Below are 57,671 nucleotides of genomic sequence, written 5' to 3' on the forward strand. Positions count from 1 at the left end.
ATACCAGTGAGCTCATCATACAGTTTTTGCGTAATCGGTCCTACCTCTGTTTCGGAATAAAAAACGTGGAAGTCGTCTTTATACTGAATACCGCCAATTGGCGTGATAACCGCGGCAGTACCACATGCACCAGCTTCGGTAAAGTCGTCAAGTTTATCAATATAAACATCCCCCTCAACTGCTTCAAGTCCTAAGCGATCGCGCGCTAGCTCTAATAAAGAATATTTGGTAATACTTGGTAAAATTGACGGCGAAAACGGTGTTACAAATTTATGATCACGTGTAATGCCAAAAAAGTTAGCAGAACCCACTTCTTCAATTTTTGTGTGCGTTTTTGGATCAAGATAAATACAGTCGCCAAATTGACGTTCATGGGCAAGATGACCAGGTAATAGGCTGGCGGCATAATTCCCGCCCACTTTGGCTGCACCCGTTCCATTTGGAGCGGCGCGGTCGTAATCCGATACAATGAAATTTGTTGGTTTCATTCCACCTTTGAAATAAGCACCCACAGGGCAGCAGAAGACGGTGAAAATAAATTCAGGCGCGGGATGTACACCAATATTATCGCCAACACCAATAATCAGTGGGCGAAGATAGAGGGTTGCGCCAAAACCATAAGGGGCAACAAAACGTTCGTTGGCACGTACCACTTGTTTACACGCCTGAATAAACATCTCTGTTGGGACTTCAGGCATCAATAAACGTTGGCAACTTTTTTGTAGCCGTTTGGCATTTTGATCTGGGCGAAAGAGGTTAATCGAGCCATCTTTGCAGCGATACGCTTTCAACCCTTCAAAACTTTGTTGACCATAGTGAAGTGCGGTTGAGCCTTCACTAATGTGCAATGTATTATCTGTTGTGAGTTCACCTTGGCTCCACTTACCATCTTTCCAGTGAGCAATAAACCGATAATCCGTTTTTATATAACTAAATCCAAGATTTGCCCAATCAATTGTGCTATCTGTCATAGGGGGTCCTTAAATTGTATTGAATAATGAAAATATTTTTAACCTATTTGCGGTTGAAATCAATCTTTAATTTGCGTTTGCTTAAATTCGCTACACTTCTTGCAGCAATCGTAAAAAATTCGGTGCAAGAGAATAGAGCTTGGCTGATTTTATGGTAGTATATCGCAGATAAAGAAAAGCCACCTCGGGAAAAGGTGGCTTATAAACCAAATCGGTTTAAACTATACAGGAAGTTAAGAGTAGAACTCAAATCTAGAAAACTAGATAAAACACAACATCATACTTAAAAACAGCGATACTGCTTAAGTAATGATGTTATTTTAGGGGCTCTCAGGTATAACAACAATCTATATTTTTTTATCGCTTTCATTAGTTTTTTTTATGGGTTAAGGGCATCATATGCAGAACAAAAATTTGCCGCCATTAAATTCGCTCAAAGCATTTGAAGCGTCTGCGCGTCTTTTGAGTTTTACGAAAGCAGCTGATGAGCTGTTCGTCACTCAAGCAGCGATAAGTCATCAAATTAAATTATTGGAAGATTACCTTGGTTTGGCACTGTTTGTGCGTAAAAATCGTGCATTGGTATTGACCGATGAAGGGCAGGCTTATTTTTATGAAGTGCGGTCAATTTTACAACGCTTAGCACAAGTGACCAGCAAAATAAAAGCACAGCAATCGGCGCAGCATCTAACCATCAAAGTGCCACAAACATTTGGTATGGCGTGGCTGGTACCGCACTTAGGGGAGTTTAATCAGCGTTATCCGCAAATTGAAGTGAATATTCAAGGGATAGATTATGATGAAAGCAGCTATATTGCCGACGCGGATGTCGCCATTTTTTATGGGCGTGGCAATTGGCAGGGGTTAGATAGTCACCAGCTTTTTTCAGGTAAATTGTCAATTCTTGCCTCTCCCGATTTACTTGCTCAAAAGCCACTGACCGCACTTTCGGATCTTAAAACACATAATTTATTGCACATTCATAATCGAGAACATTGGCAAAATATGACTGCTCACCTTAATGTAGATGATATTGATATTCAACATGGCGTGGTCTTTAGTCATACCTTTATGGCGTTACAGGCCGCGATTCACGGACAAGGCGTAGTGCTTGCGAACACCATTTTAGCCCAAAAATATATTAACGATGGCTTGTTGAGCGAGGTGTTTTTAACCGATGTAACGGATCCAAAATCATTTTATGTAGTGTATCATAGCGACAATAAGAACAAAGCGCAGGTCATTGCCTTTGTTGATTGGATTAGCCAACATAGTCAATAGGAGCGAATATGGGAAACCGATTTTTAGTCTTAGCCGCACTAAGCGGATTTTTTTCTGTTGCATTTGGAGCGTATAGCGCACATGCACTGGTAGGTGATATGACCGTACTTGAACAAGATTGGCTTATCAAAGCCCAACAGTATCAATTTATACATACGTTAGCATTATTGGCGTTAGGCTTTTTTGTTGCAGCAACTAAAAATCAAGTACAACCGTCATGTCGTCGAATGGGGCTTAACTGGATTGGTTATAGCTGGGCTGTGGGCATTTTATGTTTTAGTGGTAGCTTGTATGTCATGGCAATCACGGGCACGCAAGCCGTGAAATATCTGACACCTATCGGTGGCGTTGCCTTTTTAGTCGGTTGGGGCGCACTAAGTGTGATTTCTATTGGTAATTGCATTAAACCAAGGGACTAAATTGAACGCATTATTAATTTATTGTCGCCCAGGATTTGAAAAAGAAGTGGTGGCAGAAATCAGTGACAAGACCGCACAATACGGTGGTTTTGGGTATGCCAATGCGGTGGCAGAAAGCGGTTGGGTGCTGTTTACACTCTATCCACCGAGCTCTGCTGCCGACATTGCAAGCCAAATTGATTTCAAAACGCTGATCTTTGCTCGCCAGTTGATCGTCGTGTGTGATGAGCTGCAGGACTTGCCGCTTAATGATCGTATTACGCCGATTATAGCCAGTTTTAAAGCGCATTTAGCACCGCACTTTTTGCACAAAAGTGATACGATTTGGCTGGAAACACCTGATACAAATGCGGGGAAATCGCTTTCCACTTTTTGCCGTAAATTGACCGTGCCACTGCGTAGTGCGTTGAAAAAGTGCGGTTGGTTACATTATCAAGGGCAGCAGGGCGTGAGTTTACATGTGTTATTTTTAGCTAATAATCACTGTTTAGTGGGATTTTCGTATAACAACAATCATTCACCGCACTGTATGGGCATTCCGCGTCTGCGTTTTCCGCACGATGCGCCTAGTCGCTCAACCTTGAAACTTGATGAAGCCATTATGACGTTTTTACCAGGAAAATTAGAGCAGATACATTTGCGAGAGGGGATGCAAGCGGTTGATTTAGGGGCTTGCCCTGGTGGTTGGAGTTATCAATTGGTCAAGCGAGGGTTGTTTGTATATGCAGTCGATCACGGTAAAATTGCAGCGAGTTTGATGGCGAGCAGTAAAGTAGAGCATTGTCCAGAAGACGGATTTGTATTTAAACCACCACGGCATGCCAACATTGACTGGCTTGTTTGTGATATGGTTGAACAGCCATTGCGTATCAGTCAACTTATATGTAAATGGTTGGTTAATGGATGGTGTCGTGCGAGTATTTTTAATTTAAAATTACCGATGAAAAAGCGTTACCACGAGGTCATAACTTGCTTTGAGCGCATTGACACAACCTTAAGTGCGGCAGGGCTTCGCTACCAATTACAGGCAAAACAGCTTTATCACGATCGAGAAGAAATTACAGTTTATATCAATATCAAAGGATAAATCATGACACAATTACGCATTGCCGTAGCAGGTGCAGGCGGCAGAATGGGACAAAATTTAATAAAAGCCGTTAGTCAAACCGAAGGTGTTGTACTCAGTGCTGCTCTTGAACGCCAAGGCTCTAGTTTAACTGGCGTTGATGCAGGCGAGCTTGCGGGCATTGGTAAAAACGGGGTACTGATCTGCGATAATATCGAGCAAGTCGTCAATGAATTTGATGTATTGATCGATTTTACTCGTCCAGAAGGAACTTTAGCCTATTTACAATGTTGTGTAGAGCACCATAAGAAAATGGTGATCGGTACAACAGGGATTGACAGCGAAGGAAAGGCGGTGATTGAAAAAGCCGCAGAGCATATAGCTATTGTTTTTGCGTCTAATTATTCTGTGGGTGTTAATTTGGTATTCAAATTACTGGAAAAAGCGGCAAAAGTGATGGGTGAGTATTGCGATATTGAAGTGATCGAAGCACACCATCGCCATAAAGTTGATGCGCCATCGGGAACCGCACTTTCAATGGGAGAACATATCGCAAAAACGCTCGGACGTGATCTTACCAAAGATGGCGTATTCTGCCGTGAAGGCATAACAGGCGAGCGAAAACGCAATGAAATTGGTTTTGCAACCATCCGTGCCGCCGATGTGGTGGGTGAACATACCGTATGGTTTGCCGATGAGGGCGAACGAGTAGAAATTGCCCACAAAGCCTCAAGCCGTATGACCTTTGCAAATGGGGCGGTGCGAGCGGCGAAATGGTTGAACGATCAAAAGTGCGGTCTGTTTGATATGACAGATGTACTCGATCTGAACAGCCTTTAGTGCTAAAATTGCATAAATTTAATACACGGGGAAAAATATGCCGTATTTGATGTCAACAGTACTGCTGTCGTTACTTTTAATGGCGTGCAGTGTGCAACAAGAGGAAAAGGCTATGCCTAAAACAGGTGAACAGAGCATGGTTACTCAAACCGCTCACGTTGACGCTATGCTCGTGCGTTCTTGGCAGGTAACTGACATCGACGGGCAAAAAGTGCAGGCGGATGATTATCAGCTAATAATGGCGGCTGATGGCAAGCTCAGTGCGTATTTTGGATGTAATCGCATTATGGGGAGCTTAAAAACTGCTAATGTTGGTCAATTCCAGCTTGCAGATGGGCTCGCCAGCACCCGAATGTTGTGCCAGCATAATCGTGATGAACAACAAGGCATAAATGCCTTGCAAAGTGCGGTACAGTATGAGGTCATCACCCGAAAAGCACCTTATGAACAACTCGTATTGCGTGATGCTACGGGTAAAGTGCGGTTGCAAGCACTATTTCGTCTTTTTTAAGTATAACCGCACTTTAATGTGCGGTTTTTTATAGTGTACATGCTGCTTGAAATGAATATTTATGCTTTAAAGTGAATATTTATTATAGACAAGCACATTAAAAATTTGGATAATGCACGGCATTATTTTTTAGTTAACACCAAATCAATAGGGATTATTATGTCTGCGACAATTCTTGAATCTTTGCCTAAAGGCAAAAAAGTGGGGATCGCTTTTTCAGGCGGTTTGGATACCAGTGCTGCACTTTTATGGATGCGTCAAAAAGGAGCCGTACCTTATGCCTATACCGCGAATCTCGGTCAGCCTGATGAAGACGACTACGAGGCCATCCCACGCAAAGCAAAAGAATACGGCGCAGAAGATGCACGTTTGATTGATTGTCGTAAACAACTGGCGCATGAGGGCATTGCAGCCATTCAGTGTGGTGCATTTCATATTACCACAGGCGGAATGACCTATTTCAACACCACACCACTTGGGCGTGCGGTAACTGGCACGATGTTGGTGGCGGCGATGAAAGAAGATGATGTGAATATTTGGGGCGATGGCAGTACGTTTAAAGGAAATGATATTGAGCGTTTTTATCGTTATGGTTTATTAACGAACCCAAATCTAAAAATTTATAAACCTTGGTTAGATCAACAATTTATTGATGAACTTGGCGGTCGTCACGAGATGTCAGAGTTTTTAATCGCCAATGGCTTTAATTATAAAATGTCGGTTGAAAAGGCGTATTCGACAGATTCCAACATGCTAGGTGCAACCCACGAAGCAAAAGATTTAGAATTTTTAAATGCAAGCATTCGTATTGTGAATCCGATTATGGGAGTCGCATTTTGGAAAGATGACGTGGTCATCAAACCAGAAGAAGTCAAAGTGCGGTTTGAAGAAGGCGTGCCAGTGGCGTTAAATGGTAAAGAATTCAGCAATCCTGTGGAGTTATTCCTTGAAGCTAATCGCATTGGTGGTTGTCATGGTCTTGGCATGAGTGATCAGATTGAAAACCGCATTATTGAAGCCAAAAGCCGTGGTATTTATGAAGCACCAGGTATGGCACTGTTGCATATCGCTTATGAGCGTTTGGTCAGTGGCATTCACAATGAAGATACGATTGAACAATACCGTATAAATGGTTTGCGTTTAGGACGTTTATTATATCAAGGTCGTTGGTTCGATCCACAAGCCTTAATGTTGCGTGAAACGGCACAACGTTGGGTAGCACGTGCTATCACAGGTGAAGTTACGTTAGAATTACGTCGTGGCAATGATTATTCTATTTTGAACACGGAATCACCAAACTTAACCTATGCACCAGAGCGTTTAAGCATGGAAAAAGTGGAAAATGCACCATTTAGCCCTGCTGACCGTATTGGGCAGTTAACCATGCGCAATCTCGATATTGTAGATACGCGTGATAAAATTGGCATTTATACTCAATCAGGTTTGTTGATTGCAAGCCAAGACAGCCAATTGCCACAACTTGATGCTAAAAAATAAGCTCATAAAATGATAGACCGCACTTTGCATAAAAGTGCGGTTTTTTTTATGCAATTTTGCACAATACTGTTATAGCTGGAATTTTTTTTCTCATAAAAATAAGGTAAAATTTCGTTTTATTTTTATTTAAGGATATGCAATGTTAAGTCGAAAAGAACTGGCTGTGCTCGGGATGATGATTTTTTCACTCTTTCTTGGTGCAGGCAATATTATTTTTCCGCCAATGGAAGGTTATCACGCAGGTACAAGTTGGTTGTTCGCCGCTTTAGGCTTTGTACTAACAGGCGTTTTTATGCCGTTCATCACCCTCATTGTGGTATCGGTTAAAGGGCGGGGTGAAGCACTTTCGACGGATTTGCCTAAATGGGCAGGCGTGGTATTTTGGTCCATTTTATATTTAGTGATTGGTTCTACTTTTGCCATGCCACGTGTTACAAATGTAGCATATGAAATGGCGTGGGTGCCACTTGAGCTGTATAACGGTGAACATGCACACTTAATATTTGCTATCGTGTTTAACATCATTGCGATGTTTTTTATGCTTGGGCGTAGTACGATGATTTCAACCATCGGTAAATTTATGGCACCTGCATTATTGGTGTTGCTGATTATTGTGGCATATGGGGTTATTACGACGCCTATTTCCCCGATGGTGCAACCTAGCCACGCGTATGCTGAAAATTCAGCTGTTATCACAGGGTTGGTCGGCGGCTATCAAACCATGGATGTACTTTCTGCGATGGCGTTTGGTGGCATTGTGGCACGCGCAATGGCTGTTAATGGCGTGAGTGATAGTAAGGCAATCGTAAAATATACGTTGATTGCAGGGACAATTTCAGTCTTTTTACTATCAGGTTTATATTTTTGCTTATTTTATCTTGGTGCAACCAGTGATCAAGTGGCGGCAATATCGACGAATGGTGGGCAAATTTTCGCGCGTTCTGTTGATGTGCTTTTCGGGCGACAAGGTTCTTGGATTATGAGTGGCATTGTGATGCTGGCAAACTTGACGACTTTAGTGGGCGTAACCAGTGCCTGTGCCGATTATTTTTCTAAATTCCATCATCGTTTAAATTACCGTTTTTTTGTGGTTTTATTTACTATCTGTACGATCATTATTTCAGATACGGGCTTAGATACGCTCTTGCGTGTAACCATTCCAGCCCTTTTATTAATTTATCCAATTGCAATTATGTTGGTAGTTTTACAATTACTCCGCCGAAAATTGCCTAATATTACGCTATCGTATAATTTGACAATAGCGGTAACCGCACTTTTAAGTGCTTGTGATAGTTTAAAAAACATGGATCTCTTGCCAAAAGCCATTGAGCAGTGGATCAACTATATTCCGCTGGCGGACCAAGGTTTAATGTGGTTGTTGCCTGCCATGATAGCATTGGCGATTAGCGTGTTATACGGCAAGTCAACTCGAAATTAATTTTGGGGGGAGGCTGGCGTATTATGCCAGTTGCGATTATAATACCCGACTAAAATACAAAACTATTAGAGGCAACTATGGAAACCATTGAGAGAATTAAGCAACAAATTAGTGAAAACCCAATTCTGCTTTATATGAAAGGCTCACCTAAATTTCCTTCTTGTGGCTTTTCAGCACGTGCAGTTGAGGCTCTCATTCATTGTAAAGTCCCGTTTGGTTATGTGGATATTTTGCAAAATCCAGATATTCGGGCGGAATTACCAAATTACGCCAACTGGCCAACGTTTCCACAATTGTGGGTAGAAGGTGAGTTAATCGGTGGATGTGATATTATTATGGAAATGTTCCAACAAGGCGAGTTGCAGCCACTCTTAAATGAGGTTGCACAAAAGCATCAGAAAGAAGAACAAGCCTAAAAAGCGAAAGTGCGGTTAAAAAACCGCACTTTTTATTTAATCTAAGCTAATAAACTCAAGTGGTAGTTTGCACAAGGTTGCGAGCAGTTGTTGTGCCATCACTTTTTGACTAAGCGGAGATTTTTTCTCTATCAAAACGGCACGTTTAATGTTTTGCAATTCAAAGCCACTCATAATTAAATGATTAATGGCAACTTGTAAGGCATTTAGACTCGGATTAAATGCAGCATTTTCGGCATAGCTTCCCCAAAAATAGAAATTATCTTCCGTTTCTAACGCCACGCCTGCAAATGCGCCGCTATAAGGTGCGTGACTGATATTTAATCCAGCTAATGCGGCTTCATGCAATGGATCTTCACAGAGGAATAAATAACCATTATCACGCGGTAGCAGCAAGCGTTCATTGATGTTTAAATCATTTGGTCCAAAGCTATGCGGTAGAAACGTTTTGAGCGCATTGTTTGGATTTTCGGGTAAGTTAATGATTAAGCCATCAGCTTTATTTAGCTCATTCATAAATTGCCGACAATGCCCGCAGGGTGCGTAATTTACTGAAATTTCACGCAGTGCAGTTTCGCCACGAATCCACGCATGGGCAATGGCACTTTGTTCAGCATGCACCGTTTGTTGAATGCAACTGGCTTTAAATTCAAGGTTAGCCCCAAAATAAAATGCGCCACTTTCGCCAATGGCAATTGCACCCACATTAAAATGTGAGATTGGGGTGTGGGCGTAGGCACTGGCAATAGGGAGTAATTCAAGCGATAACTCCCGAGCGGTGAGATTAAATTTGTCACATAAATGATGCACTACAAAGTGCGGTAGGTAAGCATTAAAACGTTGCTCGGTCAACAACGTGAACACAGTTTGGGCTAAAGGCTGATCCTTGAGTTGTAAACAGGCTAACCGCACTTTATCTGAAATGTGTTGATCTTGTTGATAATGATTTGGCATAACACTCCTCATTGTTGTTATTATTTCGAAATATAGTACGCTAAATTACAAAAAAGGTCTTTGAAAAAAGACCTTTTTGTGAGATTCATCAATAATAGAAAGGCTGATTGCTTATTTTTTGCGAGTTAGCCAAAGACTGATGGTAACTAAAACGAGAGATAAAATAATCATCAAAAATGCCAAGGCATTAACTTCAGGCGTTACGCCCGTTTTTACCATAGAGAAGATTTTCAATGGCAAAATTTCATAACTAATTCCACTGACAAATGAAGAGACCACCACATCATCAAGGGAGATAGTAAAACTTAAAAGCCACCCAGAAACAATCGCAGGCATGGCCAGCGGTAGGATAATTTTACCTAAAATTGTTAATTCACTTGCCCCTAAATCTTTTGCTGCCTCTAGCATTTTTATATCAAAACCTTTAAGGCGCGATAAAATCGTAATCACAACATAGGGCAGACAGAAAGTAATATGGGCCAATAATAGTGAGGTAAATCCGAGTTGCATACTAAATAGCATAAACAAGGCTAAAAGCGATACTGCCATCACAATATCAGGTGACATCATGACGACGAATAGCATGCCCCCGACAAATTGTTTGCCACGGAAACGGTAGCGATAAAGTGCGATTGCGGTTAGCCCACCAATGATGGTCGCCATTGTTGCAGCAAAAAATGCAATCGTTACTGAATGGATAGCTGCTTGAATTAAGGTATCATTCTGCGCTAAATTATCATACCACTTCCATGTAAATCCCTTCCAACTCAAACCATAGCGGTCTTGGTTAAAGGAGTTGATAATTAAAATAAGAATTGGGATATAGAGATAGCTATATACCAATAACATAAAACCGCCGCGTAAATATTTGCCCATTATTCTAACTCCGGTTTTTTGTTAAATAGTTTTCCTGCACGGTAGTAGATGTAAAGCATTAACGCCATCAAAATTGTTAAGCCAATACTAATAGCAGAACCGAATGGCCAATTACGTGAAACTAAAAATTCATTTTTAATCACATTTCCAACCAAGAGAATTTTTGAGCCACCTAATAGATCAGCAACATAGAACATTCCCATCGCGGGTAAAAGCACCAGCAAGCAGCCTGCAATAATGCCGGGCATTGTGAGTGGCAAAATAATTTTAATAAACCGTTGAACCGCATTAGCTCCCAAATCTTTAGCAGCTTCAAGTAAACGCCCATCCAATTTTTCAATTGCCGAGTAGAGAGGCAAAATCATAAAGGGCAACAAAATATAAACAAGCCCGATAATGACCGCACTTTCTGTATTGATGATACGAATAGGAGCATCAATAATGCCTAAAGACATCAAGGTGTTATTCAGCACGCCACGTGCACCAAGAAAAATCTTCATGCCATAGATGCGAATAAGTGAATTTGTCCAAAACGGCAAAATGACCATAAACAGCAGTATTGGACGGTATTTTTGCGGTAAGCGTGCGATAAAAAAAGCAAAGGGGTATCCCACAATAAGGCAAATAATGGTGGCAATACCCGACATATATAGCGAGTTCCAAATCACTTTCGCATAAAGCGGATCAACCAGCCGTTTATAGCTGTCTAACGAAAAGGTAAACTCAATTAATTCGCTACTATTACGGGTTAAAAAGCTTGCACCAAGCACTAAAAGGTTTGGCACAAGGATGAAAAAAATTAACCATGCGAAAATGATCGCAACGGTCATCGTTTGAAAATTACGCGTTGTTATCTTCATCTTCTAGCACCACTTCCCAGCTTTCAACCCAAGTGATCGCCACTTTTTGGTTTAATGAGTGATCGACATCAGGGTCATCTTCATTGAAAAACTCACTGATTAGCACAATTTTACCGTTTTCCAATTCTATGGTGGAATCCAAGGTCATACCTTTGTAGTTGCGCTCTCGAACAAAACCGATTAAGCCGTTGCCTTTTTCACCGTTATTGACCTCTTCAAGGCGTAAATCTTCAGGACGCAATAGCACCTTTAGTTTGCTTCCAACATCAAAGGCTTGCTGAGCATAAATATCACAAATGCGTCCTTCTACATTAGCACGTAAGCGGCGATCATCGATGCGTTCAATAACGGTTGCATCAAAAATATTGATCTCACCAATAAAACGAGCCACAAACAGTGAGTTTGGCTCTTCATAGATTTCTCGTGGCGTACCATCTTGTTGTAATTTGCCTTCACGCAACACAATAATGCGATCAGACATACTCAATGCTTCTTCTTGGTCATGAGTCACAAAAATAAAGGTAATGCCAAGCTGACGTTGTAGTGCTTTAAGTTCATTTTGCATTTGCTTACGCAAATTATAATCTAGGGCAGAAAGGGATTCGTCAAGTAGGAGTACTTTAGGCTTATTTACCACGGCACGCGCAATTGCAACACGTTGTTGTTGTCCACCTGAAAGTTGAGCAGGTTTGCGCTCAGCGTAGGCTTCCAGTTGCACCATACGCAATGCTTCCATTACACGAGGTTTAATGTCCGAGGCTGGCACATTTTGCATTTTTAAACCAAAAGCAACATTCTCAAAAATGCTCATATGCGGGAACAGGGCATAGCTTTGAAAGACAGTATTTACGGGGCGTTGCTCGGCAGGTACGTTGCTAATATCTTGCCCATCAAGAATAATTTGCCCACTATCTAGAGATTCAAAGCCTGCAATCAGGCGTAAAATAGTCGTTTTACCGCAACCAGATGGCCCTAAAATTGTGATAAATTCCCCATTATTAATGGATAAAGAAAAATTTTCGATGATCACTTTGCCATCATATTCTTTCCGAATAGCGCGCAGTTCAATGACAGGCGCAGCGTTGACACGATTTTCCACTTTCTTTGGTTTCCCCCTATATGATTGCTAGCAATCATGTATCGTTTCAGTTAAATGCAAAGGCGTAAGAATACCACAATTGAATTTAAGATGACAAAAATTTCCGCGTATTTTGCGCTTGATTTTGTCAGTTTTTTTAAAAGAACAAAAGTGCGGTTTTACTTATTGATTTTATTGTGTTTTTTATATACTTGCTGGAGGCTAAAAAAGGGGCGGTAATATTTTGCTTAAACGCACTTGCTATTTTATGGTAGAATCCGCGCAAATTGGCGATAACAAAATGATCTTAAGGTAATAATATGAAAGAAATTGATGGTGTATTAACTGCACCAAATGCACGCATTGCAATTGCTATTGCACGCTTTAACAGTTTTATTAATGACAGCCTACAAGCGGGTGCGGTAGATGCACTAAAACGTGTAGGACAAGTAAAAGATGACAATATCACAATTGTGAAAGTACCAGGTGCATATGAATTGCCGTTGGTTGTTCGCCGTTTAGCTGCGACAGGGAAGTATGATGCCATTGTTGCATTAGGCACTGTTATTCGGGGTGGCACAGCGCATTTTGACTATGTTGCAGGCGAGGCGGCTAGCGGGCTAGGGCAGGTGGCAATGTTAGCTGATTTACCCGTGGCGTTTGGCGTATTGACGACGGAAAATATTGAGCAAGCCATTGAGCGAGCGGGTACAAAAGCAGGTAATAAAGGTGCAGAAGCCGCTCTGGTTGCGCTTGAAATGATCAGTGTGTTAGACCAAATTAAAGCAGGAGCATAATATGAGCAAAATTTCTCCTCGTCATCGTGCTAGAGAATGCGCATTGCAAGCATTATATTCTTGGTTAATGTCGCAAAATGATGTTGCTGATGTTGAAGTGGCATTCATGCTAGAACAAGAGATGAAAGATGTCGATGTGCCTTATTTCCGCACGTTGTTACAAAATACGGTGCAGTATGAAGATGAATTAAAAGCACACATTGAACCGCACTTAGATCGCACATTTAAAAGCCTTGACCCCATTGAGCGCGTATTATTATTGATGGCGACTTATGAGCTGACATACCAAGATGTGCCGTATAAAGTGGTCATTAATGAAGCGGTTGAAGTGGCGAAAACCTTTGGGGCAGAGGATGGGCATAAATATATTAACGGTGTGTTAGATAAAATTGCACAAACGCAACAAAATAAATAAATCGTCCTGCTGTTTAAGGAGTACTTGTGTCAGAAAGCAAGGTGGAATTTGATTTAATCAAACGCTATTTTAGTGCATCGCGTCGTAGCCCACGGCGCGATGTAGTGCTATCAGTGGGCGATGATTGTGCTATCTGTGAAGTGCAACCCAATCAGCACCTTGCCATCACCACGGATACGATGGTACAGGGTACACACTTTTATTCAAACATAGATCCTGCGGATTTGGCTTACAAAGCAGTAGCCGTCAACTTGAGCGATCTCGCATCAATGGGGGCTGAACCTGCTTGGGTAACATTAGCATTGACACTTCCTGAGGTTGATCACCTCTGGTTAGCACGTTTTAGTGAGAGTTTTTTTGACATACTTGATCACTATAATGTGGATTTGATTGGGGGAGATACAACCCGTGGTGTGCTCTCTGTTACGATTTCAGCCCATGGGTTATTGCCACGGGATAAAGGCATTTGTCGCCACCAAGCGCATAGTGGTGATTGGATTTATGTTACAGGCTCATTAGGCGATAGTGCAAAAGGTTTTTCTTTATTGACAGAAGGCAAAAATAAAACCAATTGCACTGTTGATGAATATTATCTTATTGAGCGTCATTTGCGACCAACGCCACGTGTGTTATTTGGGCAGACAATCGTACCATTTGCGAGCGCAGCAATTGATATTTCTGATGGATTATTGGGTGATTTAGCACATATTGTCGAACGCAGTAACGTTAGCGCAGTAATTGATATGAATAAAATTCCGCTTTCCCCACAACTACTTAATACAACAACGCTTGAACAGGCTCAAACGTTAGCTCTCACAGGGGGCGAAGATTATGAATTGTGTTTTTGTGTACCAGATACGTTACGAACAAAAATGGAAAAAGCCTTAACGCACATTGGTGTGCCGTACACATGTATTGGGCAAATTCGCCCAGCAAAAATGGAAAGTGCGGTATTGTTACAACGTAACGGAGAAATTATTCCAACGCCAATACTTTCTGGCTACGATCACTTTGGAACGCAATGATGACAAAACGACCTGAGTTAAACAAACTATCTTTTAAAAATCCGATTCATTTGGCAGCAATTGGCTTTGGAGCAGGATTAATTTACCCCGCCCCTGGCACATGGGGAACATTAGCAGGCTGGCTGATTGGAGTAGCCATTTTAAGTGTGTTTAATAGCGTAAGCCTGCTTATTCTTGCTGTTATCGCTTTCGCCATCGGTGCAAAAATTTGTGGGCAAACCGCACTTGATATTGGTGTACACGATCACGGTTCAATCGTGTGGGATGAAATCGCTGCTATCTGGCTAGTGTTGGCGTGTTTGCCTGAATCAACCGCACTTTGGTATATTATCAGTTTTATGCTATTTCGCTTTTTTGATATTCTCAAACCGTATCCAATTAAAGCCTTTGATCGTGCGCTACACTCGGGGTTTGGCATTATGATTGATGATACGCTTGCCGCCTTGTTTAGCCTGATCGTGATTTATATCACTCATTCTATATTTTTCTAAGAGACTGCTATGTTGTTCGCACTCAAAATTTTAGTCATTCATACCATTGCATTGATGAGTCCTGGACCTGATTTTTTTTATGTTGCACGCAAATCGCTCGCTGAACCCCGCAGCAACGTAGTTTGGGGGATTTTAGGTATCTGCGCGGGTTTAAGCGTGTGGGTTATCGCTAGCATTATAGGACTTTCCATTTTATTTGCGATCTATCCCGCCATTCAAAGTGCGGTTTGGCTGGCTGGTGGAATTTATTTAAGTTATCTGGGGATGAAATTATTGCGTGTGCGAAATAGTATTACGCCCGAACAATTTACGCTAAAAGCAAAGAAGAGCAAAAGCAAAATCGGTTTCGCCCATTTTCGCCAAGGGCTATGGGTCAATCTTTCTAATGCTAAGGTGCTGATTTTTTTCAGTGGGATTTTTTCTATGTTAGTGGCAAACCTAAATGCGTGGTGGGTTGGATTTGTTGCTGTCATGATTGTATTTGAAAGTTTTGTCTATTTTTATCTCGTTGCTCGACTGTTTTCACTCCATGCTGTAAAACAATTTTATTTTAAATATAGCCGTTATATTGATAACCTCTGTGGGTTGGTTTTTCTCAGTTTTGGATTGTTTTTAGTGTATAGCGCATTGAACACGGGTGTATCACCTTAAAAAAGAAAACCCGATAGCCAAAAGGGGCATATCGGGGGAGGTCTTACATAAGTAAAATGTAAAAAGACAACTGCATTTGCAGTGCACTAGCATTAATTAAGACTTAAACGAATGAGAAAAGTTCATCATATAATGCAAAAAAATTTAATTTTTTATAACTGATTGAATTGTATCGATAATACCTTGTGCATCTAGCCCAAGATCTGCCAGTATTTCAGCTGGTTCACCTTGTGGGATAAATTCATCAGCAAAACCAAGTGATAACAACCGCACTTGATGTGCACTATGTAATGCAACGTGGTTGAGATATTCTCCCACCGCACTTCCTGCACCACCTTTTAGCGCATTATCCTCAATGGTGACAAATAATGAATGTGTTGCTAATAAGACATCAATCGTATTTTCATCCAGCGGTTTAACAAAGCGCATATCCACCAGTGTCGCATTAACATATTCAGCTGCCTGCATGGCGTGTGGTAATAATGTACCAAAATTCAATATCGCAATATTGACACCTGTACGTATTATGCGTGCTTTTCCAATTTCCACTGTTTGTAAGGGCTGTAATTCACAGCCTGTAACGTTGCCACGAGGATAGCGTACCGCACTTGGTCCTGTGTGATGAAGCCCTGTATAGAGCATTTGACGGCATTCATTTTCATCACTCGGTGTCATAATTACCATATTGGGAATGCAACGCATAAAACTAATGTCAAATGCGCCTTGATGTGTTTGCCCATCTGCACCGACAATGCCTGCACGATCAATTGCAAATAAGACCGGCAGATTAGGAATAGCCACATCATGAATTAATTGATCATAAGCACGTTGTAAAAAAGTAGAATAAATAGCTACGACGGGCTTAAGCCCAGCGATAGCAAGCCCTGCTGCAAATGTTACTGCGTGCTGTTCTGCAATGGCAACATCAAAATATTGATCAGGGAAACGCGTGGAAAACTCCACCATGCCTGAGCCTTCACGCATCGCAGGGGTAATGCCAATCACGTTTTTATCATGTTCTGCCATTTCACATAACCAACGACCAAAAATAGCAGAATAGGTGGGCAGTTGTGCCGTTTTCTTCGGAAGTTGTCCGAGCGTATGGTCAAATTTGGGTACGCCGTGAAAACCAATAGGGTCCTTTTCCGCAGGAGCATAACCTTTCCCTTTTTTGGTCATGATATGCAAAAATTGTGGGCCGCTCAGATTACGCATATTTTTCAGGGTTGAAACCAATTCGTCCACATTATGCCCGTCGATTGGACCAATATAATTAAAACCTAACTCCTCAAAAAGTGTGCCGCCAGGCGAAACAAAGCCTTTTAAGTGCTCTTCCGTTTTTTTCACAAAGGCTTTTATTGGTGGCAATCCTGAAAGGAGGCTTTTGCTTCCTTCTCGAATAGAAGAGTAGAACGAACCTGAAAGCAAGCGTGCTAAGTGATTATTTAATGCGCCGACATTTTCAGAAATTGACATTTCATTATCGTTTAAAATCACCAGCATATCCGTGTGTAGCGCACCAGCATGGTTCAGAGCCTCAAATGCCATCCCCGCGGTAATGGCACCATCGCCAATCACACAGATGGTTTTACGATTGGCATTTTCTTTTTCTGCTGCAATAGCAATGCCTAAACCCGCACTAATGGACGTGGAAGAATGCCCAACTGAAAGCACATCATATTCACTCTCACCACGCCAAGGAAAGGGATGCAACCCCTCTTTTTGGCGAATCGTATGCATGCGATCGCGTCTTCCTGTTAAAATTTTATGCGGATAGGCTTGATGCCCAACATCCCAAATCAGCTGATCAAAGGGGGTGTTGAAGACATAATGCAACGCAACGGTTAACTCTACTGTACCTAGCCCTGATGCCAAGTGGCCACTACTTTGACTGACAGATTCAAGCAAAAAGGCTCGCAACTCATCACACAGTTGTGGAAGCTGTTCACGCGACAGAAGACGAAGATCATCTGGTGTATTAATAGTCGATAATAAAGGATATTTTTGCATAGTTGGATTATAACGAGAATTCAAGCAAACATAAATCACAAAATCTTACTTCATTGCATTTAATGCTGATTTAATTATGACGCACAATGATAAAATCTGCCAACGCAGAAAGTGCGGTCGTATCTAGCCCAATCTGTTGTAGCGCGTGCAACGCTTGCTTAGCTTGCGTGGTCAAGGCTTGCGCTTTATTTTGTGCGCCTTCAAGCCCTAATAATTTGGGATAAGTGCTTTTATCGTGAGCGAGATCGGATCCTGCATCTTTGCCAAGCGTAGCACTGTCGGCGGTAATATCTAAAATATCATCTTGTACTTGAAATGCCAGCCCAATTAGCGTAGCAAAGCGACGCAAATGCTGCTCGATGTTCTCATTATGAAAGTGCGGTGAACAGAGGAATCCCATTATGACCGCGCACACAATCATTGCGCCCGTTTTATTTTGGTGAATACGTTCTAAAAATGCCAAATCCACCGCTTGTTGTTCAGCAAATAGATCCAGTGCTTGCCCTAAACACATGCCTTGCACGCCAGCACTTTGGGCTAATATTTGTATTAACCGCACTTTTTGTTCCGCACTCACACCTGGGGTGTGGCATAAGAGTTCAAATGCCCAACTTTGTAGCGCATCGCCTGCTAAAATCGCAGTAGCTTCGCTAAATTCGATATGGCAGGTATTTTGCCCACGTCGCAACGTATCATTATCCATTGCGGGCAAATCATCGTGGATTAAGGAATAACTATGCACCGCCTCAACGGCCGCTGCGGCATAATCAAGACTGGTAAGTGGGGCTTGCAACATGAGCCCTGTGCAATAGGTTAAAAAGGGACGTAAACGCTTCCCACCAAGCAATACACCATAACGCATAGCATCTGCCAACGGGGCTGGATTCGAATCCATGATCAGTTTTTGCTGTAAAAAATCATTAACACGCGTGCGAAAGTGCTGTAAGTCCGCTTGAAAATCATAGCTCATTGAATTAATCCATTTCTGTTGCGGTAGTCGATTGTTTGCGTGAATTTTCATCATCAACAAAGTCTGCTAATGGGGCAACCGCACTTTTATCAAGCAAAATTTTCACTTGTTGTTGCGCCTGTTGTAAGCGTTGTTGCCCAGCTTGTGCAAGCCCAACGCCTTTTTCAAACTCCATTAATGCTTTTTCGAGCGGTAAATCGCCATTTTCTAAACGTGCAACGATCGCCTCTAGCTCGCTAAGTGTGCTTTCAAAATCCAAAGAAGTTGCTTTTTTCGCCATAATGATTTCTCAATTCTCCGTTTTTCGTCTATTGTACTTGAGTTTACAGAATTTGTCGTTTTTTTTAGATGTTAAACCTATTTTCAGGTACAATATGCCCATTTTTGACAGCCAGATGCAATTATGAAATTTATTATCAAACTTTTTCCCGAAGTCATGGTGAAAAGCGATTCGGTGCGTAAGCGTTTCATCAAAATTTTAACCAGCAATATCCGCAATATTTTAAGTAAACAGGACGATAGCGTCGCAGTAGTGCATCATTGGGATTACATTGAAGTGCGGTCAAAAGATGCGACAAAGCGGCATATATTATTGGATTTTTTACAACGTACGCCCGGTATTCACCATATTTTGGAGGTTGAGGGGATTCCTTTTGCTTCCATGCACGATATTTTTGAATATACCTTAAAACACACGCGTGAACAGTTAGAAAACCGCACTTTTTGTGTGCGTGTAAAACGGAAAGGCAAGCATGCGTTTAGTTCTCTTGATTTAGAACGTTATGTAGGTGGCGGATTAAATCAGCATATTGAGAGTGCTAAAGTGCGGTTAAAAAATCCTGATGTTACGGTCAATATCACGATTGAAGATGATCACATGTTGCTGGTGAAAAACCGTTTTGAGGGCATCGGCGGTTATCCGATTGGCACACAAGAAGATGTGCTCAGCCTGATTTCAGGTGGCTTTGATTCGGGCGTGTCGAGCTATATGTTTATTCGTCGTGGTTCCAAAGTGCATTACTGCTTTTTTAATCTTGGCGGGCAAGCTCACGAAATCGGGGTGAAACAGATGGCGTATCATATTTGGTCTCGCTATAGTTCATCGGTTAAAGTGCGGTTTGTTGCCATCAATTTTGAGCCTGTTGTCGCTGAGATTTTAGAAAAAATCGACAATGGACAAATGGGCGTGGTATTGAAGCGTATGATGGTGCGTGCGGCTAGCCAAGTGGCACAGCGTTTTGGCATCCAAGCTATCGTCACAGGGGAGGCACTTGGGCAGGTATCTAGCCAAACGTTGACCAATCTGCGTTTAATCGATGAGGCTGCCAGTGTGCTGGTTTTGCGTCCACTCATAACGCACGACAAACCAGATATTATCGCGACTGCACAGGCAATTGGTACGGATGAAATTGCAAAATCAATGCCAGAGTTTTGTGGGGTCATTTCAAAAAATCCGACGGTGAAAGCGATTCCTGAACGCATTATAAAAGAAGAAGCCAATTTTGATTTTAGCATTTTAGACCATGCCGTTGCGCAAGCGCAGTATGTTGATATTCGTGATATAGCACATGTTGATAAAAGTGCGGTTGGCGATGTGGAGATCGTATCTCACGTTAATACAGGCGAGATTGTTATTGATGTTAGAAGCGATGACGAGCGAGAGGAAAAACCCATTTATTTACCAAACTGTGAGCTGCTAGGGATTCCCTTTTTTAAACTGGGCACGGCGTTTGCTACATTGGATCGCAGTAAAACCTACTTACTGTATTGTGAAAAAGGGGTAATGAGCCAGTTACAAGCGCAATTTTTGCAACAACAAGGTTATAGTAATGTCAAAGTGTTACGCTTGAGCTAAATACAAATGCTGAAAAATAGTGCTACGCAAGCACAGTATTTTTTTGTACAATAAATATTCTTATTTTCAAACACGAGTAAACAGCCTTCAAGCCTAAAAATGTATGATTGATTATCTGATTATCGGTATTATTGTTTTTTCCTTAATTGTGAGCTTGTTACGTGGTTTTGTACGGGAAGCTATCTCACTGGCAAGCTGGGTTTTCGCTTTTTTTATTGCCAGTCGATTTTATCCCTACTTAGCAGGCTATTTCACCCAAATTGACTCTGAAAATATTCGGATTGGTGTGGCAATCGCAATTTTATTTATTTTAAGTCTGATTGTCGGGGCGATTGTGAACTATATTTTAGGGCAGTTAGTGGAAAAAACAGGGCTAAGTGGCACGGATAGGGTACTTGGTGCGTGTTTTGGCGTGTTGCGGGGCGTTTTGATCGTGGCGGCCTTGTTATTTTGTATGGATACGTTCACCAATTTAAATCAAACAGAGTGGTGGCAAAATTCAAAATTGATACCGCACTTTGGGTTTGTAGTGGATTGGTTTTTTCAACAGATTCAACAAAACTCCTCTTTTTTAACTCCGAAATTGTAAGGGCGAAATTATGTGTGGCATTATTGGGATTATCGGCAAAACACCTGTCAATCAAGCCTTGTATGACGCATTAACGGTGTTACAACACCGAGGACAAGATGCTGCTGGAATTATGACTATTGATAGTGAAAGCCGCTTTCGGCTACGTAAAGCCAATGGTCTCGTCAGTGATGTGTTTCGTCAAGAACACATGGAGAGGCTACAAGGTAGCGTTGGTGTAGGGCATGTAAGGTATCCTACAGCGGGGAGTTCCAGTGTTTCTGAAGCGCAACCGTTTTATGTCAACTCACCATATGGCATAACGTTAGTGCATAACGGGAATTTAACCAATTCGCACCAGTTGAAAGATAAATTGTTTAAATTAGCTCGTCGCCATGTGAATACCAATTCTGATTCTGAAGCTCTGTTAAATATCCTTGCCTATCACCTTGATCAAAGCCCACATAATCATTTAACGCCCGACGATATTTTTGCGGCTGTAACGCAAACTCATCATGATATTAAAGGGGCTTATGCCTGTGTAGCGATGATCATCGGCTTTGGTATGATTGCGTTTCGTGATCCACATGGCATTCGCCCGCTTGTACTGGGTAAACGTACATTAGATAATGGCAGTATCGAGTACGCTTTTGCATCGGAAAGCGTAGCATTGGATATTATCGGTTTTGAGTTTGTCCGTGATGTTGCCCCAGGTGAGGCGATTTATGTTGATTTCAACGGTGCATTTTACTCACATCAATGTTCCCCTTGCCCTGATTTATGCCCTTGTATTTTTGAATACGTTTATTTTGCACGTCCCGATTCCTATATTGATGGTGTATCCGTTTATGCAGCGCGTGTTCATATGGGGGAAGCCTTAGGACGTAAAATTGCTAGAGAATGGGCTGCACATGATATTGATGTCGTTATTCCCATCCCTGAAACGTCTAATGATATTGCCTTGCGAATTGCTAAAGAGCTTAATGTGCCGTACCGTCAAGGATTTGTGAAAAATCGCTATGTTGGACGCACATTTATCATGCCCGGGCAAAAGCAACGCCGTCATTCTGTGAGACGTAAACTGAATACCATTTCGTCCGAATTTAAAGGTAAAAACGTGCTACTTGTTGATGATTCTATTGTGCGAGGCACAACGTCAGAGCAGATAGTGGAAATGGTTCGTCAAGCAGGGGCGAAAAAGATCTACCTAGCATCCGCAGCGCCTGAGGTACGCCACCCAAATGTGTATGGCATTGATATGCCATCAGTCAATGAACTGATTGCCTATAATCGTAGCGTTGATGAAATTGCAAAAGCAATTGGGGTAGACGGCTTAATTTTCCAAGATTTAGATGATTTAGAAAATGCTATTCGTAAAGAAAACCCACGTATTACGCATTTTGACAGCTCTGTTTTTACAGGACATTATATAACAGGTGATGTAACGGATGCGTATCTTGCTCAAGTTGAAGCGATGCGTAATGATAAAGCAAAGCGTCGTCAAGAGCGAGATGAAACTAACTTAGAAATGCACAACGAAGCATGATGAAACCACAGCGACTAATTATTGCAATCACAGGGGCATCGGGGGCAATTTATGCCATTCGTTTATTACAAGTGTTAGCCCAAACAGAGATTGAAACACACCTCATTATCAGCCATGCTGCACGCCAAACGATTAGTTTGGAAACTGATTATACGATCAATGATGTGAAAGCACTTGCTCATCAGATATATGATAATCGCGATATTGGAGCTGCCATTTCATCGGGCTCATACCGCACTTTAGGCATGCTTGTTGTGCCGTGTTCAATTAAGACGCTGTCGGCGATTGCAAATAGCTATAGCGATGATCTCATCTCTCGTGCGGCAGATGTGTGCCTTAAAGAGCGTAAGCCCGTACATTTATGTCTACGTGAAACGCCATTACATTTAGGACATCTACGACTGATGTTACAAGCGGCAGAAATTGGGGCTACGATCACACCATTAATGCCTGCATTTTATCATAAACCACACTGTATTGATGATATTATCAATCAATCGGTTAATCGTTTATGTGATCAATTTGATATTGACTTGCCACAAGACTTATTTGAGCGTTGGCAGGGGATTTAAAAAATAAAGTGCGGTCAACAAACCGCACTTTTATTTATAAGGTATCTTAATCGTATTAAATTGCATTCTTAAACCATCAATGAGTAAGAGTTTTCCTATTAATGGCTCGCCGATATTAAGCAGTAATTTAAGCGTTTCCATGGCTTGAATAGTCCCTACTATGCCAACAATCGGGGAGAGAACGCCTGCTTCCACACAAGAAAGCGTATTTTCACCAAATAGCTGGCTAATACAGCGATAATTTGGCGTGTTCGGTTGATACGTGAACACAGAGACTTGCCCTTCCATACGAATGGCCGCCCCAAATACGAGCGGTGTTTGCTGCTGTTGGCAAAGTATATCTAAGCGATTACGTGTTGCCACATTATCCGAACAATCCACCACCACATTAACTTTAGTGACAACGTCACGAAAACGTTCATCATCCAAATCAGCATTGATGGTGTTAATGGTAATATGTGGATTTAAGGCACAAAGTGCGGTCTTAGCTGAATCCACTTTAGGCTGATCAAGACGTTGCTCTGTATGCAGAACTTGACGCTGTAAATTAGATAAACTTACCGTATCAAAATCAATGAGCGTGAGCGTACCGACACCGCTACTTGCAAGATATTGCGCTGCCGCACAGCCTAAACCGCCCATGCCAATTATTGCAACATGAGCGTGTTTTAATCGTTCTTGTCCATCAAAATCAATTTGAGGCAGTACAATTTGGCGGTTATAGCGTAACACCTCGTGGTCAGATAAAATATCAGTCATTATTGTAATACATCGCTAAACGGTTCTATCATCACATATTCGCCAGTGCCAACATTGCCACGCTCACGTTCAAGCACAATCAAGCAATTACTTTGGACAAAAGAGCTAAACATGTGCGAGCCTTGAAATCCGACAGGGCGAACCTCAAGTTGTCCTTGTGCGTTGAGCTGATAATGCCCACGTTGGAAATCTAAACGACCAGGTGATTTCTTCATCGGCTCACTGGCAATTGCAGGCAACTGTGGTGGCAATTGCCACTGGCTAAAGCCAGTTAAACGGGCGAGAACAGGTTGAACTAACTGATAAAACGTGACTAATGCGGAAACAGGGTTACCTGGCAATCCACAAAACCACGCATGGTCAAGTTTACCAAAAGCAAAGGGTTTACCCGGTTTAATAGCCAATTTCCAAAAGTTAATTTCCCCCAGTTGCTCTAGCACCTCTTTGGTAAAATCGGCTTCCCCAACAGAAACGCCACCACTGGTAATGACAAGATCGGCTTCTTGCTGCGCTTGTGAAAATGTCTGCGCAAACCGCACTTTATCATCGGGTAAAATACCGTAATCTAAAATCTCACAAGGCCACTTTTCTAATAATAAACGAACGGTAAAGCGATTAGTGTCGTAAATTTGTCCATTTTGCAGCGGCGTACCCACGCTAACAAGCTCGTCTCCCGTTGAAATAAGGGCGACTTTAATTTTGCGATACACTAACACCGTTTCTAATCCAAGCGACGCAAGCAAAGGCAGTGAAAGTGCGGTGAGTTTTGAACCTTTTTTTAAAACCACTTCACCTTGTTTAACGTCATCACCTGCACGTCGAATATTTTGTCCACGTTTAACCTCACCGTTAAACCGCACTTTACCATTATCAAGCAGCTCGGCATTTTCTTGCATAATGACGGCCTCGCACCCTTCAGGCACAACGGCTCCCGTCATAATACGCACGGCACTACCGTTTTCCCACGCCCCCTGGAATGGCGAACCTGCAAAACTCTTGCCTGCGATATGCAGGGGCTGAGCATCGAGATCGCTTAAACGCACAGCATAGCCATCCATAGCAGAGTTATCAAATCCCGGCACATTTAATGGCGAAATAATATCTTCCGCACAAATACGATTATATGCCGCATTCAAACTCACACGCTCAGTTTGATGCTCGGAAGGATAGGGTAGCGACAGAGTCAGTTTCGCCAAGGCATCTTGAAGAGAAAGTAATTGGTTCATAGCATTCCTTGAATTAAAATTTAGTATATTTTAACAAGAATTCAGAATTTTTCAGTTAATTTCGTAGAAATCTTGTTGTATTTTTAATTAATCTGTTAAAATAATCGCCTTGTTTTTTGAGAGATGTTATACCGCAATGAGTAAAATTTCAGCTGAGGCCCAGCAAGTTCAAGCGGCATTGCTTGCTAAGGGAATTGAAACGCCAATGAAAGTATTGGATTTATCCTTAGATCAACGCCGTGAGAAAATTGAGCAACATATGAAAAGTGTGTTGGAATTAATTGGGCTTGATTTGAATGATGACAGTATTGAGCAAACGCCTGCACGTTTAGCCAAAATGTACCTTGATGAAATTTTTACAGGTATGGACTATGCTAATTTTCCCAAAATCACTACGATTCGCAATCGAATGCAGGTTAGTGAAATGGTGTTGGTCAATGATGTAACGCTAACCAGCACTTGTGAGCATCATTTTGTCACTATTGATGGTAAAGTGTCTGTGGCATATTACCCGAAAGAGTGGGTGATTGGCTTGTCGAAAATTAACCGAGTGGTGGCATTTCTAGCCCAACGCCCGCAAGTACAAGAACGTTTGACGGAACAAATTCTCACCGCACTTCAGACTATTTTGCAAACGGATGATGTTGCCGTTTATGTTAAAGCAACGCATTTTTGTGTGAAATGTCGAGGAATTAAAGACAGTAATAGTTACACTGTCACATCAGCGTTCGGTGGTGTATTCTTAAAAGATCGTGAAACCCGTAAAGAGTTTTTAAGTTTAATTGAACGATAAAAGCAGTGTTTTTAACACTGCTTTTGACAGACCGCACTTTGAGTAAAGTGCGGTTTTTTATTACATTTTATTCACTACATTGATGCCTAAGAGCTCCAGCCCTTGTTTTAAGGTTCGTTGCGTTAAAGCAGCAAGTTTTAAACGGCTTATTTTGACCTCTTCTTCTGGGCAATTCAAAATCGGACAATGCTCATAAAATTGTGAGAATATACCCGCTAATTCATACAGATAACTACATAAGACATGCGGTGTCCCCTCTTTTGCGACAACATGAATAGCTTCTTCAAATTGTAATAATTTGAGCAATAATGCACGCTCTTTATCGTCATTGATGACTAATTCACCCTCAAGTTCAGTCGGGTTAATGCCACTTTTCGTGAAAATAGAATGAATTCGGGTATAAGCATATTGCATATAAGGGGCTGTATTACCTTCAAAAGAGAGCATATTATCCCAATCAAACACATAATCTGTGGTACGATTTTTAGATAAATCAGCATATTTTACTGCGCCAATACCAACGGCGTGAATAACGTCATCTAGCTCGGTGGCAGAAAGTGCGGTATTTTTCTCACGAATTAATTTTCCAGCACGTTCAATGGCTTCATCAAGCAAATCATTGAGTTTGACGGTTTCGCCAGAACGTGTTTTAAATGGTTTGTTATCTTTGCCCAACATCATACCAAAATTGATGTGTTCAAGTTGCATCTCATCAGGTACATAACCCGCTTTACGCACAATTGTCCATGCTTGTTGTAAGTGCTGGCTTTGGCGGGTATCTGTAAAATAAAGTGCACGGTTAGCATGTAATGTTTCCCAGCGATATTTCGCAGCCGCGATATCGGTTGTCGTGTAAAGAAAACCACCATCACGCTTTTGAATAATAACCCCCATAGGTTCGCCATCTTTATTTTTGAATTCAGATAAAAAAACGACCACTGCACCTTGATCATCAACGGCAATACCTTTGGCTTTTAAATCCGCCACAATAGTGGGCAACATAGGGTTATAAAGGCTTTCACCCATAATATTATCATTGCTCAACGTCACATTTAACCGATCATAAGTACGTTGATTTTGCTCCATGGTAATATCAACGAGTTTACGCCACATCGCTAAGCAATAACTATCGCCACCTTGCAATTTAACAACATATTGACGCGCCTTTTCAGCAAAGGCTTCGTCATTATCATAATGCGCTTTTGCTGCACGATAAAAAGCTTCTAAATCACTTAATGCGAGATCATCTGCGTTTTCATTTTGCATTTTTTCAAGGTAAGCAATGAGCATGCCAAATTGCGTCCCCCAATCGCCTACGTGGTTAGCACGAATAACGTGATGTCCAAGAAATTCCAATACACGCACCACCGCATCACCAATAATCGTAGAGCGTAAATGCCCCACATGCATCTGCTTTGCCACATTAGGTGCAGAGTAGTCCGCAACGATGATCTGTGGTTTTTCAACATCATGGATTAATTTTGCTTGTGAGAGTCGTTTATGACCTTGTTGTGCAAGCCAAGTGCGGTTGAGTGTAATGTTGATAAAGCCTGGCCCCGCTATTTCACACCGTTCAATCATCTCACCACCATCAAGTACATCCAGCACACGCTGGGCAAGCTCTCTTGGTGCGATCCCTGCCTTTTTGGCCGCAGCCATAATGCCATTAGCTTGATAATCTCCAAATTGCGGTTTTCCAGATTGTCGCACTAACGCATCACACTGTTCGTCAGCACCTGCTTTACGCATCGCTTGTGTGATTTTTTGCGACAAAGTTGTTTGAATATTCACTCGTTATCCTTGTTTAATAAACTTATAGCGTAATAAATTTTGCTATGATACCTTGATATGCGTTGAGAGAAAAGAGAGATTGAAAAAATGTCTAAACCGCACTTTATACATGAACAGCTTCCCAATCTTGCGGCACAACTGCCGAGCTTTGAGCGCAATATTTTAGAATTGGCGAGCTTAATTGGGATTAACCTGTCTGACTATCATATTGATCATATTGCACTGCGAGTTAATGATAACACGCAAGGCACCCAGTGGTTATCCGTATTGGCGGAACATGGCAACATCATCAGTGATAATATAATTAATGGTCGCCCTATTTATTTAGTCGAGTTGCATTTTCCTTTACATTTATTTTCACAATCAATCAGGATAGTCGAATTACCTATGCCGAAAAAAATGTATCCATTTGAAGGCTGGGAGCATATTGAAGTTGTCGTACCTTTAAAAGAAGGAGAGAGCCCACAACAGTGGTGCGAACGAATGTTGACGAAATTTCATTTACGCACCAATACCGCACTTTCACTAAAAATTGATCGTCCTCAAGGGCGTGGCGAACAGGTGGATAACACCACCATTGCAATTACAAAACCTGACAAAAAAGAAAATAAATGTTGTATTAAACTGCATTCACACTCTATAATTGAGGTGATTAATAATTAGTCCAATATGATTTAATAAGGATAATGTAATGAAAAAATCTGTTTTAATCGCATCTCTATTCATTGGTTTAGCAACCGTAGGTTGTGCGAATAAAGATATTTATCGTGGTGATGTTTATACGGGCGATCAAACCAAAGAAGCACGCTCAATTAGCTACGGAACGATTGTGTCCACTAAACCTGTAACCATTCAAGCACCAAATCAAGGCGTGATTGGTACCGTAGGCGGTGGCGCATTAGGTGGCATTTTAGGCTCTGGTGTAGGCGGTGGAACTGGTAATGCCATTGCAACAGCGGTAGGTGCAATTGCGGGGGTCGTGATTGGTAACACTGTGGAGCAAAAAGCTAGCCAAACAAATGGCGTACAGATGGTTATTCGCAAAGACGATGGTAAAGAAATTGTGGTCGTGCAAAAGGCTGATGCACGTTTAGTACCAGGTGCTCGCGTTCAAATCATTGGAGGCGCATCACTTAACGTTATGCCACTTTAAGGTAGATTTAATATAAAAAGTGCGGTTATTACCGCACTTTTTGTTTTTTTATTCTTATTCTTGTTCTTGCTTCATTCGACGTTTGCGTTTGACGTATGTAAAAAGGACAAAGAGTAAAATAAGTCCAAGAATCGCATAGATACCCATTTGCCCATGGCGCATTTGCGCTTTGATCCAATCAAGATTTTCTGCGCCATGATGACCAAGATACACCCAAACTGGCACAGAGATAATCGCGGCACAAAAGTCAATTAAAATAAAACGGATAAAGCCAACTCGACGCGTTACTCCTGAAATAATATAGACTGGCGTACGTAGCCCTGGTAAGAAGCGTGCAATAAATAATAAACGATTGCCATAACGGTCAAATTTACTTTTTACCATTTGTAAGCGTTTAAAGGTAATAAAGCGTTTAATGAGGCGAAAACGTAAAATTTTTACGCCATAAAATCGCCCTAACATATACATTAATAAATCACCTAATAACACCCCTAACATACCGACGGCAACCATCCAGTGCGGGTTAGCATAACCTAGTCCTGAAATAATGCCGCCAGATACTAACGTGATGTCTTCTGGAATGGGGACGCCAAGCCCACAAAGCATTAATACTGCAAATACCGCAAAATAGCCATAATTGGTAAAAAAATCGATAAAGAATTGCACGTTTAACCCAATAATTTTAAGATGAAATACGCCGTATGCGTGAGATAAATCAATGTACTTATTGTGCCTTTTTTTTACACGAATTGCCATAGGCTAAATGCGAATAATCAAGCTTAAAGGCATTCATAAGAAATAATATTGCACTTTTACGGCAAACCTTGTAGAATATGCGCCCTTGAGAGTTACTCAAGCAAACATCGTTAAGTTGTAGGGTCGCCTATGACTTTCATTTCCGTTTAAAGAGAGAATATTATGTTTAAATTTAATGCACAAGTTCGTGAAGCGCAAGGTACGGGTGCGAGCCGCCGTCTGCGTCATCAAGGTCAAGTTCCTGCGATCGTTTATGGTGGCAGCGAAGCACCAGTTTCTATCGTGTTAAACCATGATGAAGTGAATAATGCCCAAGTGGATGATAAATTCTACAGTGAAAATATCACATTAGTTATTGATGGCAAGGATGTGGTTGTTAAAGTACAAGCAATGCAACGCCACCCATTCAAACCGAAATTATTACATCTTGATTTCAAACGCGTTTAATTTTACTGACGCAAAAAACACCAGCAATGAATTTGTTTGGTGTTTTTTTTCATCTTTATCATGTTGGAAAGCGCAATGAGAATAGCACTCGGCATTGAATATAATGGGGCGAATTATTTCGGCTGGCAGCGTCAACAACAGGTTGATAGCATTCAACAACGCCTTGAGTTGGCGTTATCAAAAGTCGCAAATGAAGACATTCATCTATTTTGCGCTGGGCGAACGGATTCTGGCGTGCATGCCACTGGGCAAGTTGTGCATTTTGACACACAATGTGAACGCCAACTACAAGCGTGGTATCTAGGCGTAAATGCCAATTTGCCATCCGATATTAAAGTGCGGTGGGCAAAAGAGGTTACAAGCGATTTTCATGCCCGCTTTAGTGCAACAGCACGACGTTATCGCTATATTATTTATAACAATCCATTACGCCCCGCTATTTTGGCTGATGGCTTAACCCACTACCATATCCCCCTAAACCACGAAAAAATGCACCAAGCAGGGCAGTCATTGCTTGGTGAACGGGATTTTAGCTCTTTTCGTGCCGCCCAATGCCAGTCACATACGCCTTGGCGATATGTGCATCATCTTATAGTTTATCGCATCGGGGAGTATGTGATTGTTGATATTAAAGCCAATGCGTTTGTACATCATATGGTACGCAATATTGTGGGTAGCTTGCTTGAAGTTGGAAATGGCAACCAGCCCGTAGAATGGTTATCATGGCTGCAAGCCCAATGTAACCGCACTTTAGCCCCCGCAACCGCTAAACCCAATGGTCTCTATTTAGTATCAGTTGATTATCCTGCCGAATTTATGCTACCACAAACGCCACTTGGTCCACTTTTTCTTCCCGATTAAGAAATTGTAATAAAACGGTTCAAAAGCGTGCGCAAATATGGTGTAATGAGCACATTAATCAGCATAGATATGATGAAAATAAGGTAACCTATGAGTTGGATTGAGCGAATTTTTAATAAAGGTTCAGTGAGTAGCACAACGCAAAAAGCGAATGTGCCTGAAGGGATTTGGACAAAGTGTACGAGCTGTGATCAAGTGCTTTATCGTGATGAAGTGGTGCGTAATTTAGAAGTGTGTCCAAAGTGCGGTCATCATATGCGTATTGATCCGCGTGTCCGTTTAGAAAAATTGCTAGATGAGGGATCAACTTCTGAAATTGGTGCAGACATTGAGCCTGAAGACATTTTAAAATTTAAAGATTTAAAAAAATATAAAGACCGCTTAAGCGCAGCACAAAAACAAACGGGCGAAAAAGATGCCTTGATCGTGATGAAAGGCACAATTTATGGTATGCCTGTCGTGACCGCGGCGTTTAACTTTAATTTTATGGGAGGCTCAATGGGCAGTGTGGTTGGTGGCAAATTTGTGAAAGCCGCAGAAACCGCACTTGAGCTTGGTTGCCCACTGATTTGTTTTTCTGCCAGTGGCGGAGCGCGTATGCAAGAAGCTCTGTTTTCATTAATGCAAATGGCAAAAACGAGTGCCATTTTAGCAAAACTAAAAGCTCGAGGTGTTCCTTATATTTCAGTGCTGACTGACCCGACGATGGGTGGTGTTTCCGCCAGTTTTGCTATGCTAGGGGATATTAATATTGCCGAACCAAAAGCCTTGATTGGTTTTGCAGGTCCTCGCGTAATTGAGCAAACAGTGCGTGAAAAATTACCCGAAGGATTTCAACGCAGTGAATTTTTGCTTGAAAAAGGGGCGATTGATATGATTGTTAATCGTAAAGAAATGCGCGAAAAATTAGCGAGCATAATTGCCAAACTTAGCGGACAACCGTCACCATTTGAGTCAAACGAGTCCAATTTCGCAAATGTCCAAGAAAATGGGGACAGCGAACAAGCATAATGAAACATTCACAACTTACAGCCACATCTCCACTTGAGATGTGGCTTTCCTATATAGAAAATGGCCATAGTAAAGCCATTGACATGGGGCTTACTCGTGTTAGTACTGTTGCAAATGAACTTGATTTATTACACCCAGCACCTTATGTAATTACCGTTGGTGGCACAAATGGCAAAGGTACAACTTGCCGTTTATTAGAACTGATTTTATTGAATGCCGGTTTCAATGTAGGGGTGTTTAGCTCACCGCATTTGATTGAATACAATGAGCGGGTTCGCATCAATAATGCGACATTACCTGACAGTGCCCACAGTGAAGCATTTGCATTTATCGATAGCCAAAAATCGCATTCTTTAAGCTATTTCGAATTTAGTACACTCGGTGCTCTCTATCTATTCAAACATGCCGCATTAGATGTGGTGATTTTGGAAGTGGGGCTTGGCGGGCGACTGGATGCAACCAATATTATTGATGCAGATGTGTGTGCTATTACTTCCATTGATATTGATCACGTTGACTATCTCGGCAATACGCGCGCCCAAATTGGATATGAAAAAGCGGGCATTATGCGTAAAGGGAAAAGTGCGGTGATCGGAGAGGCAGATATTCCAGCTTCAGTAATTGAATATGCCAAATCGTTACCCTGTCACTTATCATGTAATGGGGTAGAATGGCATTATCAAGTAAACAATAATTACTGGGCATGGCAAGGGAAAAAAGTGCGGTTTGAACAGCTGCCTCTGCCTGCAATACCAGTACAAAATGCAGCCACCGCACTGGCGGTGTGTGAACAATTACCTTGGGACATTACTGCGGATGTTATTCAAAAATCCTTACAGGAAATCACATTAACAGGGCGGTTTCAACGTTTAACACCTGTTCAGCTCTCACAGTTGTCCACCATATTAGGTCAAAGTAAAACCGATAAAATCTATCTTGATGTGGGGCATAATCCACATGCCGCGCGTTATCTTGCACAAAAAGTGCGGTCGCTTAAGCAGCACGATACACAGGTTTATGGGGTCTTTGCAATGCTCAGTGATAAGGATGCTTTACATGTTGCGCAGCCATTAAAATCGGTTATTGATTCGTGGTTTTGCTGCTCACTTGCTGGCACACGCGGGCAAAGTGCGGTTGCCTTAAAAGACAAAATCGCAAGTGAAATCAGCTCAGAGAAAATAACCTGTTTTGATGATGTGTTATCTGGTACTGCTTTTGCCATCGCACAGGCGAAAGCACAGGATATTATCTTAATTTTTGGTTCATTTCATACCGTAGCAGACATCATCGCACTTTTTTCGCTAAAAAAGCATAAATAGATCGCGAAAATACGCAAAAAAGCGTAATATTGAAGCATTAAAATATATATTAGGCGTTATGAACGGATTTTTTTATTGGGAATATAGCCCCGTAGCACACTGTTTGATGCTCTGCTCAGAAGATACTGGGCGGCGGATACGAACATCATTGCAAAAAGGAATGTTAAACCAAGCCGCATTTGGTGTAAATGACTGTGATATGGAAGATTTCCTGTTTTATAACGTGGTATATGATGTGTTAAAAGATCACGCCATGAGCGATGCCGACCGTGAGTTTATGACGTATTCTGCGATCGGGGCACGTCAATTTTTATTACCCATTCAACCAAAGAGTTGGTTTTTCACTGCACTAAATGGCATTGATATTTGTGATGAGGCTGAACCGAAATTGGTGCAAGCATTGCTCAAAGACAGCGATAAATGGGTGAATTTGTTATTGGTGCAAATCAGCGGTAATGTGGCAGATTGTCTATTACTTGACCGCACTTTAATTTTATCGGGGCTGAATTTAACGTTTGCTCAGCCATTACGTCTTTTCGCTAACCGTTTACGCCCAATGCCAACGCGAGAGGCTAAACCAAAATTGTCCTTAGTTCAACAGCGTGCATAATATGACTTTTTCTCAACACCATTATGATCTCCACTGCCATAGTAATGCCTCCGACGGTGTATTAACGCCGAGTGACATAGTGGCTCGAGCTGCTACTCAAGGCGTAAAGGTGCTTGCGTTATGTGATCACGACACTACACGTGGCGTTGCTGAGGCCCAATGTGCGGCAAAGAAACACAATATCACGCTAGTGAGTGGGGTTGAGCTATCGACATTGTGGCAAAATCGTGGAATTCATATTGTTGGACTGAATTTTGATCCAGCCCACAGTGCAATGACCGCACTTTTAGCACAGCAAGCACAATTACGGGAACAAAGAGCGATTCAAATCGGGGAAAAATTAGTAAAGTGCGGTCTGCCAGATGCGTATGAGAGTGCCAAACGCTTGGCTGGTGGTGAAGTAACGCGTGCACATTATGCTCGTTTACTGGTGCAAGCAGGTAAAGTAAAAAATGAAGCTCAAGCATTCAAACGTTATTTAGGGCAGGGAAAATCGGCGTATGTGAGTGCAAATTGGTGTGATATTCCACATGCGATTGATATTATACATCAGGCTGGCGGTTTAGCCGTGTGTGCTCACCCTTTGCGTTATCCGATGACGCGGAAATGGTTATTGCGTTTATTGAATGAGTTTAAAGCAGCTGGTGGTGATGCGGTTGAAGTGGCACACAGTGGACAATCGCCTGATCAGAGGCATAATCTTGCACAGATCACGCGTGAACTGGGGCTGTTGGCTTCTGCTGGCTCTGATTTTCACTTTCCATGTGGCTGGGTTGAATTGGGTAAAAATTTATGGTTACCAGAAAGTGTAACCCCTATTTGGACTCAGTTTTAACACATTTTTTACTAAATAAATCTTATTCTGTCGTGTATAATTGCCCTATTTAGAGCCAATTAAGTCAAATTATGAGTCAATTTTTTTATATCCATCCCGATAATCCTCAAGCGCGTCTGATTAAACAAGCGGTAGATATTGTGCGTAATGGCGGCGTGATCGTATATCCGACCGATTCAGGCTATGCCCTTGGTTGTGCATTAGGGGATAAGCATGCAATGGACAGAATTGTGACGATTCGCCAATTGCCACCGAATCATAATTTTACGTTAGTGTGTAGTGATTTATCTGAATTGTCGAACTATGCGGTGGTGGATAACGTAGCCTATCGTTTAATTAAGAATAATACACCTGGGCATTACACATTTATTTTAACTGCAACCAAAGAAGTGCCACGTCGGCTAATGACTAAGCGCAAAACGATTGGTTTACGGGTACCTGATAATACCATTGCCTTACATCTACTACGAGAACTGGGGGAACCCATTTTATCGTGTTCACTTATTATGCCTGGTGATGAAATCACGCAATTTGACCCAGAAGACATTCGTGATCGACTGGAGAAACACGTTGATTTGATTATTCACGGTGGTTATTTAGGTGAAAAACCAACCACAGTGATTGATTTAACTGATACTGCGCCAGTGATTGTGCGCATCGGTAATGGTGATACCACACCATTTGAATGACACCCGAGAGAGTGACATAAAGGATAACTATGCAAAATAAACATAATACGGTTGCAGGCGAAAAACTGCAAAAAATTCTGGCGCGAGCTGGTAAAGGATCACGTCGTGAAATTGAAGCCATGATTGCTCAACATCGCGTCAGTGTTGATGGAAAAATTGCCACACTTGGCGATCGTGTCGAGTTAAAAACGGACACCAAAATTCGCCTTGATGGACAACTGGTTAACGTTAAGCCTGAGCAAAAGCAAATTTGTCGAGTATTGATGTATTACAAACCAGAGGGGGAGTTGTGCACACGCAGAGACCCTGAAGGGCGTGCCACCGTATTTGAGCGTTTACCTAAATTACGTGGTGCACGTTGGATCGCGGTTGGAAGGTTAGACATTAACACATCTGGTTTGATGTTATTTACCACGGATGGAGAACTTGCGAACCGTTTAATGCACCCGAGCCGAGAAATTGAGCGTGAATATTCTGTGCGCATTTTTGGTGAGGTTACTGAAGCAATGCTGCAAGCTTTACGCAAAGGTGTACAACTAGAAGATGGGATGGCTGCATTTAAACGAATTCATGTACGTGGCGGGCAGGGGATTAATCAATGGTTTGATGTTACGCTTACAGAAGGGCGTAATCGTGAAGTTCGCCGCTTATGGGAATCACAAGGCGTGCAAGTAAGCCGCCTAATTCGTATTCGTTACGGCAACATTACTTTGACTAAACAATTACCTCGTGGCGGTTGGCAAGAAATGGGGCTTAACGATGTGAACTATCTGCGTGAACTAGTGTCGTTGCCATTAGAAACTGAATCAAAATTAGAGCAACATCAACCACAACGTCGCCTAAAAGCCGCTAAAATCCGTAAAGCCGTAAAACGATTTTCAGCTAATTCTAATACCAGACGACGCAAATAATTTACATGAAACTGCAACAATTACGTTATCTTGTTGAAATAGCAGAACAAAATTTAAATATTACTGATGCAGCCGAAGCACTTTATACTTCACAACCTGGCATCAGTAAGCAAGTGCGGTTATTGGAGCAAGAGCTGGGATTGGAAATTTTTGAGCGTAACGGCAAGCATATTAAACGTATGACCCCACAAGGCGAAAAAATTATCCAGATTGCACGTGAATTACTTGCCAAAGCAGATAATATCAAAGCGATCGCACAGGAATTTAATCGTCCTGAGCATGGTATTTTACGCATTGCAACCACCAATACCCAAGCACGCTATGTATTGCCTGAAGTCATTCAGCGATTTGTGAAGCGTTACCCTAATGTCAGTTTGCAAATTAATCAAGGTACGCCTGCACAGATGGCTGAGCAATTGGAATCGGGTAGTGTCGATTTAGCCATTATCACTGAATGGCACAATTTGTTTAACGATATGGTATTGCTTCCATGTTATCATTGGAATCGCTCTGTCATTGTCCCATCAGTTCATCCTTTAATTAATCAAGAACTTAGTATTGAAACATTAGGGCAGTATCCACTGGTAACCTATACCTTTGGTTTTATGGGGGCATCAGATCTTGCAAAAGCCTTCAATCATCATGGCATTATGCCGAATATTGTATTTACTGCAATCGATGCTGATGTACTGAAGACCTATGTCAGACTAGGCTTAGGAGTCGGCATTATTGCTTCGATGGCTCATACGGCCGCTGATCGTGATTTAATTGCATTAGATGCCTCTCATTTATTTAATTATAGTAGTACTCATATTGCATTTAAGCGTGGCACTTTTTTACGCCAATATATGTATGACTTTATCGAATTTTTCGCACCGCACTTAACAAAAAGTGCGGTTGAAAAAGCTGAAATGCTTAATAATAACCATGCAATCGATCAATTTTTTTCTCACATAGAACTTGCCCATCGGTAATTATTATTTATAAAAAATTGAAAAGTGCGGTTGAGATAACCGCACTTTTCATTTTATTTCTCGTATAGTTTTTATCTCATCATTTCCATTATAAATATCACCAAAATCAACTAACACTCACATCTTGACATAGCAATAACATGTTTATTTTTTATGTATAACTTGCATCGTAACATGTTTAAAAATGTGACTTGTCCTTATAATAAACGGCAAATCCATTGAAATCATTCTTGTGGATAAGTCTGTGATTTTATTGTATCGTAGTATCTACTTACCTTATCACTAATTGCGCATAATGTATATTATGTTAAATAATGTAATTACAATCGTCACGTTTATGGGTGGTGCACTTCTCTATTTTATTTTGAGGTGATAAATCTACAAAATATCAGGTTTGATTATGAAAAGATTATCAATAATAAGGCTGATACTAATTATGCATTTGCACCATAAGATTTGAAAAACGTATCGCTGTAAAATCTGAGTATGTAGTAAATGAAAATGCTATCAGATTTTAAAATTTGAGGTTTAACCGCACTTTCATTAATTCCTAAGTGAAATGATAATAGTTGCTATTTCTTTATTTTTTAACAACTTACAAACAACAATAGCTTGCTTTTGTATAAAAAGACGGTATGATTAAGAAATCGCTATTAAAAAATACATTTTAATAGTCCAAATCGAAATAATTACTATTAAAAGGATATCAATATGTTAAATTGTAAAATTATTGATAAATTAAACGAACAAATTAATTTAGAATTCTATTCTTCTAATCTTTATCTTCAAATGAGTGCGTGGTGTGCTCAAAAAGGATTTGAAGGTGCATCTGCTTTTTTATTAAAGCATGCTGATGAAGAAATGTTGCATATGCAAAAGCTCTTCCAATATTTGAATGACACGGGAAATATGCCAATTTTAGGTGCAATTGAAGCACCAAAAACGGATTTTTCCTCTTTAAAAGATGTGTTTGAATTGACGCTTGAGCATGAAAAATATATTACGAAAAAAATCAATGAATTAGTGGATGTTACGTTTGAATGTAACGATCAATCCAGTTTTCACTTCTTGCAATGGTATGTTGCAGAACAGCATGAAGAAGAAAAATTATTCGGCAGTATCATTGATAAATTCAATTTATTAGGTGATAGCGGTTTATCACTCTATTTTATTGATAAAGAATTAGCTGCACTGTAAGGAGAAAAGCATGTTATCACAAAACATTATTAATGATTTAAATGAACAATTAAATCTTGAATTTTACTCGTCTAATCTCTATTTGCAAATGAGTGCATGGTGTGAAAAACAAGGCTATCCTGGTGCTGCAAAATTTTTACTTGCTCACGCTGAAGAAGAAATGCAGCATATGCGCCGTTTGTTTACTTATCTCACAGAAACAGGCGCATTAGCCGTTATTGGTAAAATAGAAGCGCCTACCCATGAATTTGAATCGCTAAAACAAGTGTTTGAATTAACCTATGAACACGAAAAATTAGTAACCTCACAAATCAATGAATTAGTGGACATTACTTTTAGTGAGAAAGACTTCTCTTCGTTTAACTTCTTGCAATGGTATGTGGCTGAACAGCATGAAGAAGAAAAATTATTCATGTCTATTTTAGATAAATTTAATTTGGTCGGGACTGATGGACGTGGCCTTTATCATATTGATAATGAGCTTGGGAAATTGGCTGATGCAGAAGTAACACAAGCGTAACATTGTTACCCTGTCACAATAAAAGCTGCTATATTAGCAGCTTTTTTATTCACTCTGCTCTATTTGTATTTTTACCGGACTTTGCGGCTGTGAATGATGATAAGAGCGGTACAAAAAAGCACTAATAAGAATAATCAACGCAATAATAAGTTGAATAACGCGGGTTTTTGTTAATTTTTGTGCTGGCATTTTGTATCCTTTTCTTTTCTCATTACTAAAATAATGCTAAAATAATTGAGTTAGATCAATTTTTATAAGGTAGTTTTTATGGCTCCAATCATCTCAGGTGTTCGCGTACAGTCTGGTGGTTGTGCAATTCATTGTCAGGAATGCAGTATCAGTACGCTTTGTATTCCATTTACGTTGAATAATCAAGAATTAGATCAACTTGATAATATTATAGAACGAAAAAAACCTATTCAAAAAGCGCAAGTGTTGTTTAAAGCAGGTGATCCCCTACGTTCACTTTATGCTATCCGTTCAGGCACGATCAAAACCTATACAATTAGTGAAACAGGACAAGAACAAATCACCTCTTTTCATTTACCTGGCGATTTGGTTGGATTTGATGCTATCACTGATATGCGCCACCCAAGCTTTGCACAGGCCTTGGAAACAGCAATGGTATGCGAAATTCCGTTTGATATTTTAGATGATCTTGCAGGTAAAATGCCTAAATTGCGTCAACAAATTATGCGTTTAATGAGCAATGAAATTAAAAGTGATCAAGAGATGATTTTATTACTCTCAAAAATGAATGCTGAAGAGCGGTTAGCCGCATTTATTAATAATCTTTCAATCCGCTACTCTGCTCGTGGTTTTTCTGCTAAAGAATTTGGTTTGACAATGACGCGTGGTGATATTGCTAATTATCTTGGTTTAACCGTTGAAACCATTAGTCGCTTACTCGGGCGATTTAAGAAAAATGGTATCTTGTCGGTACAAGGTAAATTTATTACCATTAATGATATGGAAAAATTGAAAAGCATGGCAGATGCCACTAAGTGTAAAGGAAAATAACCCTCTTTAACCCACTAAAATTGTTGTTGTTTTCTTCATTTTACTCTATTCTATAAGGAGTATTTCTCCTTATAGAGGTTTGTCTTATGCGTTTTAATAACATTTTAGTGGTAATTGACCCTACTTCAGAAACACAACCTAGCCTTTCCCGCGCGTTACACCTTGCTCAGCAGCTTGAAAAAGAAAATGAAACGGTAAAATTAACACTTTTTCTGTCGCTATATGATTTCTCGTTTGAAATGAGTGCGATGTTATCATCAGAAGAACGAGAAAGTATGCACCAAGGCATTATTAGCCAAAAGAAAACGTGGTTAGATGAACTGATTACACGCGAAATTCCACAAACTTCTCTGATTCAAACCGATACTGCCGTGATGTGGAAAAGTCGTGACTATGAAGCAATCATTGAGCAAGTTGAATTGGGTAAACACGATTTAGTCGTAAAAGAAGCAAAACCTGCTGAGGGATTAGATGCGCTTATTTTCACACCAACTGACTGGCAATTGCTACGTAAATGCCCTTGTCCAATTTTAATGGTCAAAGAGCATGAATGGCAGTCAGAAGGGCGTATTTTGGTGGCTGTGAATGTCTCAGATGACGAAGCCTACCATGATGTGTTAAATAAAAAATTAGTCACATCCAGTCGTGATCTTGCCTCGGTATTGAGTGCTGGGCGGATTCATCTTGTGTCAGCCTACCCTACTACGCCTGTAAACATGGCAATTGACTTACCCGAATTCAACCCAAATGCGTATACAGATAGTGTGCGAGGTCAACACCTGATTAATATGAAAGCACTACGTCAACATTTTGGTATTGATGAAGATCATACTCATGTGGAAGAAGGCTTGCCAGAAGAAGTTATTCCACAGGTTGCGGAAAAAATTAAAGCGGAGCTTGTGGTGCTAGGTACAATTGGACGTACAGGACTTTCCGCTGCCTTTTTAGGAAATACTGCTGAGCATGTGATTGGACGTTTAAATTGTGATGTATTAGCAATCAAACCTGATCCTGAAGAGAGTGAGTAATAGAAAAAACCGCACTTTTAGTTAAAGTGCGGTTTTTTATTAACGCATCACCAATACTGGGCGATGGCTGTATCGAGCCACTTTCACTGTATCTGAACTTAACCCCTCTTTTTTCTGCTTTTGACGAGCTTTTTGAGTTGCCATCATCATAATTAAATCGACATCCTTTTCCTCGGCTATGCGATTCACTTCTTCATATACTGTTCCATAAGCGACAATATGTTGCACTTTTTTGCCCTCAGGAAAAATACCTTGAGTAAACTCGTGCAATTTCTTATTTGCCTCGGCTAGGACATCTTTATCGAAGTTTTTAGGTAAAAACGACGATACAATACTATTCGTCGGTGCAGGCACAATACCTGCCACGCGATAAACCGTCTTTTCTTGATGCTCTGTCATATCAAGTGCGGTCTGAATGAGGCGTCTTGCCTCATTCAAATGACTTAAATCAATGACAATTAAAATATTATTAAACATTATCTGCTCCATTTTGTTTGCGCAGCCGACGGCGACGCTGATTAAGTCCAAGCCCTGCTAACATGGTCAATGCAGGGATAAACACGAGTTCTTTTGGCAAAGTATCGTGACGCGGCAGCGCAACATACAAAATGGTTTGATCCCAGTTTAATCCTGCTTTTGCTGCCGGAGAGCTAATTTCGACATTATCAATGATAATTTTAGGAATTTGCTCACCTTCCACTTCAATGGTTTCTCCAGTGTCTAACAACGTTAAACCTAAATCATGTAAGCGCACTTCGCCATTCTGCCCTTCAGGTACTTTTAGCTCAGTATAAAACTCAACAGGTGAACCGTATTGATTAATACCAGCAACTTTTAAGGTAAATGGCTCACCAACAGGTGCTTTGGCTAATTCTTCCACTAAATGACTTGGTTGCACGTGATGCTCTGTTGGCGAAACGTATTCCATAAAGAAGCCAGGGCGGAATAAGGCAAAGGAAATGAACAGTAAAAGTGCGGTTTCCCACCATTTATTATGATCAAAGAAGTAGCGCATCGATGCCGCTGTAAATGCCAATATGGCAATGGTCGCGACGATAAAGACCATTATGCCTTTCCAAATATTCACATCAATTAATAATAAATCGGTGTTGAAAATGAATAAAAATGGCAAAAGTGCGGTTCGTAGGCTATATCCAAAGGCAATGAGACCCGTTTGAATCGGTTTTCCACCCGATACTGCCGCCGCTGCAAATGAGGCAAGCCCTACAGGAGGCGTTACATCGGCCATAATCCCAAAATAGAACACGAATAAGTGTACGGCAATCAGTGGAACAATTAAGCCATTTTGCCGTCCGACTTCGACAATAACCGTTGCCATCAATGATGACACGACGATGTAGTTAGCGGTGGTTGGTAGACCCATACCTAAAATTAAGCTAAAGATGGCAACCAAAATCAGCATTAAGAGAATATTACCCATCGATAAAAATTCGATAATGCTAGATAGCTGTACACCAAAGCCCGTCAGCGAGACCACGCCTACGATAATACCTGCGGTCGCGGTAGCAATGCCAATGCCAATCATATTGCGTGCACCGCCCTCAAGCCCTGTAATCAAATCGTCAAAACCTGCTTTAAAGGCGTTGCCTACATCGGCTTGTTTGCGATAAAGCTTCAAAATAGGACGTTGAGTCAGCAAAATAAAACATAACGCAAGGCTGCCATAAAACGCTGAAAGCCCAGGTGACATACGCTCAATCATCAAACACCAAATTAAAATGACCACGGGTAATAAGAAATGCAAGCCCGCATTTACGGTTGGTTTGACGGCTGGCAGTTTTACCACAGGCGATTCAGGATCATCAATCTCTAAGTCTTTAAAGCCTGATACACGTTTTAGTAACAATAAATAGACAAGAGTGACAATCACAGAAACAATTGCAAAGGCGTGGTTTGGTGCAACAACTTTGAGCCAGCCTAAGCTATATTTAATCGCAAAATAGAGTAAGCAAATAGCGATAAATGTACCCAATGCACGCAAAATACTCACTAATAAAGGTGACGGTTCATCGCTACGCTCAAGCCCTTGTAAATTCATTTTGCATGCTTCTAAATGGACAATATAAACAAGTGCAATATACGAAATGACCGCAGGCAAAAAGGCGTGGGTAATTAATTGATTATATGGCATATTGACATATTCAATCATCAAAAATGCCGCAGCTCCCATTACAGGCGGCATAATTTGCCCGTTAACAGATGAGGCAACTTCTACTGCACCTGCTTTTTCAGCTGAAAATCCCACCCGCTTCATCATAGGGATTGTGAATGTACCTGTTGTGACCACATTAGCAATAGATGAACCTGAAATTAATCCTGTTAAACCCGATGCCACAACGGCAGCTTTGGCAGGACCGCCTTTAAAATGCCCAAGATAGGCAAACGCTGTTTTGATGAAATAGTTCCCTGCGCCTGCTTTTTCAAGCAATGCACCGAACAAAACAAATAAGAAGACATATTTGGTAGAAACACCAAGTGCTACGCCAAATACACCTTCGGTGGTAACCCATTGTTGATTGATAATATGTTCCATTGTGCCTGTGCGATGGCTAACAATCCAATCAGACGGAAAAAATTGCCCGAAATAGTTGTAAAGCAAAAATACGCTGGCAATGATAACTAACGGAAGCCCAAGACTACGGCGAGTTGCTTCCAATAATAATAAAATCCCAACCACACCTACAATAATATCTTGCATATTGGGTGCGCCAAAGCGGGTAATTAAACTCTCATAGAAAAAGAGGTAATACGCGGCACAAAATGCGGCTACAAACGCAAAAATCCAATCTATCATCGGCACCCGATGAATCGGTGACGATTTAAAGGCTGGATAAGAGAGATACGCTAAAAATAAGGCAAATGCCAAATGAATTGAGCGTGCTTTGGTGTCATCAAACACCACGTTAATTGATCCTAAACCAACTGAGCGCAAGAATTCTTGAAAAACAAATGGCAACGGCGAGGCGTAGTAAATTTGAAATAATGACCACGCAATGGCAACGCCAATAATTAACTTTTTCGTAAAACCATATGGATTGCGTCCGCCTGTATCATTGGCGGCCACCATATCTTGCAAATCATCTTGGTCTAGGGTTGTATTTTTGAAATCTGACATACATAATCCCTATTTGATATGACACGAAAAGGCAGGGGAATCCCCTGCCCTAAACAAAATTAAAAGTGCGGTTTGGCTTACATCCAGCCACGCTCTTTATAGTAACGCTCTGCACCTGGGTGAAGTGGTGCTGACAAGGCATTTTTAATCATGTCTTGCTCTTTTAAGTTAGCAAATGCAGGGTGTAGGCGTTTAAAGCGATCAAAGTTGTCAAATACAGCTTTTACCACTTCATACACTTTGTCTTCCCCAACATTGGCTTGTGTAACTAAGGTTGCATAAACCCCAAACGTATCCGTTGGATTATCAGACCCTTTATACAAGCCACCTGGAATAGTTGCTTTTGCATAATATGGGAAATCAGCAACCAGTTTGTTAATCGCTTCACCTGTTACAGGCACTAAATGCGCATCACAAGATGCTGCTGCTTCTTTTAACGCACCATTTGGATGACCAACATTATAAGTGATAGCATCAAGGTTATTATCGCACATGACAGAGGCCATTTCAGCAGGTTTTAACTCAGAAGCGACTTTAAATGCACTATCATCCCACCCTTTCGCATTTAAAATAACATTCATTGTCGCACGTGTACCTGAACCTGGATCGCCCACATTTACACGTTTTCCTTTAAGATCATCGAAGGTTTTAACTCCTGAGTCATCGCGTGCCATAACGGTAAACGGCTCAGGATGAATAGAGAAAATGGCTCTAAGTTGATCATTCTTTTTGTCTTTAAAGGTACTCGAGCCGTTATAGGCGTGATATTGCCAGTCAGATTGCACGATTCCCATATCAAATTGATTGCTTGCAATCGCATTGAGGTTTCCAACTGAACCACCGCTTGACGGCGCATTACATTTGATGCCTGTTTTGGCTGAATCACGGTTAACTAATTGGCAGACAGATTGTCCAACCACATAATAAACCCCTGTTTGCCCACCAGTACCGATGGTAATAAATTTATCTTCCGCCATTACTGCTGCAGAAGACACCATTAAACCCGCAACTAAAGATAACTTAAAGAGTTTCTTCATATTCTCTCCCTTATGTTGTGTTTATAATCAGTGCGTTACACCGAATGGAATAGTAAGCCAATTAAAATCAAGCTTAATTGATAACATATATCAAACGTTATGTAAAAATCAACTACAAATATGAAACATCTCGGATCAATTGTAAATTTTTTGCGTTTGCTCTCAAAAATAGACACAACATCGTCGATATTTTAGCCGTTGACTGCACTTTGTGTGAAATGTTCTGTTGCTGTTTGCCAACCTAACGCATTGAATGCCTCTTGCCAACGTGTATCAAGCCCCGCTCGGCATAGAATTTTTCGCTCTAACACAGGGTGAGTGAAGAGCAACTCATGAGCGTGTAACATCAAACCAGAAACGCCGATGTACTGCGCAAAAGTGCGGTTTTGGCGCAAGTCACCATATACCGTATCACCAATAATTGGATGACGCAGGTGTTTCATATGTCGTCGTAATTGATGTTTTCGCCCTGTTTTCGGGCGAAGAGATACCAGCGTATAACGTGAGGTGGGATAGCGTTCATTGCTGGCAAAGGGCATTTCCGCATGCGAAAGTGTGGTGTACTCCGTTACCGCCTCTTGTGCAGGTTTGTCAGCTTGTGCAAATTTATCCGCAATTTTATCATGCCGATGACTAAGGGCATAATCCACGCATCCCAGCCCTGTCAAATACCCTCGCACAATAGCAAAATAGCCTTTCTCAACTGTTTTTTGTTGAAATTGCTCGCTTAACTGGCGTGCAACGGTAGGGTTTAGTCCAAATACCATCACGCCTGATGTCGGACGATCAAGGCGGTGAACAGTGTAAACATGTTTTCCGATTTGATCTCGCAATGTTTGCATGAGAAACACACTTTCATGGCGATCAAGCCAACTGCGGTGCACCAGCATATTCGCAGGTTTATTAACCACAATAAGATCGCTATCTTGATAAATGATTTCTATTGGCTCAGTCATGTAATAAGGCTTCTAAGTCATATAAAGGCGTTAAAATACGTTCTAATTGCTCAGTTTCTTTCATCGCCTCTTCAATATAAGGCGAAATAGCAAAGCCGCGCGGCAGTTCGGCTTGAGCCTCAATTAACGCACGCATGCGTGGGATAAAAATCCACTGCAACCATTCATGGGGCTCAAGTGTGTCGATGGCAAAAGGCTCTTGGCTTGCCAGCTTTTCTGGTGGCGGTGACAGCGTTTGCCAAAGATTAAGTGTTTTTAAGCCGTCAGTTAATCTGTTTAACTGGATTTCAACAGGATGTGTCATAAAACTCCTTTCTATTTTGCTTTATTCTACTCTATTTAAGCGTAAATTTTGCAAGAATTGCGCCACATTGTGGTAATATTTTTTCTTTTCTTATCAAAATGGATATGCAGACAGAAAACAACATGATGCACCAACTGACGCTTGGGCAGGCAGTAAACTATAAAGCCCACTACGACCGCACTTTACTTCAAGGCGTGCCACGCACCCTACAACGCCAAACGTTGGGGAATAAACCGCACTTTACGTTTGGTGTGGATTTATGGACATTATATGAGCTTTCATGGCTCAATCCGAATGGTATGCCGCAAGTTGCCATTGGGGAGGTCGACGTTGACTGTTTCAGCCCAAATTTGATTGAGTCGAAAAGTTTCAAACTTTATCTAAACAGTTTTAATCAAACAGTTTTTGACAGCATTGAGCAGGTGCAAGCTACTCTCACGCAAGATTTGAGTGCCTGTGCTCAAAGTGCGGTTAAAGTGCGGTTACGGCTACTGTCTGAATTTAGCCAAACAGTGATTACGACCTTTGACGGCGAATGTATTGATAATTCAGCGGTTAAGATCAACACATATGATTACACGCCTAGTCTGTTGGAAAATGCGATATATGATAAATATGTGACGGAAACATTGGTCAGCCATGTATTAAAATCGAATTGTTTGATCACCTCGCAACCTGACTGGGGAAGTGTGCAAATTCACTACACTGGTGCACAACTTGACCGCACTTTACTGTTGCAATATTTGGTGTCTTTTCGCCAACATAATGAATTCCATGAACACTGTGTTGAGCGGATTTTTCATGACATTATGCACTACGCCAAACCCGATAAATTGTGCGTTTATGCACGTTATACTCGCCGTGGTGGCTTGGATATTAATCCGTTGCGTGCTAATTTTGTGCCAAATACCCTATTAAATGCACGCCTTGCGCGCCAATAAAGACAAGGAGAAAAAATGAGTTCACATATTATTAATCCGAGAGGGAGTATGGATCAACTCTCTCATCTTGAAGTGGAATTGTTACAAAAAGGGGCGGCTGGGAATTTATATCCCCTCTATCGCAACTGTTCTTTGGCGGTATTAAACTCTGGCTCGGTCACAGATGACAGCCGTATTTTGCTGGCGAAATATCATGATTTTGAAATTGAGTTATTGGCACGTGAACGCGGTATTTCTTTGCGATTGATTAATCCACCCGAAGATGCCTTTGTTGATAACACATTAATCCGCAATATTCAGTATCATTTGTTTGCCGTACTACGTGATATTTTATTTGTGAATGTCATTACCAAGCACAATACGAATGGGGTTTGTAGTAGCCATGCAAATAAAATCACAAACTATATTTTTACTATTTTACGCAATGCGAAGGCCTTAATTGTCGGCGAACACCCTAATCTTGTGGTCTGCTGGGGTGGGCACTCAATTGGTCATACTGAATACGCGTATTGTCGTTCTGTGGGATTACAACTCGGCTTACGCGAGCTCAATATTGTTACAGGTTGTGGTCCTGGCGTAATGGAAGCGCCAATGAAAGGGGCAGCCATTGGCCATGCTAATCAGCGCATGAAAAATAGCCGTTTTATTGGCATCACCGAACCCTCCATTATTGCATCAGAACCGCCAAATCCGATTGTGAACGAATTGATTATTATGCCTGATATTGAAAAGCGACTAGAAGCATTTGTTCGTATGGGGCATTGCATTGTGGTCTTTCCAGGGGGGCCTGGCACATTTGAAGAGTTATTATATATTCTTGGAATTAAGCTCAATCCTGCCAATCAAGATATTCCACTGCCCCTTTATTTAACAGGGCCAAAAGAAAGTGCGGCTTACTTTGCCACGATCGATCGTTTTATTGGCGACGTTTTCGGCCAAGAAGTACAGGATTTATATGAGATTATTATTGATGACCCTATTGAGTTGGCTCGCAAAGTCAGTTACGAAATGAAAATGATTAAACAAGCTCGGGCAGAAAGTAATGACTCCTATGGTTTTAATTGGCGTTTAACGATTGCCCCAGAATTCCAACAGCCTTTCGAGCCAACACACGAAAATATGAGTGCGTTAGATTTGCATCTTGACCAAAGTAAAGCCAGCCTTGCGGCCAATTTGCGTCGTGCATTTTCAGGCATCGTGGCAGGTAATATCAAGCCTGACTACATTGAAAAAGTCGAAGAGAATGGCCCTTATGAACTACACGGCGATCCGTTATTAATGACGAAAATGGATCACGTCTTGCAAGATTTCGTCGAACAACACCGTATGAAGTTACCAGGCGGCGATGCGTATCAACCATGCTATAAAATCATCAAATAAAAAACCGCACTTAATGTGCGGTTGTGGTATAGCACTCTAAAGTGCGGTTTGACCGCACTTTAGCTCAATTGCGAAGGCCTATGCCTTTATGAATTAAATAATAAACAAAACTGTACAGTGCCACAATAAACAGCCCAAGCACAATAAAAGTGCGGTACAGTGCAATATCACTAACCCCTAAAAAACCAAAGCGGAAGCCATTAATCATATAAACAATAGGATTCAGTTTTGAGACACCTTGCCAAAACTCAGGCAACAACGAAATAGAATAAAATACACCGCCAAGGTATGTTAACGGCGTTAGAACGAAAGTGGGAATAATGGAAATATCATCAAATGAGCGGGCAAACACGGCATTAATTAATCCACCGAGTGAAAAAGTGGCGCTGGTCATTAATAAAATAAGCATAATTACCCACCATGAATGTACATGTAATGGCACAAAAAAGAGTGATACAATCGTCACAAGCAAGCCGACGATAATGCCACGCGCCATCCCCCCCGAGACATAGCCTAAAATAATCACATGCGTGGACGTTGGCGAAACGAGCAACTCTTCCACATTGCGTGCAAATTTTGTACTATAAAATGATGAAGCCACATTCGCAAAGGAATTAGTAATAACCGACATCATAATTAACCCAGGCACAATAAATTGAATATAGCTATACCCGCCCATTTCGCCAATGCGTGAACCAATTAATTGCCCAAAAATGACAAAATAAAGTGTCATCGTAATCACTGGCGGCACTAGCGTTTGTACCCAAATTCGCATGAAACGGTGAATTTCTTTGTGTAAAATCGTTAAAAAAGCAATTCGCGCTAACGACATATTATTCTCCTTGTTGTGTGCTGAGTTTTTGTGTTAACGCCATACGAATAAACAGTTCTTCTAGGCGGTTGGTTTTATTACGCATACTGAGCACAGAAATGTGTTGAGAGTTCAATTGCAAAAAAAGGGAATTCAGTCCTTGGCGACGAGCCACATCGACCTCAAGCGTAGAGTCATCAATTTGGCGATAAATATACCCTTCAATCTTTGGTTTGACCGCACTTTGTCCTAAATCCAGCACGAATGTTTCGGATTCCAGTTGGCTTAATAATGCTTTCATTGTCGTATCAACAACTAAGCGACCATGCTGAATAATGCCGATATGGCGACACAACATCTCCGCTTCTTCTAAGTAGTGTGTCGTCAGAATAATTGTCGTACCTTGCTGATTAATTTCGCGTAAAAAATGCCACATGGAGCGACGTAGTTCAATATCCACACCCGCCGTAGGCTCGTCTAAAATTAATAATCTTGGATTATGCATTAACGCTCGTGCAATCATTAAGCGTCGCTTCATTCCACCAGATAACCGCATCGACTTTTGATCGCGTTTATCCCATAATTCTAACATTTTTAGCCATTTTTCCGCTCGCTTTATCGCCTCTTTTCGTGGCACACCGTAGTACCCTGCTTGATTAATCAATATATTAAGTGCGGTTTCAAAATTATTAAAGTTAAATTCCTGCGGTACAATGCCAATCTGCTTTTTGAGTTCTGTGAGTTGGGTGTCTAGATCATAACCAAATACCTTCACTTTACCCGCACTTTTTGTGACCAACGAACTAATAATGCCAATCGTGGTTGATTTTCCTGCCCCGTTGTGCCCAAGTAAAGCATAAAAATCGCCTTCTTTAACCCGTAAATCAATACCATGCAAGGCTGTGAAACCATTGGGGTAGGTCTTTTTAAGACCTTCTATTTCAAGTGCATACATTTAATTCAACCTTAATCTTTTTGAAAAATCAGTTATCAAAATGGAAATTAGCAAGTATTATACCAAACAGGAAGTTAACAAGGAAAAGGATAATCACCGTGAAAAAAATCGAGCAATTATTGGCAAACAACCATAGTTGGGCAATTCGAATGCAGCAAGAAAATTCCAATTATTTCAAAGAACTTGCAGAACATCAAAAGCCAAACTATTTATGGATCGGTTGTTCAGATAGTCGCGTGCCTGCCGAAAAACTTACCAATCTAGGACCTGGAGAGCTTTTTGTACACCGCAATGTTGCTAATCAAGTGATTCATACAGATTTAAACTGCCTATCTGTGGTGCAATATGCTATTGACGCATTAGATGTTGAACATATTATTATTTGTGGACATACCAATTGTGGTGGCATTAAAGCCGCAATGGAAAATAAAAGCCTGGGCTTAATTGATAATTGGTTATTACATCTGCGTGATATTTGGTTAAAACATAGCCATTTGTTTGGTTCTATTCCGCCCGAAGAGCGGGCAAATATGTTAACAAAGCTTAATGTTGCTGAACAAGTTTATAATCTCGGCTGTTCATCAATTGTTCGTGCTGCATGGGAGAGAGGAAAAAAACTGTCACTGCACGGCTGGATGTATGATGTTGGAGATGGTTTTCTACATGATATGGGGGTAATAGCAACCAGCCGAGAGACGTTAGAAATTACATATCTTAATGCCATCGCCCGTCTTCTTTCTAGCACCACAGAGAAAAAGTACATGGAAACGGATGAGCCTGTAAAAATCAATTTTTCTGAGCTAAAAAAATAAGTAAAAAGCCATGAAACTCATGGCTTTTTGATTATGCAAAAATCAATGTGCTGAGAAAAACGATCATTCCTAATGCTGCAATAACCGTGATTAATGTATAAGTTAATGTACTCATAAGCCCTCCTTTCAATGTGCTTAAAACTTAACAGACTTTAATATTGAAAACAAGTATTATAAACGCCTTGTCTGCCAATAAACTTTTTTCCAATAAGGGGAATTTAATGATGAATAGATGACCCCACCTTTCGTGGATGCGTGTAGAAATAAATCATCTTTCACATAAATTCCAACATGATAGCCATTAGGCCCTCGCCCTGTTTTAAAAAAGACCAAATCCCCTGTTTGAATATCACGTTTATTGACACGCACCCCTTGCTTTGCTTGTGCTTTCGTGGTGCGTGGCAACTGAATGTTAAAGCGTTGTGCAAATGTAACTTGTACAAAGCCAGAGCAATCGACACCGCGACGTGATTTACCACCTAACACATAAGGTGTGCCTTTCCATTGCGTTTGCTGCTCACTTAATTGTGCAATAGTATAAATCTGATCAGGCAAATGCGTATTATATTGGCGGTGTGTTGAAAATCGTTCTTCAGTAGAATCTGAAGTCGATGAAGAACACGCCACCATACAGCCTGTTCCCAATACAATCATTATTGCGCGAAACACGTTTGGCATAAGTCTCTCTATTTATGACGAGCATGTTGCTGAGCCACGCGCGAACGTAATTTTTGTCCTGGCTTAAACACTACAACACGGCGAGCAGAAACCGCAACACTTTCACCTGTTTTAGGATTGCGTCCAGGGCGTGATTTCTTATCACGCAACTGGAAATTACCAAAACCCGAGAGTTTGACATCTTCGCCCTGCTCTAAAGCACTGCGAATTTGCTCAAAAAAACTTTCTACCAGTTCTTTTGCCTCACGTTTACTCAAATTGAGTTTTTCAATTAAATGCTCTGCAATTTCTACTTTCGTTAAAGTCATAGTTTAATCTCTCAAATAAGCATTAAAACGCTGCTTCAACTCAGATACAACATTCGATACTATTTGGCTAATATCGTCTTCTTCAAGCGTTTTTTGTCTGTCCTGTAAAATTAAGCTGATCGCTAAACTTTTACATCCATCAGCCACTCCTGTGCCTTGATAAACATCGAACAAGTTAACGTGAGTGAGCGTTTCACCTGCAGCTTCACGGCATGCTGCAACAACATCTGCTGCGGCAATATCATTATTAACCACAACAGCAATATCCCTACGGTTAGCAGGAAAGCGAGAAATCGGTTTTGCCTGAACAATATCTCGTTTAGCAATTGCACTCCATAAAATTTCAAACGCAATCGCACGGCCATTAATACCTAAATCTTGTGCAATTTGTGGGTGGATCGTACCAATAAAACCCACTTCTTGATTATCAATTATAATGGCAGCTGATTGCCCTGGGTGTAAAGCGGGATACGTTTTACTAACATAGTTAACACGGCTACCTGCCCGAGTCAGTTGCAAGAGGCTATCTAAATCTCCTTTTAAATCAAAGAAATCCGCACTTTCACTTTTTTCAAACCAATTTTCATGATGGCGAGCCCCACAAATGACCGCACTTAATACAAATTCTTGGCGTACACCAGCTTCTGCGTTATCGTCTGGAATAAAACGTAGCCCTGCTTCAAATAAACGAATACGATTTTGCTGACGATTTTGATTATAGAGTAATGCACCAAGCAAACCTGGCAATAAAGACAAACGCATTGCAGACATATCCGCTGAAATTGGATTTGGCAAAATTAAGGCCGCCTGCTCTGGATGTAATTTTTGTTGCACTTTTGGATCAACAAAGCTGTATGTCACGGCTTCCTGATAATCACGATCAACAAGTGCGGTTTTAATACGCGCTAAATCAACATCAGCCTCTTTATGCTCACGCATCGTTAAATGTGCCAAAGGCGCACAGTTAGGAATAGCGTTATAGCCATAAATTCGTGCCACTTCTTCAATCAAATCTTCTTCAATGGCAATATCAAAACGCCAGCTAGTCGGTGTTGCTGTCCAAACATTATTTTCAAACGTGACATTGAAACCCAAGCGGGTAAGAATATCAGTTACTGTTGCATCATCAATATGATGCCCTAATAATGCATCAAGCTTACTACGACGTAAAGTAACAGTATCACGTTTTGGTAAATGTTGTTCACTTACAACTTCACAAATTTCGCCGACTTCGCCACCACAAATTTCCACTAAAAGTGCGGTCGCACGCTCCATTGCGTGACGTTGTAACATATAATCCACGCCGCGTTCAAAACGATGAGAGGAATCTGTATGTAAGCCATATTGACGAGCGCGCCCTGTAATGGCAAGCGGTGCAAAAAAGGCAGATTCCAAAATAACATTCTGTGTATTGGATGTAACGCCTGTGTCTAATCCACCAAAGATACCAGCCATTGCCACAGGTCCTTTCTGATCGGCGATAACGAGGGTATTGGCTTGTAATGTTACTTGGTTTTCATCCAATAATGTTAATGTTTCACCTTCTTTTGCCATACGAACGGTAATTGGCAGGCTTAATTTATCCGCATCAAAGGCGTGCATTGGCTGCCCTTGCTCGAGCAAAATATAGTTGGTGACATCCACTACTGGATCAATTGAACGAAGTCCACAGCGACGTAATTTTTCCTGCATCCATAGTGGTGTTTGAGCATGTAAATTGACATTTTTTATCATACGCGCAAGATAACGCGGACACGCTTCACTGGCATGGACTTCAACAGCAACGTTATCTGCAATATGCGTATTAACCGTATCAAAGTGCGGTTCGTGAACATCAGCCTGATTAACCACGCCCAATTCACGCGCAACACCCCGCACACTTAAACAGTCAGCCCGATTTGGCGTTAAGCTAATCTCAATCGTATTATCATTTAGCTTGAGATAATCACGCAAATCTTGCCCTATTGGCGCATCGCTTGGCAGTTCAATAATGCCGCTAGAATCGAGTTCTATCCCTAATTCTTTATAAGAACATAACATCCCCTCAGATGGCTCGCCTCGCAATTTTGCTTTTTTTATTTTGAAATCACCTGGCAAAACGGCACCTACCGTGGCACAGGCCACTTTTAAGCCTTCTCTACAATTGGGCGCACCGCATACAATATCCAATAACACATCGCCACCGACATTGACTTTCGTGACGCGTAATTTATCTGCATTTGGGTGTTGTTTACACTCCACGACTTCACCAACAAGCACGCCAGAAAAGTCACCAGCACAAGGTTCAATATCGTCCACCTCAAGCCCAAGCATCGTAATTTGCTCGGCAAGTTCCGCTGTTGAAATGGCGGGGTTAACCCATTCACGTAGCCATAATTCATTCACTTTCATTCTAAATTCCTACCTTACAGCGTTTTAAATTGTTTCAAAAAGCGCAAATCATTTTCAAAAAACGCCCGTAAATCTGTGACGTTGTAACGCAACATGGTCAAACGTTCAACCCCCATGCCCACAGCAAATCCCGAATATTCATTTGGATCAATACCGACATTACGCAACACATTAGGGTGCACCATACCGCAGCCTAACACTTCCAACCATTTACCATTCTTGCCCATAACATCCACTTCTGCCGAGGGCTCAGTGAATGGGAAATAAGAGGGACGAAAACGAATTTTTAAATCTTCTTCAAAGAAATTACGTAAAAAACTGTGTAATAATCCTTTCAATTCAGTGAAATTTGCATTTTTATCAACGAACAACAATTCAATTTGATGGAACATCGGTGTATGAGTTTGGTCATAGTCATTTCGATATACTCGCCCTGGTGCCATTATACGGATTGGCGGCTGCTGTTTTTCCATTGTACGAATCTGTACCCCTGATGTTTGCGTTCTTAACAGGCGGTTCACATCAAACCAAAATGTATCATGATCAGCACGAGCAGGATGATGAGCTGGAATATTTAATGCATCAAAATTATAATAATCCGTTTCAATTTCAGGCCCTTGCTCTACTTTAAAGCCTAGCTCAGCAAAAAAATGCGTTACGCGATTAATAGTAATGGTAACTGGGTGTAAGCCCCCCGTCTCACTATGACGTCCCGGCAGAGAAACATCAATAGCCTCTTTGTGTAATTGCTCATTCAATTTTGCTTGCTCAAGTGCGGTTTTGCGTGTGTTTAATGCCTCTTGAACTTGCATTTTGGCTGTATTAATTTTTTGCCCCGCAGCGGGTCTATCTTCAGGAGCTACATCACGCAATGCTTGCATGAGTGCAGTAAATTGCCCTTTCTTTCCGAAATATTCCACACGCACACTGTCGAGCGTATTTATATCATTCGCTTGTGCAATTGCATCCAGTGCTTGCGCTGTTATTTGTTGTAACTGTTCCATTTTTTCTCCGTGCCGCTCATGATGTACGTAACGCTAAAAAGCCTCCTACTTATGGGAGGCTTTAACACGCAGCCAACCTAATTCGGGGCTTAAAGCACTAAATGAGTCGGTTTATGAACTTTAAATTAAGTAGTCAATCAATGTTATAATTAATATTAATATAATACTCTATTTAATTTTAAAAATCATCTAGTTATTATGCTGTTACCACCACCAAGGATAAAACGTTGTACCCATATAAGAGTGATTATATTCCCCAAATCCATAGCCAATGCCAATCATTGGTGTTATACGCACTGGCTGAGGGCTTGTTTTAGGCACATAATCACTGGCATTTAGTACCGTTGTGTCTTTAGTATCTTGTGTTTTGGGTGCCACATTTTCGCGTGTCTTTTGATGTTGTGCTTGATAGCTTGGTAGTGCACTATCAATGGCCTGTGGTGTGTTCGTGCAAGCAATTAATACAACACTTAACGCAATGATAATAGAATGTTTCATCATATTTCCCCACTTAGTATTTTATTTATTATACACAAAAAAACCGCACTTGCGTAAAAGTGCGGTCTTCTGATTCTGATACAGCTTAAGATTAAAATGTTGTGGTATCTTGAAATAATCCCACTTTTAGATCGGTTGCGGTATAAATTACTCGTCCATCGACTTCCACTTCACCATCTGCCACGCCCATCACCAACTTACGATTAATCACACGTTTGAGATGCAAACGATAAATCACTTTTTTCGCGGTTGGCAAAATTTGCCCAGTGAATTTCACTTCACCTACGCCAAGCGCACGCCCCTTCCCTTTTCCACCTAGCCAGCCGAGATAAAACCCAACTAATTGCCACATGGCATCTAACCCCAAACAGCCAGGCATCACGGGATCATTAATAAAATGACACTGAAAAAACCATAAATCTGGTTTGATATTAAATTCTGCCTCAACATAACCCTTATCAAAGTTTCCCCCTTCTTCTGACATTTGGGTAATGCAATCCATCATCAGCATTGGTGGTGCGGGTAATGGCGGACCATCTTGCCCAAATAATTCGCCTTTGCCAGACGCAATCAGATCGTCATATGTGTAAGATGATTTTTGATTAATAGGGTTACTCATTCCTCTGTTCTCCTTTTATGAGGCTACGACATAGCATCATTTTAACAGAGTTAAATAAAGTTTTAAATAGCTAACAAGTGTATGCCGAAATTATTTTTTTAGTTTTGTTAGCAGTGATAAAGCAGCATGATACATTTGCTTGACCGCACTTTGCGGTATGCTTTCTAGCCTTGTTGAAATCAGTTCAGATAATGACTGTCCTGATTGCTCATCAAAGAGAGGAAGTGCGGTTAAAATAGCTAACGCTTGTTCAACATTCTCTACACCCCAAATATGAAATTGCCCCGCCTTAACTGCGTCAATAATATCTGGTTGCAAACTAAGTTGAGACTGCGTGATCTGTGGAATAATTACGCCTTGTTGACCTGTTAAGCCGCGATGCTGGCATAGATGAAAAAAGCCTTCGATTTTTTGATTTACGCCGCCAACACTATGCACATGTCCGCTTTGATCAATCGCCCCTGTGATCGCAATATGTTGAAAAATAGGCACATCTGCTAACGCACTGACTAATGCACAAAATTGCGCAAGCGAGGCACTATCGCCATCAATATCAGCATAAGATTGCTCAAAAACAATCGCTGCAGCGAAAGGCAATTGTGCAGGTAAATGCAATAAATGTGCTAAACAATACTGCGCTAGCATCGTACCCTTACTATGCACATTGCCTGCTAAGTCATTTTTACGCTCAACATCGGTAATTTCTCCCTCTCCTAATTGAACGGTGCAAGTAATACGACTAGGTTCACCAAAGCTAATTGGCGTGCCTGCGTATTCTACCACCGAAAGTCCATTAACTTGCCCAACACATTGTCCATCTGTTTCAATGAAAAT

At 41.2% G+C, this 57,671-nt stretch carries 63 protein-coding genes (2 of these 63 only partly in view); 36 read left to right on the plus strand and 27 right to left on the minus strand.

Annotated features, from left to right (window positions below):
- On the minus strand, window positions 1–971 hold the 5' portion of the coding sequence (locus tag HPC40_RS03400) for a branched-chain amino acid aminotransferase (RefSeq protein WP_208118079.1). It extends 52 nt beyond the left edge of the window; only the first 971 of its 1,023 coding nucleotides appear in the window; its start codon is at window positions 969–971; the stop codon falls past the left edge of the window.
- A gap of 399 nt (window positions 972–1,370) precedes the next feature.
- Here HPC40_RS03400 and HPC40_RS03405 point away from each other — a divergent pair, with 399 nt between their 5' ends.
- From HPC40_RS03405 to grxD, 8 genes are all read left to right on the plus strand, one after another.
- The gene (locus HPC40_RS03405; protein WP_208118080.1) at window positions 1,371–2,252 is read left to right on the plus strand and encodes a transcriptional regulator GcvA; all 882 of its coding nucleotides are present in this window, start codon (window positions 1,371–1,373) and stop codon (window positions 2,250–2,252) included.
- Between the two features lie 8 nt (window positions 2,253–2,260).
- Window positions 2,261–2,671 (plus strand): DUF423 domain-containing protein, encoded by a 411-nt coding sequence (locus tag HPC40_RS03410; RefSeq protein ID WP_208118081.1) that lies wholly within the window; start codon window positions 2,261–2,263, stop codon window positions 2,669–2,671.
- 1 nt (window position 2,672) lies between these two features.
- Window positions 2,673–3,758, plus strand: a complete 1,086-nt coding sequence (rlmM, locus tag HPC40_RS03415) for a 23S rRNA (cytidine(2498)-2'-O)-methyltransferase RlmM (RefSeq protein ID WP_208118082.1) — start codon at window positions 2,673–2,675, stop codon at window positions 3,756–3,758.
- Between the two features lie 3 nt (window positions 3,759–3,761).
- Entirely contained in the window at window positions 3,762–4,577 is an 816-nt protein-coding gene (gene dapB, locus HPC40_RS03420; protein ID WP_208118083.1) for a 4-hydroxy-tetrahydrodipicolinate reductase, read from the plus strand.
- A gap of 37 nt (window positions 4,578–4,614) precedes the next feature.
- On the plus strand, window positions 4,615–5,088 hold the full coding sequence (locus HPC40_RS03425; RefSeq protein WP_208118084.1) for an META domain-containing protein: 474 nt from the start codon (window positions 4,615–4,617) through the stop codon (window positions 5,086–5,088).
- Between the two features lie 159 nt (window positions 5,089–5,247).
- Entirely contained in the window at window positions 5,248–6,585 is a 1,338-nt protein-coding gene (argG, locus tag HPC40_RS03430; protein ID WP_208118085.1) for an argininosuccinate synthase, read from the plus strand.
- 139 nt (window positions 6,586–6,724) lie between these two features.
- Complete coding sequence (gene brnQ, locus HPC40_RS03435; protein ID WP_208118086.1) at window positions 6,725–8,023, plus strand: branched-chain amino acid transport system II carrier protein; 1,299 nt, start codon at window positions 6,725–6,727, stop codon at window positions 8,021–8,023.
- A 77-nt stretch (window positions 8,024–8,100) separates the two neighbouring features.
- The gene (gene grxD, locus HPC40_RS03440) at window positions 8,101–8,439 is read left to right on the plus strand and encodes a Grx4 family monothiol glutaredoxin (protein ID WP_208118087.1); all 339 of its coding nucleotides are present in this window, start codon (window positions 8,101–8,103) and stop codon (window positions 8,437–8,439) included.
- Window positions 8,440–8,475: 36 nt separating this feature from the next.
- Here grxD and cdd read toward each other — a convergent pair whose 3' ends face one another.
- The 4 genes from cdd to potA form a co-directional block, all read right to left on the minus strand.
- Window positions 8,476–9,393 (minus strand): cytidine deaminase, encoded by a 918-nt coding sequence (gene cdd / locus HPC40_RS03445; protein WP_208118088.1) that lies wholly within the window; start codon window positions 9,391–9,393, stop codon window positions 8,476–8,478.
- Between the two features lie 111 nt (window positions 9,394–9,504).
- Window positions 9,505–10,269: a spermidine/putrescine ABC transporter permease PotC gene (potC, locus tag HPC40_RS03450; RefSeq protein WP_208118089.1), complete on the minus strand. Its 765-nt coding sequence runs from the start codon at window positions 10,267–10,269 to the stop codon at window positions 9,505–9,507.
- Window positions 10,269–11,129, minus strand: coding sequence for a spermidine/putrescine ABC transporter permease PotB (gene potB / locus HPC40_RS03455; protein ID WP_208118090.1), 861 nt, complete (start codon window positions 11,127–11,129; stop codon window positions 10,269–10,271). The genes potC and potB overlap by 1 nt, the downstream gene beginning before the upstream one ends.
- Entirely contained in the window at window positions 11,110–12,228 is a 1,119-nt protein-coding gene (potA, locus tag HPC40_RS03460) for a spermidine/putrescine ABC transporter ATP-binding protein PotA (RefSeq protein ID WP_208118091.1), read from the minus strand. Before potA ends, potB begins: the two co-directional genes overlap by 20 nt.
- Before the next feature lie 299 nt (window positions 12,229–12,527).
- Here potA and ribH point away from each other — a divergent pair, with 299 nt between their 5' ends.
- The 5 genes from ribH to HPC40_RS03485 are packed head-to-tail and all read left to right on the plus strand — an operon-like array spanning window position 12,528 to window position 15,586.
- Complete coding sequence (gene ribH / locus HPC40_RS03465) at window positions 12,528–13,004, plus strand: 6,7-dimethyl-8-ribityllumazine synthase (RefSeq protein WP_208118092.1); 477 nt, start codon at window positions 12,528–12,530, stop codon at window positions 13,002–13,004.
- Window position 13,005: 1 nt separating this feature from the next.
- On the plus strand, window positions 13,006–13,419 hold the full coding sequence (gene nusB, locus HPC40_RS03470; RefSeq protein ID WP_208118093.1) for a transcription antitermination factor NusB: 414 nt from the start codon (window positions 13,006–13,008) through the stop codon (window positions 13,417–13,419).
- 26 nt (window positions 13,420–13,445) lie between these two features.
- Entirely contained in the window at window positions 13,446–14,444 is a 999-nt protein-coding gene (thiL, locus tag HPC40_RS03475) for a thiamine-phosphate kinase (protein ID WP_208118094.1), read from the plus strand.
- Entirely contained in the window at window positions 14,444–14,935 is a 492-nt protein-coding gene (locus HPC40_RS03480) for a phosphatidylglycerophosphatase A family protein (protein WP_208118305.1), read from the plus strand. The genes thiL and HPC40_RS03480 overlap by 1 nt, the downstream gene beginning before the upstream one ends.
- Before the next feature lie 9 nt (window positions 14,936–14,944).
- Complete coding sequence (locus tag HPC40_RS03485; RefSeq protein WP_208118095.1) at window positions 14,945–15,586, plus strand: LysE family transporter; 642 nt, start codon at window positions 14,945–14,947, stop codon at window positions 15,584–15,586.
- Window positions 15,587–15,730: 144 nt separating this feature from the next.
- Here HPC40_RS03485 and dxs read toward each other — a convergent pair whose 3' ends face one another.
- The 3 genes from dxs to xseB all read right to left on the minus strand — a co-directional run bounded on the left by dxs (window position 15,731) and on the right by xseB (window position 18,846).
- The gene (dxs, locus tag HPC40_RS03490; RefSeq protein WP_208118096.1) at window positions 15,731–17,596 is read right to left on the minus strand and encodes a 1-deoxy-D-xylulose-5-phosphate synthase; all 1,866 of its coding nucleotides are present in this window, start codon (window positions 17,594–17,596) and stop codon (window positions 15,731–15,733) included.
- Window positions 17,597–17,666: 70 nt separating this feature from the next.
- Window positions 17,667–18,566 carry a (2E,6E)-farnesyl diphosphate synthase gene (gene ispA, locus HPC40_RS03495; protein ID WP_208118097.1) on the minus strand — a complete coding sequence of 300 codons (900 nt, stop codon included), beginning with the start codon at window positions 18,564–18,566 and terminating at the stop codon, window positions 17,667–17,669.
- Window positions 18,567–18,570: 4 nt separating this feature from the next.
- On the minus strand, window positions 18,571–18,846 hold the full coding sequence (gene xseB / locus HPC40_RS03500) for an exodeoxyribonuclease VII small subunit (RefSeq protein WP_208118098.1): 276 nt from the start codon (window positions 18,844–18,846) through the stop codon (window positions 18,571–18,573).
- Between the two features lie 123 nt (window positions 18,847–18,969).
- Here xseB and thiI point away from each other — a divergent pair, with 123 nt between their 5' ends.
- The 4 genes from thiI to HPC40_RS03520 all read left to right on the plus strand — a co-directional run bounded on the left by thiI (window position 18,970) and on the right by HPC40_RS03520 (window position 23,107).
- Entirely contained in the window at window positions 18,970–20,421 is a 1,452-nt protein-coding gene (gene thiI, locus HPC40_RS03505) for a tRNA uracil 4-sulfurtransferase ThiI (RefSeq protein ID WP_208118099.1), read from the plus strand.
- A 103-nt stretch (window positions 20,422–20,524) separates the two neighbouring features.
- Window positions 20,525–21,010 (plus strand): CvpA family protein, encoded by a 486-nt coding sequence (locus HPC40_RS03510; RefSeq protein ID WP_208118100.1) that lies wholly within the window; start codon window positions 20,525–20,527, stop codon window positions 21,008–21,010.
- A gap of 10 nt (window positions 21,011–21,020) precedes the next feature.
- Window positions 21,021–22,535, plus strand: a complete 1,515-nt coding sequence (gene purF / locus HPC40_RS03515; protein WP_208118101.1) for an amidophosphoribosyltransferase — start codon at window positions 21,021–21,023, stop codon at window positions 22,533–22,535.
- A complete protein-coding gene (locus tag HPC40_RS03520; protein ID WP_208118102.1) occupies window positions 22,535–23,107 on the plus strand; it encodes a UbiX family flavin prenyltransferase in 573 nt (190 codons plus the stop codon). The genes purF and HPC40_RS03520 overlap by 1 nt, the downstream gene beginning before the upstream one ends.
- A 30-nt stretch (window positions 23,108–23,137) precedes the next feature.
- On the opposite strand, the gene HPC40_RS03525 is transcribed toward HPC40_RS03520, so the two are convergent.
- A complete protein-coding gene (locus HPC40_RS03525; RefSeq protein WP_208118103.1) occupies window positions 23,138–23,866 on the minus strand; it encodes a molybdopterin-synthase adenylyltransferase MoeB in 729 nt (242 codons plus the stop codon).
- A complete protein-coding gene (gene moeA / locus HPC40_RS03530; RefSeq protein ID WP_208118104.1) occupies window positions 23,866–25,092 on the minus strand; it encodes a molybdopterin molybdotransferase MoeA in 1,227 nt (408 codons plus the stop codon). The genes HPC40_RS03525 and moeA overlap by 1 nt, the downstream gene beginning before the upstream one ends.
- 136 nt (window positions 25,093–25,228) lie before the next feature.
- On the opposite strand from moeA, the gene folE reads away from it, so the two are divergent.
- Window positions 25,229–25,885 (plus strand): GTP cyclohydrolase I FolE, encoded by a 657-nt coding sequence (folE, locus tag HPC40_RS03535; protein ID WP_208118105.1) that lies wholly within the window; start codon window positions 25,229–25,231, stop codon window positions 25,883–25,885.
- A gap of 60 nt (window positions 25,886–25,945) precedes the next feature.
- Here folE and argS read toward each other — a convergent pair whose 3' ends face one another.
- On the minus strand, window positions 25,946–27,676 hold the full coding sequence (argS, locus tag HPC40_RS03540; RefSeq protein WP_208118106.1) for an arginine--tRNA ligase: 1,731 nt from the start codon (window positions 27,674–27,676) through the stop codon (window positions 25,946–25,948).
- A gap of 87 nt (window positions 27,677–27,763) precedes the next feature.
- Here argS and HPC40_RS03545 point away from each other — a divergent pair, with 87 nt between their 5' ends.
- Together HPC40_RS03545 and HPC40_RS03550 are read left to right on the plus strand one after the other, a co-directional pair.
- Window positions 27,764–28,339, plus strand: a complete 576-nt coding sequence (locus HPC40_RS03545) for a VOC family protein (protein WP_208118107.1) — start codon at window positions 27,764–27,766, stop codon at window positions 28,337–28,339.
- 28 nt (window positions 28,340–28,367) lie between these two features.
- The gene (locus HPC40_RS03550; protein WP_208118108.1) at window positions 28,368–28,829 is read left to right on the plus strand and encodes an outer membrane lipoprotein; all 462 of its coding nucleotides are present in this window, start codon (window positions 28,368–28,370) and stop codon (window positions 28,827–28,829) included.
- A 54-nt stretch (window positions 28,830–28,883) separates the two neighbouring features.
- Here HPC40_RS03550 and HPC40_RS03555 read toward each other — a convergent pair whose 3' ends face one another.
- The gene (locus tag HPC40_RS03555) at window positions 28,884–29,495 is read right to left on the minus strand and encodes a DedA family protein (protein ID WP_208118306.1); all 612 of its coding nucleotides are present in this window, start codon (window positions 29,493–29,495) and stop codon (window positions 28,884–28,886) included.
- A gap of 249 nt (window positions 29,496–29,744) precedes the next feature.
- Between HPC40_RS03555 and rplY the strand changes: the two genes are divergently transcribed.
- The 11 genes from rplY (at window position 29,745) to ftnA (HPC40_RS03610) (ending at window position 38,959) form a co-directional block, all read left to right on the plus strand.
- Entirely contained in the window at window positions 29,745–30,032 is a 288-nt protein-coding gene (gene rplY, locus HPC40_RS03560) for a 50S ribosomal protein L25 (protein ID WP_208118307.1), read from the plus strand.
- A gap of 75 nt (window positions 30,033–30,107) precedes the next feature.
- Window positions 30,108–30,893 (plus strand): tRNA pseudouridine(38-40) synthase TruA, encoded by a 786-nt coding sequence (gene truA / locus HPC40_RS03565; protein WP_208118109.1) that lies wholly within the window; start codon window positions 30,108–30,110, stop codon window positions 30,891–30,893.
- A gap of 90 nt (window positions 30,894–30,983) precedes the next feature.
- Entirely contained in the window at window positions 30,984–31,904 is a 921-nt protein-coding gene (accD, locus tag HPC40_RS03570) for an acetyl-CoA carboxylase, carboxyltransferase subunit beta (protein WP_208118110.1), read from the plus strand.
- Window positions 31,904–33,223: a bifunctional tetrahydrofolate synthase/dihydrofolate synthase gene (gene folC, locus HPC40_RS03575; protein WP_208118111.1), complete on the plus strand. Its 1,320-nt coding sequence runs from the start codon at window positions 31,904–31,906 to the stop codon at window positions 33,221–33,223. The genes accD and folC overlap by 1 nt, the downstream gene beginning before the upstream one ends.
- A 58-nt stretch (window positions 33,224–33,281) precedes the next feature.
- Window positions 33,282–33,833 carry a cell division protein ZapC domain-containing protein gene (locus tag HPC40_RS03580; RefSeq protein WP_208118112.1) on the plus strand — a complete coding sequence of 184 codons (552 nt, stop codon included), beginning with the start codon at window positions 33,282–33,284 and terminating at the stop codon, window positions 33,831–33,833.
- Window position 33,834: 1 nt separating this feature from the next.
- On the plus strand, window positions 33,835–34,668 hold the full coding sequence (gene rnm / locus HPC40_RS03585) for an RNase RNM (RefSeq protein WP_208118113.1): 834 nt from the start codon (window positions 33,835–33,837) through the stop codon (window positions 34,666–34,668).
- Window positions 34,669–34,739: 71 nt separating this feature from the next.
- A complete protein-coding gene (locus HPC40_RS03590; protein ID WP_208118114.1) occupies window positions 34,740–35,357 on the plus strand; it encodes an L-threonylcarbamoyladenylate synthase in 618 nt (205 codons plus the stop codon).
- Window positions 35,358–35,386: 29 nt separating this feature from the next.
- Entirely contained in the window at window positions 35,387–36,268 is an 882-nt protein-coding gene (gene rluB, locus HPC40_RS03595) for a 23S rRNA pseudouridine(2605) synthase RluB (RefSeq protein ID WP_208118115.1), read from the plus strand.
- A 5-nt stretch (window positions 36,269–36,273) separates the two neighbouring features.
- Complete coding sequence (cysB, locus tag HPC40_RS03600) at window positions 36,274–37,242, plus strand: HTH-type transcriptional regulator CysB (RefSeq protein WP_208118116.1); 969 nt, start codon at window positions 36,274–36,276, stop codon at window positions 37,240–37,242.
- 711 nt (window positions 37,243–37,953) lie between these two features.
- A complete protein-coding gene (gene ftnA / locus HPC40_RS03605; RefSeq protein WP_208118117.1) occupies window positions 37,954–38,439 on the plus strand; it encodes a non-heme ferritin in 486 nt (161 codons plus the stop codon).
- A gap of 10 nt (window positions 38,440–38,449) precedes the next feature.
- Window positions 38,450–38,959, plus strand: coding sequence for a non-heme ferritin (gene ftnA, locus HPC40_RS03610; protein WP_208118118.1), 510 nt, complete (start codon window positions 38,450–38,452; stop codon window positions 38,957–38,959).
- Window positions 38,960–39,004: 45 nt separating this feature from the next.
- Here the strand turns inward: ftnA (HPC40_RS03610) and HPC40_RS03615 are convergent, their stop codons facing one another.
- Window positions 39,005–39,148: a hypothetical protein gene (locus tag HPC40_RS03615; protein ID WP_208118119.1), complete on the minus strand. Its 144-nt coding sequence runs from the start codon at window positions 39,146–39,148 to the stop codon at window positions 39,005–39,007.
- A 78-nt stretch (window positions 39,149–39,226) separates the two neighbouring features.
- On the opposite strand from HPC40_RS03615, the gene HPC40_RS03620 reads away from it, so the two are divergent.
- Together HPC40_RS03620 and uspE are read left to right on the plus strand one after the other, a co-directional pair.
- The gene (locus HPC40_RS03620; RefSeq protein WP_208118120.1) at window positions 39,227–39,979 is read left to right on the plus strand and encodes an FNR family transcription factor; all 753 of its coding nucleotides are present in this window, start codon (window positions 39,227–39,229) and stop codon (window positions 39,977–39,979) included.
- An 86-nt stretch (window positions 39,980–40,065) separates the two neighbouring features.
- Window positions 40,066–41,007: a universal stress protein UspE gene (gene uspE, locus HPC40_RS03625; RefSeq protein WP_208118121.1), complete on the plus strand. Its 942-nt coding sequence runs from the start codon at window positions 40,066–40,068 to the stop codon at window positions 41,005–41,007.
- A 39-nt stretch (window positions 41,008–41,046) separates the two neighbouring features.
- Here uspE and HPC40_RS03630 read toward each other — a convergent pair whose 3' ends face one another.
- From HPC40_RS03630 to HPC40_RS03650, 5 genes are all read right to left on the minus strand, one after another.
- Window positions 41,047–41,484, minus strand: a complete 438-nt coding sequence (locus HPC40_RS03630; RefSeq protein WP_208118122.1) for a universal stress protein — start codon at window positions 41,482–41,484, stop codon at window positions 41,047–41,049.
- Window positions 41,477–44,143 carry a TRAP transporter permease gene (locus HPC40_RS03635; RefSeq protein ID WP_208118123.1) on the minus strand — a complete coding sequence of 889 codons (2,667 nt, stop codon included), beginning with the start codon at window positions 44,141–44,143 and terminating at the stop codon, window positions 41,477–41,479. Before HPC40_RS03635 ends, HPC40_RS03630 begins: the two co-directional genes overlap by 8 nt.
- A gap of 77 nt (window positions 44,144–44,220) precedes the next feature.
- A complete protein-coding gene (locus tag HPC40_RS03640; protein WP_208118124.1) occupies window positions 44,221–45,180 on the minus strand; it encodes a TAXI family TRAP transporter solute-binding subunit in 960 nt (319 codons plus the stop codon).
- A gap of 191 nt (window positions 45,181–45,371) precedes the next feature.
- Entirely contained in the window at window positions 45,372–46,136 is a 765-nt protein-coding gene (truC, locus tag HPC40_RS03645; protein WP_208118125.1) for a tRNA pseudouridine(65) synthase TruC, read from the minus strand.
- Window positions 46,129–46,440, minus strand: coding sequence for a YqcC family protein (locus HPC40_RS03650; RefSeq protein ID WP_208118126.1), 312 nt, complete (start codon window positions 46,438–46,440; stop codon window positions 46,129–46,131). Before HPC40_RS03650 ends, truC begins: the two co-directional genes overlap by 8 nt.
- Window positions 46,441–46,544: 104 nt before the next feature.
- Between HPC40_RS03650 and queF the strand changes: the two genes are divergently transcribed.
- Both queF and ppnN read left to right on the plus strand, forming a co-directional pair.
- Window positions 46,545–47,381, plus strand: a complete 837-nt coding sequence (queF, locus tag HPC40_RS03655) for an NADPH-dependent 7-cyano-7-deazaguanine reductase QueF (protein ID WP_208118127.1) — start codon at window positions 46,545–46,547, stop codon at window positions 47,379–47,381.
- 15 nt (window positions 47,382–47,396) lie between these two features.
- Window positions 47,397–48,761 (plus strand): nucleotide 5'-monophosphate nucleosidase PpnN, encoded by a 1,365-nt coding sequence (ppnN, locus tag HPC40_RS03660; RefSeq protein ID WP_208118128.1) that lies wholly within the window; start codon window positions 47,397–47,399, stop codon window positions 48,759–48,761.
- Between the two features lie 64 nt (window positions 48,762–48,825).
- On the opposite strand, the gene HPC40_RS03665 is transcribed toward ppnN, so the two are convergent.
- Both HPC40_RS03665 and HPC40_RS03670 read right to left on the minus strand, forming a co-directional pair.
- The gene (locus tag HPC40_RS03665) at window positions 48,826–49,593 is read right to left on the minus strand and encodes an ABC transporter permease (RefSeq protein WP_208118129.1); all 768 of its coding nucleotides are present in this window, start codon (window positions 49,591–49,593) and stop codon (window positions 48,826–48,828) included.
- 1 nt (window position 49,594) lies between these two features.
- Window positions 49,595–50,527: an ABC transporter ATP-binding protein gene (locus HPC40_RS03670; RefSeq protein WP_208118130.1), complete on the minus strand. Its 933-nt coding sequence runs from the start codon at window positions 50,525–50,527 to the stop codon at window positions 49,595–49,597.
- Window positions 50,528–50,625: 98 nt separating this feature from the next.
- Between HPC40_RS03670 and can the strand changes: the two genes are divergently transcribed.
- Window positions 50,626–51,339 carry a carbonate dehydratase gene (can, locus tag HPC40_RS03675; RefSeq protein ID WP_208118131.1) on the plus strand — a complete coding sequence of 238 codons (714 nt, stop codon included), beginning with the start codon at window positions 50,626–50,628 and terminating at the stop codon, window positions 51,337–51,339.
- A 171-nt stretch (window positions 51,340–51,510) separates the two neighbouring features.
- Here the strand turns inward: can and HPC40_RS03680 are convergent, their stop codons facing one another.
- The 7 genes from HPC40_RS03680 to HPC40_RS03710 form a co-directional block, all read right to left on the minus strand.
- Complete coding sequence (locus tag HPC40_RS03680) at window positions 51,511–52,017, minus strand: C40 family peptidase (protein WP_235972294.1); 507 nt, start codon at window positions 52,015–52,017, stop codon at window positions 51,511–51,513.
- A gap of 8 nt (window positions 52,018–52,025) precedes the next feature.
- Window positions 52,026–52,325: an integration host factor subunit alpha gene (locus HPC40_RS03685; RefSeq protein ID WP_208118132.1), complete on the minus strand. Its 300-nt coding sequence runs from the start codon at window positions 52,323–52,325 to the stop codon at window positions 52,026–52,028.
- 3 nt (window positions 52,326–52,328) lie between these two features.
- A complete protein-coding gene (gene pheT / locus HPC40_RS03690; protein WP_208118133.1) occupies window positions 52,329–54,716 on the minus strand; it encodes a phenylalanine--tRNA ligase subunit beta in 2,388 nt (795 codons plus the stop codon).
- A gap of 14 nt (window positions 54,717–54,730) precedes the next feature.
- Window positions 54,731–55,720, minus strand: a complete 990-nt coding sequence (gene pheS, locus HPC40_RS03695; protein WP_208118134.1) for a phenylalanine--tRNA ligase subunit alpha — start codon at window positions 55,718–55,720, stop codon at window positions 54,731–54,733.
- A gap of 204 nt (window positions 55,721–55,924) precedes the next feature.
- Complete coding sequence (locus HPC40_RS03700; protein WP_208118135.1) at window positions 55,925–56,221, minus strand: hypothetical protein; 297 nt, start codon at window positions 56,219–56,221, stop codon at window positions 55,925–55,927.
- An 88-nt stretch (window positions 56,222–56,309) separates the two neighbouring features.
- Window positions 56,310–56,837 carry a bifunctional 3-hydroxydecanoyl-ACP dehydratase/trans-2-decenoyl-ACP isomerase gene (fabA, locus tag HPC40_RS03705; protein WP_208118136.1) on the minus strand — a complete coding sequence of 176 codons (528 nt, stop codon included), beginning with the start codon at window positions 56,835–56,837 and terminating at the stop codon, window positions 56,310–56,312.
- Between the two features lie 90 nt (window positions 56,838–56,927).
- Window positions 56,928–57,671, minus strand: partial view of an AAA family ATPase gene (locus tag HPC40_RS03710; RefSeq protein WP_208118137.1) — the 3' portion only. Its footprint extends 897 nt past the window's final position; only the last 744 of its 1,641 coding nucleotides appear in the window; its start codon lies off the right edge, out of view; its stop codon occupies window positions 56,928–56,930.

This window comes from Spirabiliibacterium falconis, assembly GCF_014885015.1.
Taxonomy (GTDB): domain Bacteria; phylum Pseudomonadota; class Gammaproteobacteria; order Enterobacterales; family Pasteurellaceae; genus Spirabiliibacterium; species Spirabiliibacterium falconis.

Coding starts and splice junctions, on each gene's coding strand:
- HPC40_RS03405 (WP_208118080.1), top strand. CDS start 1,371: ATGCAGAACAAAAATTTGCCGCCATTAAATTCGCTCAAAGCATTTGAA.
- HPC40_RS03410 (WP_208118081.1), top strand. CDS start 2,261: ATGGGAAACCGATTTTTAGTCTTAGCCGCACTAAGCGGATTTTTTTCT.
- dapB (WP_208118083.1), top strand. CDS start 3,762: ATGACACAATTACGCATTGCCGTAGCAGGTGCAGGCGGCAGAATGGGA.
- HPC40_RS03425 (WP_208118084.1), top strand. CDS start 4,615: ATGCCGTATTTGATGTCAACAGTACTGCTGTCGTTACTTTTAATGGCG.
- argG (WP_208118085.1), top strand. CDS start 5,248: ATGTCTGCGACAATTCTTGAATCTTTGCCTAAAGGCAAAAAAGTGGGG.
- brnQ (WP_208118086.1), top strand. CDS start 6,725: ATGTTAAGTCGAAAAGAACTGGCTGTGCTCGGGATGATGATTTTTTCA.
- grxD (WP_208118087.1), top strand. CDS start 8,101: ATGGAAACCATTGAGAGAATTAAGCAACAAATTAGTGAAAACCCAATT.
- cdd (WP_208118088.1), bottom strand. CDS start 9,393: ATGCCAAATCATTATCAACAAGATCAACACATTTCAGATAAAGTGCGG.
- potC (WP_208118089.1), bottom strand. CDS start 10,269: ATGGGCAAATATTTACGCGGCGGTTTTATGTTATTGGTATATAGCTAT.
- potB (WP_208118090.1), bottom strand. CDS start 11,129: ATGAAGATAACAACGCGTAATTTTCAAACGATGACCGTTGCGATCATT.
- ribH (WP_208118092.1), top strand. CDS start 12,528: ATGAAAGAAATTGATGGTGTATTAACTGCACCAAATGCACGCATTGCA.
- nusB (WP_208118093.1), top strand. CDS start 13,006: ATGAGCAAAATTTCTCCTCGTCATCGTGCTAGAGAATGCGCATTGCAA.
- HPC40_RS03480 (WP_208118305.1), top strand. CDS start 14,444: ATGACAAAACGACCTGAGTTAAACAAACTATCTTTTAAAAATCCGATT.
- HPC40_RS03485 (WP_208118095.1), top strand. CDS start 14,945: ATGTTGTTCGCACTCAAAATTTTAGTCATTCATACCATTGCATTGATG.
- dxs (WP_208118096.1), bottom strand. CDS start 17,596: ATGCAAAAATATCCTTTATTATCGACTATTAATACACCAGATGATCTT.
- ispA (WP_208118097.1), bottom strand. CDS start 18,566: ATGAGCTATGATTTTCAAGCGGACTTACAGCACTTTCGCACGCGTGTT.
- xseB (WP_208118098.1), bottom strand. CDS start 18,846: ATGGCGAAAAAAGCAACTTCTTTGGATTTTGAAAGCACACTTAGCGAG.
- thiI (WP_208118099.1), top strand. CDS start 18,970: ATGAAATTTATTATCAAACTTTTTCCCGAAGTCATGGTGAAAAGCGAT.
- HPC40_RS03510 (WP_208118100.1), top strand. CDS start 20,525: ATGATTGATTATCTGATTATCGGTATTATTGTTTTTTCCTTAATTGTG.
- purF (WP_208118101.1), top strand. CDS start 21,021: ATGTGTGGCATTATTGGGATTATCGGCAAAACACCTGTCAATCAAGCC.
- HPC40_RS03520 (WP_208118102.1), top strand. CDS start 22,535: ATGAAACCACAGCGACTAATTATTGCAATCACAGGGGCATCGGGGGCA.
- HPC40_RS03525 (WP_208118103.1), bottom strand. CDS start 23,866: ATGACTGATATTTTATCTGACCACGAGGTGTTACGCTATAACCGCCAA.
- moeA (WP_208118104.1), bottom strand. CDS start 25,092: ATGAACCAATTACTTTCTCTTCAAGATGCCTTGGCGAAACTGACTCTG.
- folE (WP_208118105.1), top strand. CDS start 25,229: ATGAGTAAAATTTCAGCTGAGGCCCAGCAAGTTCAAGCGGCATTGCTT.
- HPC40_RS03545 (WP_208118107.1), top strand. CDS start 27,764: ATGTCTAAACCGCACTTTATACATGAACAGCTTCCCAATCTTGCGGCA.
- HPC40_RS03550 (WP_208118108.1), top strand. CDS start 28,368: ATGAAAAAATCTGTTTTAATCGCATCTCTATTCATTGGTTTAGCAACC.
- truA (WP_208118109.1), top strand. CDS start 30,108: ATGAGAATAGCACTCGGCATTGAATATAATGGGGCGAATTATTTCGGC.
- accD (WP_208118110.1), top strand. CDS start 30,984: ATGAGTTGGATTGAGCGAATTTTTAATAAAGGTTCAGTGAGTAGCACA.
- folC (WP_208118111.1), top strand. CDS start 31,904: ATGAAACATTCACAACTTACAGCCACATCTCCACTTGAGATGTGGCTT.
- HPC40_RS03580 (WP_208118112.1), top strand. CDS start 33,282: ATGAACGGATTTTTTTATTGGGAATATAGCCCCGTAGCACACTGTTTG.
- rnm (WP_208118113.1), top strand. CDS start 33,835: ATGACTTTTTCTCAACACCATTATGATCTCCACTGCCATAGTAATGCC.
- HPC40_RS03590 (WP_208118114.1), top strand. CDS start 34,740: ATGAGTCAATTTTTTTATATCCATCCCGATAATCCTCAAGCGCGTCTG.
- rluB (WP_208118115.1), top strand. CDS start 35,387: ATGCAAAATAAACATAATACGGTTGCAGGCGAAAAACTGCAAAAAATT.
- cysB (WP_208118116.1), top strand. CDS start 36,274: ATGAAACTGCAACAATTACGTTATCTTGTTGAAATAGCAGAACAAAAT.
- ftnA (WP_208118117.1), top strand. CDS start 37,954: ATGTTAAATTGTAAAATTATTGATAAATTAAACGAACAAATTAATTTA.
- ftnA (WP_208118118.1), top strand. CDS start 38,450: ATGTTATCACAAAACATTATTAATGATTTAAATGAACAATTAAATCTT.
- HPC40_RS03615 (WP_208118119.1), bottom strand. CDS start 39,148: ATGCCAGCACAAAAATTAACAAAAACCCGCGTTATTCAACTTATTATT.
- HPC40_RS03620 (WP_208118120.1), top strand. CDS start 39,227: ATGGCTCCAATCATCTCAGGTGTTCGCGTACAGTCTGGTGGTTGTGCA.
- uspE (WP_208118121.1), top strand. CDS start 40,066: ATGCGTTTTAATAACATTTTAGTGGTAATTGACCCTACTTCAGAAACA.
- HPC40_RS03630 (WP_208118122.1), bottom strand. CDS start 41,484: ATGTTTAATAATATTTTAATTGTCATTGATTTAAGTCATTTGAATGAG.
- HPC40_RS03635 (WP_208118123.1), bottom strand. CDS start 44,143: ATGTCAGATTTCAAAAATACAACCCTAGACCAAGATGATTTGCAAGAT.
- HPC40_RS03640 (WP_208118124.1), bottom strand. CDS start 45,180: ATGAAGAAACTCTTTAAGTTATCTTTAGTTGCGGGTTTAATGGTGTCT.
- truC (WP_208118125.1), bottom strand. CDS start 46,136: ATGACTGAGCCAATAGAAATCATTTATCAAGATAGCGATCTTATTGTG.
- HPC40_RS03650 (WP_208118126.1), bottom strand. CDS start 46,440: ATGACACATCCTGTTGAAATCCAGTTAAACAGATTAACTGACGGCTTA.
- queF (WP_208118127.1), top strand. CDS start 46,545: ATGCAGACAGAAAACAACATGATGCACCAACTGACGCTTGGGCAGGCA.
- ppnN (WP_208118128.1), top strand. CDS start 47,397: ATGAGTTCACATATTATTAATCCGAGAGGGAGTATGGATCAACTCTCT.
- HPC40_RS03665 (WP_208118129.1), bottom strand. CDS start 49,593: ATGTCGTTAGCGCGAATTGCTTTTTTAACGATTTTACACAAAGAAATT.
- HPC40_RS03670 (WP_208118130.1), bottom strand. CDS start 50,527: ATGTATGCACTTGAAATAGAAGGTCTTAAAAAGACCTACCCCAATGGT.
- HPC40_RS03680 (WP_235972294.1), bottom strand. CDS start 52,017: ATGCCAAACGTGTTTCGCGCAATAATGATTGTATTGGGAACAGGCTGT.
- HPC40_RS03685 (WP_208118132.1), bottom strand. CDS start 52,325: ATGACTTTAACGAAAGTAGAAATTGCAGAGCATTTAATTGAAAAACTC.
- pheT (WP_208118133.1), bottom strand. CDS start 54,716: ATGAAAGTGAATGAATTATGGCTACGTGAATGGGTTAACCCCGCCATT.
- pheS (WP_208118134.1), bottom strand. CDS start 55,720: ATGGAACAGTTACAACAAATAACAGCGCAAGCACTGGATGCAATTGCA.
- HPC40_RS03700 (WP_208118135.1), bottom strand. CDS start 56,221: ATGATGAAACATTCTATTATCATTGCGTTAAGTGTTGTATTAATTGCT.
- fabA (WP_208118136.1), bottom strand. CDS start 56,837: ATGAGTAACCCTATTAATCAAAAATCATCTTACACATATGACGATCTG.